Origin of the sequence: Sediminibacillus massiliensis (assembly GCF_900156915.1) — a bacterium.
Classification (GTDB): domain Bacteria; phylum Bacillota; class Bacilli; order Bacillales; family Amphibacillaceae; genus Sediminibacillus_A; species Sediminibacillus_A massiliensis.
The window spans coordinates 3,625,240-3,682,910 of record NZ_LT732535.1 but is presented as its reverse complement, the minus strand read 5'-3'; the positions used below and the strand labels follow the sequence as shown (position 1 = coordinate 3,682,910).

The window sequence follows — 57,671 nt, the reverse complement described above, 5'->3', positions numbered from 1 at the left end:
CATTTGATGCTCCTCCTTTGATTTTCGAGTTTTACCCTAGCCTTTCAAAAGCGATTCTGTTCCATCAATGTAAATCTCTGTACCGGAAATATGGCTGGAAAGATCGGACGCAAGGAAATAAACCAAGTCGGCCACCTGCCCAGGTTTGGCTGATTTCTTTTCCAATGGCTTATCACCTTTTGGAAAATTAATCGGTATCTGAATGTTTTCCAGGTCTGGAGAACGTTCAATCGATTTGCCGAACTCCGTTTCGACACCTCCTGGACAAATTGCATTAACTCGGATGTTATAGGTTGAAAGTTCCAGTGCCGCCATTTTCATAAATCCGACCAATGCCGCTTTGGAAGTGGAATATGCAGTGAACCCTGCTTGGGAGAAAACCCTGTTGCCACTGACAGAACTCGTGATGATAACACTGCCTCCTTGCTCTTTCATAAAGGGGATGGCGTATTTAACCGTCAGAAAGGCTCCTCTCAAATTGATATTGATCACCTTGTCCCAATTGTCTACTTCCATCGTCTCTATAGGTGATCTAACGCCGACAATACCCGCATTGGCAAAGACAATATCTATCCGGCCCCATGCTTCCACGGTTTCTAATATAGCTCGCTCGACTTGTTCAGGCTTCGATACATCACATACAGTGGTCCTGACGATGCCATTTTGTTCTTCTAACTCTGCTTTGGTTTGATTCAGTTTTTCCTGATTGGTATCAAGCAGACAAACTCTAGCCCCGTCTAAAGCAAGTCGGGAACCCACTGCTTTTCCCATTCCAGAAGCGCCACCGGTAATGATAGCCGTCTTTCCAATTAACAAGAAGCATCCCCCTCCCCCACTCTTATATTGAATGAAGAGCATTACTTAATTTTGATAAGATCGTTCACTTTGACAGCGTTTCCAGTTTTTAGCGAGTGGTTACCGGCTATTCCAGTCATGATAGACATTGCTCCATCGACATGCGATGCTGCCCGATTGAATTCATCTTCCACAGGTACACCGAACAAATCATTGAGAAGAACAGGATCACCGCCTCCATGTCCGCCTTCCCCTCCTTCTACTTCCACTTGGTAGGGCTCATCGAACATCGGGCTTACTTTAATCGACATTTCTTCAAGCTGTCCTTCTTCACTCTTTTTTCCACCAGAGTTTACATATGACTTTTCGACAATTCTTACGTCAATCCTGCCTTTTGTTCCATTAAATGAAATTAAAAATCCTTCCCAAGGCAAATAAGCATTCAATGAATAAGTAAGAATCGCTTTATTGTTGTAGGTGACGACCACCCCAAGCGTGTCTTCAATATTGATTCCATCCCCGAATACACTTTGATCCCTCTGGTAACCATCATCTTTTTCTGCATCAAGGTACATGGCTTTGAGGTGAGGATTATCTTCCAGATGGATGGCAAATGGATCTTGCTTAGCTTTTTCACTTCCATGTGCTCGTTGGTAAAATTCGGTTTCGCCTCTTGCTTCCGCATTTTCCCTTCCATAGAAGTGAAGTCCTCCGGTGGCATATACCGTATCAGGAGTAGTACCCAGCCAGAAATTGACGAGGTCAAAGTGATGGGTGGATTTATGTACAAGCAATCCCCCGCTGTTCCGCTTATCCCTGTGCCATCTCCTGAAGTAATCGGCACCATGCTGTGTATCCAGCGCCCACTCGAAGTGGACAGAATTCACCTTGCCAATAACGTCATTTTTGATCAATTCGCGTATTTTTGTATTGTGTGGAGCATACCGGTAGTTGAAAGTGACACGCACTTCTCCGCCGGTACGGTCGATGGCATCAATGATCTGCTGGCATTTTTCTTCATCGATGGTCATCGGTTTTTCCGTGATGACATTACACCCAAGTTCCAATGCCCGTATGATGTATGTATGATGGGTGCGGTCAATGGAGGTCACAATCACAGTGTCAGGCTTTTCAGAAGCAATCATTTGGTCGAACTGGCTTGCAAGATAAGTAGGCACTGCCGGGTGCTTGTATTTCTCTTCCAGTAATTTATTGGCATAGTTCATCCTTGTCTGGTTAATATCACAAAAAGCAATAAGCTCGCAAGTATCCCGGTATTTCTCCGCCATTGCTCCGTAAAAAAATTCTGCTCTTCCGCCAGTTCCAACTAACACGTATTTTTTCATTGTCGAAAACTCCCGTTCATAGTTTTGTATTTCATTACAAGCCGAAAAGTCCAGCTGAACGCTGAACAAACAGGGCTTCCCGCCAACCTGAAATCAGTCCTGGAGGGATCGCTATTATTTAACTGCTTTGTTGTACGGACACTCGCTGTTTTGCCTGCATTTTTTCAAAGGCCCGCTGGGCAGGCATCATAATGATGAGGGCCAGGATGCTGAAACTGAAAAACAAGGCAAGACCTTGGAAATACCAAAGGATATACCCCACCCCGGCCCCTCCGATTACCATGATAACTGTTTGCATCGGGTTAAGCAGCATCATGAAAAAGGCACTCTTTATTACTTCCCATGACTTCATTTCATAGTGGACAAATATCGGAAAGACATATAGCCCTGTCAAAACGAAAATGCCCGTTATAACTACATAAGGAATGGTGAGATAAAGAGTGAATTCATTGGAAGCCGAAGTTAAAAAAACGAAATCGAGATATAGTATATAGCCGGCAGCGCTAAGCAAGTATCCTAATTTGTTGCTTTTAATAAATTCTTTTTTGTATGTCCGCCAGAATGTCTTAAAGACAGCAATATCTGTTTCTCCCTTCAGCCACTTATGAATGACCGTAAACATCGCGGATGTAGACGGGAATATCCCGAAGATTCCAAGCCCTGGTATTAAGAAAATCAGCCAAAGGACATTTAAAAATGCCATTTTTGTAATCCAGTCCAAAGCTTTATTTACTGCTGTCATATGCCCATCCTCCTGTGATTTGAAATAATTGAAATGGTAATAAGTGTCCGAGGGAGTTTTGTCGTTTTTTCAAAAATCGCTGTCTTTTAACTATTCAACGAGGAGCCATGTTATCCCTTCAAACCGCTCGTGCTGATCCCCTCGACTACATAACGCTGGAAAATGAAGAAAATAACAAATACCGGTACTAGTGTAACAATGGACATAGCGAACATCGCACCCCAGTTTGAAACCGTCTCATTACTCAGGAACATGTTCAATGCCATCGAAACTGTGTACTTTTCCGGACTGTTTAAATAAAGGACGGGACCAAGTAAGTTATCCCAAGTCCAATAGAAGGTAAAGATTGCCGTTGTTGCGAGCGCCGGCACGATCAATGGCACGATGACCCGGTAGAAAATCTGAAAGGTATTCGCTCCATCAATTCTGGCTGCTTCGTCAAGTTCCCTGGGAATCGTCCTGATGAACTGCACGAGCAGGAAAATAAAGAAAGGGTGACCGAAAAATGCCGGTACGACTAATGGTTTTAAAGAGTTCAACCAGCCAAGCTCCGAAAATATAATGTATTGTGGTATCATGACCACTTCATACGGCAGCATCAAGGTAACCAGCATGATTGCAAACCAGAAACCTTTCCCGACAAAGTTCAATCTGGCAAAACCGAAGGCAATCAGTGAGCAGGAAATCAAATGCCCGGCCAGCATCCATAGAACAAAGATAACGGTATTCTTAATAAACACGCCGAAACTGTATCCCCCAAATCCTGTCCAGCCCTGGGCATAGTTTAGTGCCGTAAAAGGATTGGGTATCAAAGAGCCTGCGGTAACGAAGATATCTTCACTTTCTTTAAAAGAACTTACCAAAAGCCAAATCACCGGATAAAGCAGCAGTATCGCAAAACCCCCGACCAATATGTGATAGACGAACCATCGTGGTTTAGGCATTGTCATGATTTACCTCCCCTCCGATTCATAGTGAACCCAGTATTTAGATGACCAGAAAATAAGTCCAGTCAAGATTGCGACAATGATCAGCATGATCCAAGCCATTGCCGATGCATATCCCATATTGAAATACTCGAAACCTTGTTTGAATAAGTACAAGGAATATAAGAGCGTTCCATCAAGCGGACCACCAGTTCCTTTTGAAATGATGAATGCCGGGACAAATGTCATAAATGCTGCAATTGTCTGCATGATAATATTGAAAAGCAATACAGGACTAAGCATCGGTATCGTAATTTTATAGAACTTTTGAAAGAAACTTGCGCCATCGACACTTGCCGCTTCATAATAACTTTGCGGAATGGACTTAAGGCCTGCCAGAAAGATCAACATGGAAGAACCAAATTGCCAGATAGATAAGAAAATCAGCATCCATAAGGCAGCTGTCGGATCACCGAACCACCGGATACCATCCAATCCCAACGCTTGGAGTGCCAGGTTTACGATCCCATCATCACCGAAGATATTACGCCACATAATCGCAACGGCAACACTTCCGCCAATCAGAGAAGGCAGATAATACATCGTTCTGTATAAGCCGACTGCCCTGGATCCGGCGTTCAAAAGCATCGCTACCAGCAAAGCAAATGCCAAACGAAGCGGCACACCACCCAAGACATATATAAAGGTAACTTTCAAGGATTGAAGATAACGAGGATCGTCTGTGAACATTTTTGTATAGTTATCAAAACCAATCCATTGTGGAGCATTGAACAAATCATAACTTGTAAAGGAAAAATAAAGTGAGGCAATCATCGGAATAATCGTAAAAGATAGAAATCCAATAATAAACGGGCCGATGAAGAAGTATCCCCACATGTTGTCTTGTATTCGAGAATTCATGTACTCAACCCCTTTCCAAAGGTTATGTAGAGAAATAAAGGAGGATAGCTGGTCATGAAAACCAGCTATACCTTCCTTCCTTCCTTTACTTATTGACCCAGCATGCTTTCCGCCTGGTTCCTGAAGTTTTCTGCTGCTTCTTCAGGGGACACCTGACCATAACTGATCTGCTCAGCCAATTGATCAAGCAGTTCAATTACTTCACCCGCACCAGCTGGATCTGGAGCACCCATAGGTGAGCTGTTTTGTTCTGCCCATTCTACATATTCGAAGACCTGTTGCTGTGCATCTGAAATCTCTGACATCAATGCTTCTTTCACTTCGGACGAGCCTGGTACGCCGCGGTCACCAAGAATCAATTTGTTTGCCTCTACATCATTTACAAAGAAGTTAAGAAAATCTGCTGCTGCTTCTTTATGCTCAGAGTTTTGAGCAATAGAGAAGAACATACTCGGCTTTAAGAAAAGCCCTTCGGACGCGTTCGGTCCAGGCATTGGTGCGATTTCCAAGTCAGCGTCTGCAACTTGTTGCAAGCCGACAAATTGGTTGGACCATTGCCAAATCCCAACTGCTTCCCCTTTAACCACCGGATCATCCTCAATTCCTGTAAGCTGTGCGAGTACATCAGGTGTAGGTGTAGCCCCTTTATCTACTTGATCTGCCATCATCGAGAAGAAGTCGACAAACAACTGATCGTCATCATATCCTAAGCCACTGCCATCTTCCGCATATAAGCGGGCTCCCTGAGTACGTAGATAATAGTTGAAAAATACGTCTGCTTTGAAACCGGTGTCAAAATAAATCCCCTGTTCAACTGCTTGATCTGAAAGGGCTTGATAATCTTCCCAAGTCCAATCCTCCAAAGCGGAGCTTTCAGAGCCGATTTCTTCCAACTTTGCAGGATTATAATGAAAACCTAATGCATTCACCCCTAGATTAAGCCCGTAAATGCCGTCATTCACTTGACCGCCATTTACATAATCCTCTGTCATGTTGCTCGTATCTATCTGATTGCCAAGGTATTCGTTTAGATCAGCAAGTTGGTTGCTTTGTGCATATTGCGCTAAGTACGATAAGTCCATTTGAATGATATCCGGCAATTCGTTTGCTGCTGCCTGCGGAGACAGTTTTTGCCAATAATCATCCCAGTTTGCGTATTCTGCTTCAATTTTCACATTCGGATTTTGCTCTTCATACATTTTGATAACTTCAGTAGTATAATCATTTCGAGGCTGGTCCCCCCACCAAGCCATTCTCAAGGTGATTTCTCCGTCTCCAGAATTCCCGGATTCGCCTGAACCGTCTCCGGATTCCCCTGAGGTCTGATCATTGTCGCTACATGCTGCGAGCCACAAAATCATAAGCATTCCCAAAAGCATAAGCACTGATTTTTTCATTACTACATCCCCCTTGTCTGCTTTATCCGCAATCACTTGTAAGCGATTACATTACTATCTTAACAAATGACTTACTATTTCGAATATATAAAAAACAGTCATAAATGTTCAAAAAAAAGAGGAGAATCCGTCAATCGTTGATTCTCACTTTTACACATCAAAAGTGACTCATATATTTTCCAGCACAATCGATCGAAATAGCTCTTCCGCAAACAAATGATGCATATTCCGTGTCGGATGGTTAATGTGATTGGATAAAAGACTGGTGATATCTGTACCCTTCCCGGCTAGTGTCTTCCACATCCTGTAACAATCGCATACCGGAAAACTAAACCGTTCACAAGTCTTTCTGGCCTTATCCACATATAAATCCAATATACCCGAGTTCTGGACGTCCATAGTTTCTTGGGCCATTTCTCTAAAATCCACATCAGTTATCGAAGGGTGGATATATGTATTCATCATATTCGGAGTCATAAAGACTACAGGGATGGCAGAGGCCCTCAGTTCTTCAAAAATATTGGTTAATGACCACTCATAGTCCTTGAGGCCTTGTTTTCCTTTCATACAATCATTTAATCCGAAACAAACTACCACAAGGTCTGGCGAATACTGTAGAACATCCCTTTTCAGCCTTCCATAACCATCTCCGGCACTGTTCCCCGAGATACCTGCATTTATCACAGTAATAGGAGCGGAAGGATAAATTTCTGCGAGCCGCTGTTTCAACAGTTGATGGTAGGCTGCCTCCTGCTCAAAAACCGTATCGATCTTTCCATTTCTATCCTTTACCAACTCAAAACACCCCTGGGTCACACTATCTCCCAAAAAAGCAATCGTCACAGGCGGCCCACTGTTCAAGTCTTTTGATTTTTTTGCTGCTATTTCTATTAATCCCACTTTTGTCACCTTCCCTTGGTTACAATTTAACCGAGAACCTGTCTCGGGCAGAAACTGTGGCCGCATGGGTGATTTGTTGTGTTTTTACAGCATCCTGGTAAGGACTTAATATGCCATTATCCTTCCCGTGCCGTACTGCATCCAAAAATATCTCACTTTCTTTCAGATATGGATTATCATGAAAACGATAAATGGTGTCACGGCCTGCTTCAATGCATTTCAACTGCTTTGGCGACCACTCCAAAATGCCTTTTTCGGTATAAAAAACCATACGGACGTCTCCTGTTCCAGCAGGAAGTATACATGTATTCGAAAAGTTGGCAACGGCGCCGTTTTTCAACTTCATGTTTACTGAACCGACATCCGGAACAGTGACATTTTCATATACATTTTTCAAATGGCCCTCACCAAAGAATGCATGGATTTCATCGATCTCACCGCAAAGAAACCGGAGCAGGTCTACAAGATGTGTTGTCTGTTCTACAAATTGTCCCCCGGACTGGTTGTTATCCCTCCACCATTTTACTTCTGGCATGCTCCCGCTCCAGTTAGCTGTAACCATGCCTATTTTGCTGCCACGCAAGAGATCTTTCATTTTCTCGACAGACTCCAGATACCGAAAATGGTAACCCACAGATGTGATCAATGAGCGCTCTTCGACCAATTCACAAATATGATTTGGAAGTTCATCATCAACGCCAAGCGGCTTTTCGACGAAAAAGGGAATTCCTCTTTGAATAAGTTCTTCTTCGATTACTCCGTGGACCATTGGCGGGACACAAATATATACAGCATCCAGACTTTCTGCCTCTAGCATGGACTTTAACGCGCCATATCCTTTTGCACCAAAACCGGCTGCCATTTCTTCCGCTTTTCTTGTCGAACGTCCACAAATAGCTGATATCTCGACATCTTTCATCTTTTCAAGCAGACCAGCGTGAAGTCTGCTAAACCCTCCTGTACCCACTAATCCTATTTTCATGCAAACATCCCCCTTATCCTTGATGGTTATCTTTTTCTGCATTCTTTGACACAATCCTTCTATAAAGAAGGGAAATAAGACATTTGAATCCGGCTTTCGGTAAAACTTTTTCTTATTATCTTTTCTAAACAATTGAACTATTCAGTCGATAATTGATTATAGGACTATTTCATCATACCACCACGAGGAGGCAGACAATTTAATGCCAAAGAAACAGACGAAAAGAACACGTAACTTTTTCACAAAGACACTCCAAAGACAAATCCTTATCCCATTCATAACTTTGATATTGGTTGCAGGAGCAGTTATCGGAACAATCAGCTATACTTTCAGCGTGTCTTTAACAACCAAGGAACTGACTGAAAATGTTGAAAGCCAGACAAAGCTGTTAAATGAATCTTTTGAAACATTCCTGCAAAGTCAAGAACAAACCATTAGTTACTATGCTGAGCAAGAGCAATTCACCAATTTTGAAAACCAGCGGGACGAAATGATGAATTCTCTAGAAGACGCTTCTTCCACCGAGGAAGCTATTCAGACCACCTACTTAGGAACAGAAGAAAGCGGAGAAATGCTGACATCTCCTGAATTGGATCTTCCGGAAGATTTTGACCCCCGTACAAGGCCATGGTATAAGACCGCCTTGGAAAATACCGGAGAAGTAATCTGGACGGAACCTTATATCGATGCCGACTCCGGCGAACTCACTGTTAGTGCGGCCAAGACAGTCACGAGCAATGGTACTGCTGTAGGTGTATTAGGATTTGATATTAACATGCAGGCTGTTATGGATATGGTCAAAACCGCCAAAGTAGGTGAAACAGGCTATGCAGCTGTGATGGACCAAACAGGTAAATTCATTTTGCACCCAGACTCTGCGTACATAGGCAAGGATTTCTCAAGCGAGGACTTTTACGAGCAAATCATCGCTCAAAAGGAGGATTCCGGTACAGTCGATTATGAATTGGAAGGTCAAGAAAAAGCATTAGGATATTCGATCAATGACAGAATGAACTGGATCATTATCGGAACAGTAAATAAAGAGGAATTCGCGAAAAAAGCCCAGCCTATTCTGATTCCGATTGCCATTAGTCTTATCATCGTTCTTCTTCTGTCCGCACTGATCACTTTGTTGATAACCAAACGGATTACCAAACCGATCAGTACTTTGAAAGAAAAAATGAAACAAGTGGAAGAAGGCGACTTATCCATAAATCTTGAAAATAAAAACCAAGATGAAATCGGTCAGCTTGCCCGGTCCGTTGAACAGATGAAAGAAAGTCTCCGATCTCTCATTCATAATGTATCCGAAGCTTCCCAGTCCTTATCTGGGCAAAGTGCTTATTTAACACAGGCTGCCACGGAGGTTAGAGAAGGCAGTGAACAAATCGCTTCAACCATGCAAGAATTATCTGCCGGTGCTGAATCGCAGGCTACAAGTTCTACTACACTATCTGAGATGATGACGAACTTTGTCCAAAAAATTGACCAAGCACATCAGAGCGGTGAACAGATATCCGAAACTTCTGCCAAGGTACTTAACATGACGAATGAGGGAAGCGGCTTGATGACAGATTCTGTAATGCAAATGAAGAATATAGAATTAATTGTCAAAGAAGCCGTTTCAAAGGTTCAAGGTTTGGATGCTCAATCAAAGGAAATCTCTAAACTTATCCAGGTAATCAACGAAATTGCCGAACAAACCAACTTATTATCATTGAACGCTGCGATAGAAGCAGCCAGGGCTGGCGAGCATGGAAAAGGTTTCGCTGTAGTCGCTGATGAAGTCCGCAAGCTGGCAGAACAGGTATCCAGTTCAGTTGGTGATATAACCGAAATCGTGAGCAACATTCAATCGGAATCAAGTTCTGTCGCCAAATCTTTAGAAGCTGGTTACCAGGAAGTCGACAAAGGTTCGCAAAAAATCGGGAAAACCGGTGAGACATTTGGGCATATTGACGACTCTGTTAAAGATATGGTTAAACAGATTAATGAAATAACGGACCATCTACAAGAAGTAAGCAGTAATAGCCAGCAGATGAATGAATCCATTCAAGAGATAGCTGCTGTATCAGAGGAATCAGCTGCAGGGGTGGAAGAAGTGGCAGCATCAACCCAGCAATCCAGTACATCTATGGAAGAAGTATCAAATAGCGCAATCGACCTGGAAAAGCTATCATCAGAATTAAATGAACAAGTTGGTAAGTTTAAAATCTAGGCTGTTTTCCAGATGACTATGGAATTGCGATTATTCACCCCGTGAAAACTCATGGAATCGGAAAAAATATAAACTGCGACATAACTTTTATGTCAATTCCTCCTTTTCGGATGGAGTGGTAAGCCGACGCTGCGGAAAAATACTCGCTTTCCGTGGGGAACGCTTCAGCCTTCTCGCTGGCAAAAAGCGCCAACTGCGGGGTCTTCAGACTATTCCTTTCCCACTGGAGTCTCGCATTTTTCCGCAGCTCGGTATATTTTTCTGATTAGGTGAGAAGTGACCCTGAAATGTATCTAACATGGTCTCCCTAACAAGAATGGAGAAAAACCTTATGTAGCAAGAGGCAGAACAAGTTGACTCTTGCGATTACAGTACTTCCTGGTTCTGGAATCCCAGAATGTTGAAAGGATATCCATTCATTTACACCGCAGAAAATTGACCTTTACTTTTCAAGGAGTGTCGCATTTTTCCTTCGCTTTGGATAACATCTAATCAAGTGGGAAAAGGTCCTAGATTTGTTTAACATGGAATATTCCCTAGCCAAAATTCAGAAAAAATCTAAAAGCGAAGGCAGAACACGCAGACTCCTGCAGGACAGCGAAAGGTCTTCGATGGGGCGAGTAATCGCAGTCCCACGAGTCCGAAGACCCCTAGTGATGGGTCTGCGTCTTCCAGTCAAGCTTCGTAGTGAATTCCTCGACCCACGGTTTTCGGTGGGACGAGTAATCGCAGTCCCAAAGGGAGCAAGGAAGCTTATTCAAGTAGTCCCCTGGCTGAGGCCGTGCCCGCGGAAAGCGAAGTGTTCTGCCGCAGCGAGGCCATGCGCTCAACGATCTTCAGAACAACAAGAAATAGAATTGTCACTATGTCGCAGTTTGCCTCAAATGTATTACTTTGAAAAGTACCAAATTTAAGAAAGAAAGGATTGCCGGGTGGCAGTCCTTTCTTTCTTTTTTACACGTGTTTGGAAAATCGTTCTTTTATCTCTCTGAGCACTTCATCCCCGGGACGGTCCCAGATTGCCTGGTTGATGATTTCCACCTCAATCGGTCCGTGATAGCCGGCCTGTTCCACAGCCTGGCGCATCCGGTTGATTTCAATTACTCCATCTCCCATCATCCCACGGCCTTTGAATATATCCGGCACAGGGACAATCCAGTCTGATACATGGAAACCAACAATCCTGCCGGCTGCCCGCTCAATTTGCTGGTATAATTCCGGATCCCACCATACATGGAAAACATCAACCACAACACCAACTTGTTCAGGACTGTATTTCTCTGCAATTGTATTGGCCTGTCCTAAAGTGTTAATGACAGATCTGTCTGCTGCGTACATGGGATGAAGCGGTTCGATGCCGAGCTTTACACCATGTGACTGGGCGAACGGGACAAGTTTTTCGATTCCTTCTTCCACATAGTTGCGGGCTGTATCAATGTCGCGGTCCGGTGACGGCCCACAGACCAGCACCAGCGTATCCGTACCCAACTCAGCTGCTTCCTCAACAGCACGCCGGTTATCGTCCAGCCGCTCTTCCCGTTCTTTGGCTGTAGGGGCCGGAAACATACCGCCCCGACAGATGCTTGAAACGTTTAAACCTGCATCCTTGACGATACGCTTGCTCTCCTGCAAGCCGATTTCGGCGATTTTATGCCTCCAAATCGAAATCCAGGGAATCTCCGCACGGACGCAGCCATCCACCGCTTCTTTTAAACTCCATTTTTCGGTTGTTATTTGGTTTAAACTCAATCTTTCCATTAAGTCAGCCATAACTTATACCCCCTGTTGAATGCCTGCCTGAGCAAGGACAAGCTTCATCCGTTCTGCTGCCAATTCCGGTTTTTCCAATAACCCTGCCTGGTCGGCCATCACGAACAGATCAGCAAGATGTGTGATAGAACGAGCACTTTCGGTTCCGCCAATCATTCTGAAATGTGATTGGTGGCCATTCAAGTACGCCATGAATACGACCCCTGTTTTATAAGAAAAAGTAGGTTTTTGGAAGATATGCCTTGATAATGGAACAGTTTTATCAAGGATAGAATCATACGTCGAAATATCCCCTTCATCTAAAGCATGAAGAGCTGCCGCAGCAGCCGGTGCAATGGCGTCAAAAATTCCCAGCAGCGCATGACTGTAACCTTGTTCATCCCCTTTAATCAATTCCGGATAATTAAAATCATCTCCCGTGTACATACGGACGCTGTCCGGAAGCAGGCGGCGCATCTTGATTTCTTTGCCTGCATCCAGCAGGGATATTTTGATGCCATCCACTTTGTCCTCATTGTCACGGATGATGCCGAGGCAGACTTCCATTGCGGCATCTATATCTGTATGCCCCCAATAACCTTCCAAGGCCGGGTCGAACATATCACCCAGCCAGTGTAAAATGACCGGCTCGGATACATTGCTTAAAATTTTGTTATATACCCTGGCATAGTCTTCAGGTCCTTTCGCACAAGCTGCCAGTGCACGACTGGCCATCAGGATGACCTGACTGCCTTCCCCTTCGACAAAAGAACATTGTTCTTCGTATGCCGCCTCGACATCCTCCAGGGTAACCTCTGGGCCCGGAGCCAGGTGGTCCGTTCCAACACCACTCGCTATCCTACCGCCGACAGCTTTTGCTTCCTTGACAGAGCGACTGATCAATTCTTTAGCACGGTCCCAGTTCAATCCCATTCCGCGCTGGGCAGTGTCCATTGCTTCTGCCACTGACAGCCCCAACGACCAAAGATGGTGTCTGTATGCCATCGTCGTATCCCAGTCAATCTGTCCATCTGTCAACGGATCTGTATCAGCCAAAGGATCTGCGACAACATGGGCAGCAGAGAATGCTGTCCTATTTTGAAATGTTTTTCCTTTCGGTATATCAAACGGCGCTGCATCTCTTGGTTGATACGTATAGAGCTTCCGTCCTTCTCCTGGCAATATTAATTTACCAACCATTTGTTCACCCTCCTATACATTCAATTCCGGTACATCGACCCAGCGTCTTTCTTTCCATGACTTCAAGCCAAGATCGGATAATTGTGTTCCTTTAGCCCCTTCTAACAGATCCCATGTAAATGGTTCATCCGCGAACACATGTTTCAAGAACAGTTCCCATTGTACCTTGAACCCATTATCAAATACTTGGTTATCAGGTACCTCTTCCCATTGGGATAAGAAATCATGTGGATTTGGAATATCCGGATTCCAAACAGGCTTCGGCGTGTTGACACGGTGTTGCGTCTTACAATCGCGCAATCCAGCTACAGCACTTCCTTCTGTTCCATCCACTTGTATGGTCAACAAGTCATCACGGTTTACCCTTACTGCCCAGGAAGAGTTTGCCTGTACGATAATTCCTCCGTCCAATTCAAAAGTACCGTATGCGGCATCATCGGCGGTACATGTGTATTTCTCTCCGTTCTCATCGATGCGTTCCTCTATATGGGTAGCACCCAGACAAGACACCGCACGAACAGGGCCAAACAAGTTATCGATCACGTAACGCCAATGTGCAAACATATCGACGATAATTCCGCCGCCATCTTCTGCCCGGTAATTCCAGGATGGACGTTGGCCTTCCTGCCAGTCGCCTTCAAACACCCAGTACCCGAACTCCATGCGAACCGACAGAATTTTACCGAAGAAGCCTGCATCTATTAATCTTTGCAATTTCAAAAGACCCGGCAGGAAGAGTTTATCCTGTACGACCCCATTCTTCACACCGGCTTCTCTTGCAAGCCTGGCAAGTTCCAATGATTCTTCCACACTAGTTGCGGTAGGTTTTTCACAATAGATATGTTTTCCGGCTTCAATAGCCTGACGGATACCTTCTGCTCTTCTAACCGTTGTTTGTGAATCGAAGTAGATTTCGTTATAGTCGTCAGCCAAGGCTTCGTCCAGATTCGTACTCCAGCGCTCTACCCCGTACTTTTCCACAAGGCCTTTCAATTTGGCTTCATTTCTCCCAACTAGAATCGGATCAGGCATTAAGGAATCGCCATTACCCAACGCCACTCCTCCTTGCTCTCTTATTGCCACAATAGAACGAATCAAATGCTGATTGGTTCCCATTCTTCCCGTTACACCGTTCATAATAATTCCTAGTTTGTGCTGTGCCATTCATGTATCCCCTTTCAACGATTTATACTCTTATCATAAGGCCATAAAAAAAATCCGTCTTATTAATCTAAGAACGGATTTCTTAATATCGGAAATGAATTGCTTCAGATGATTTTTTTGTAAGCTGTTCGGTACTTGTTTGGTGACACTTCCGTCGAATTTTTAAAAGTCCTGTAAAAAGTCGACAAAGATTCAAACCCGACTTCGAAGCAGATGGAAGCAATATCCTTATTGGTTTCAGTCAACAACTGCTTTGCCAAACCTATCCTTACTTCTGTTAAATACTGAATAGGGGTTACTTGATACCTTTCTTTGAAAATGGTATTCAAATGTCTCGTGCTCATTCCAAGTTTTGAAGACAGATCTTCTGCACGGATATTTTCGAAATAATGGGTATCAATATAACTGCGTAGTCTCTCGGCCCGCAAGACATTTGCATCAAAAGATTCCGGCTGCTGCTTGGACCTAGCTAGTTTCAACAACAGCTCAGATAAAAAGATTTTCATTGCAACAATATTGATAGAGTCCCCATGTGACTGCTCATACAACATTTTCCTCAGCAGCTGCCTTATATTACTGCCATCAAAAGGATTCAGCTTCACCAGATGGGTTTCGGAGAAGAATGCCTGAAGCAGATCTTTTTCCAGAGAAGAACCTAATATGTGACGGTCGAAAGCAAGTACCAATACGGTGAGTTTAGAATCGGAAATGATTGAATGGGAAGAAAAAGGTACAATGATACCCACATTATCTTGTGTGAAGGAATGGCTTTCTCCGTTGAGAACGATTTTTCCTTCCCCCTCCAGAGCATATAACACCTGATGCACCTGGTGATGATGTTCGTTGACCGAATCCCCTGTTGTATGGTTACTTTCATACAAGCGAATTCCTTCTGCGTTCAATTCCAAGTGTCTACTACTCATAACCATAACCCCTCCAACACAGACATGATATCTATTATAGTATCATAGATCATATGGAGATGGAGTCATAGGAAGAACACTTGTTATCGCTTTTAAACGGGAATTGCAATCTCTTCTGTCTTCAACTGATTGAACAAATAAAGACCGGTACATCTGTCTCTTATTTGGTAAGCTTCATTAAGGCTTTCCTGTAAAAGATGTGTGGAAATACCGAGCTCATCAGGGGTTCCCGGCCCACCCGATCTCGCCAGCAAATCCCTGATTTTTTCCGGATTAGGAAGAGAAGCAATCAATCCGCTTACTTCTTCCCAATTCTCCCTCAGTTTGTCTATTTTGATATCTTCTTTTACATATTGACTTGCCCTGTTCTTATACAACCCTGTAATGATTGCTGTGCTCACCCCGACCTTGGCCCCATGAAGCAGTTGTCTGGCGTTTTCTTTCAACAGTGCCATTTCCCAATAATGGGAAAGGTGGTGTTCACCACCGGAAGCAGGTCTTGAATGGTCGAGCAACAACATCACTAAACCAGATTCAATCAGTGCCTGGATAAGGACTTTAATTCCCTTTTCCCCGCCTTCCCCGATAACATCCACATTTGCCACACAAGCCTCCAATGACTGCCTGGTAATGGCAGCAGCTCGCTCGCTGTAAGGCTCATCGGCGATTAATTGCGATATTTTCCAATCAGTCAGCGATGTATATTTACCGAGAATGTCCCCGAATCCGGAGGCAGTCAATTCCCTCGGCGCTCCCATCAAGACATCGAGATCCGCAAAAACAGCAACTGGAGCAGCAGTTTGAATTGTTTTCTTTTCACCCCTGAAAATCAATGGCGCACCTTTGGATGTAAATCCGTCAACCGAAGCGGCTGTCGGAACGGAAATAAAAGGAATATTCATCTTGAAACTGACGAAGCGCACGATATCATGAATGGTACCGGATCCAACCGCCAGCAATACATCGGTCTTCTTCGATGTCCCTGCAAAGAGTTGTACAATCGACTGTTCATCAGCAATTACCTGTCCATTGCTGTCCGGCTCCAATTCGACCATCGTCGCTCCTCCCAAATCTGCTTTCAACTTATTGCCAGCAGCTGCTTTGGTATTTTTATCGACGACAATCACTATATTTTTGAATCCCCGGGAACCCAAGTAACCTGAGATCGAGTTGAGGGCCCCTCTTTCTATCGTTACTTCGGGTAAAGATTCCGGTTCATCCCCTATCTCCTGTGCCAATTTATTTATTTCTTTCATTGTATCCATAAGATCCCTCCATTTCTGTCAATCTCCCAGAACCAAAAGCGTCTACAGCTGTACGCTAAAGCTAATTCAAGCTTAAAACAACGACAGACATTGGTGGCAGCTCAACATCCAGTTTGTTTTCTTCATTCTTAAAGCTTTTGAAATCGATCGGCTTAATGTTCTCAGGTTGCTCAAACGTGTTATGTTCATTCATTTTGTCAGCAGTTAAAACACGGCCCGAAACATGGCTGAACTGTTCACCTCGAACATCGAGACTTAGCTTTGTCTTACTTGCTTTTTCCAAGTTACATAGACTGATATTTATTGTGCCATCTTGTGCTTTCGAAGCAGAGACACTTATTCCCGGGAAAGCTTGTCCATTCTGTTGAACCGTTTCTGCTTCCACATCCAAGGCAAGCCTTTCTGCATTTTGATGGACCTTATACATTTCAAATACATGATATGTCGGCGTAAGGATCATTTTTTCCTGATCGGTTAAAATCATTGCCTGCAATACATTGACTGTTTGTGCAATGTTGGCCATTTGCACACGATCACTATGATTATTGAAAATGTTCAAGGAAACACCGGCCACCAAAGCATCCCGGATCGTATTTTGCTGATATAAGAAGCCTGGATTAGTTCCCGGCTCCACATCAAACCATGTACCCCATTCGTCAATAATCATGCCCACTCTTTTATCCGGATCGTACTTATCCATAACTGTTGCATGTTTCGTAATGAGCTCATCAATATAAAATGCTCTTTGCATGGTGGTGTCCCATTCACCCTCCGCAAAGTCCGTTGCAGACCCTTTGTTATTCCAATTTTTTCCTGGAATGGTATAATAATGGAGACTTAAACCATCCATATGGGGGCCGGCTTCCCGCATCAGCACTTCTGTCCAATTATAGTCATCATCATGGGCGCCGCCTGCTATCTTATACAATTTATTGTCTCCGTAATTTCTTACATAGGTCTGATAAAGCTTATAGAAATTAGCATAAAACTCCGGAGACATGTTTCCACCGCAACCCCAGTTTTCATTGCCGACTCCGAAATATTTTACCTTCCATGGTTCATCTCTACCATTTTCAGCCCTCCAATTCGCCATCGGCGACTCGCCATCAAATGTCAAATACTCCATCCACTCAGACATTTCCTGCACTGTCCCGCTGCCGACATTGCCGCAGATGTAAGGCTCAGCGCCCAGCATTTCACAAAGCATCATGAATTCATGGGTGCCAAAATGATTGTTTTCCGTCACTCCGCCCCAATGCGTATTCACCATCCGCTTTCTATTCTCCCGTGGACCTATTCCGTCTTTCCAGTGATATTCATCCGCAAAACATCCGCCGGGCCAGCGCAATACTGGTATGTCAATCGCTTTTAATGCTTCTAAAACATCGTTCCTGACTCCATTCGTATTTGGAATCGAAGACTCTTCCCCTACCCATATTCCTTCATATATCCCTCTGCCAAGATGTTCGGCAAAATGTCCGTAAATATTTTTATTAATTGTCCCTTGTTTGACGTCTGTATTAACAATCACCTTGTTCAATTTATTCCACCTCATTTAAAAATATTATGTAACATTATGACTACCAAATCTAATAACCTCTCTACTGTTAAAACCTGCATCCAAACTATTTAAAATGGGAACAAGGCGCACATTTACTGTGCCCCTTCCTGTTCCTCTATCAAAGATACTTTACTGTCGATTTTGCTAAACACCTGCAGTGCAAACCACATACTGCAAATAGCTGCTATACTTATTGAGAAGAATGGAATCATGCCTGGATAACCTAAGGATAGATAAGTAATCGAAAACAGGACCACACCCATGCCAAGTGTATAGTGGATTTTAGAAAGTCCGATAATTACCGCATTCCTGATATGATGGAAACACTTTGCTTTATAATGAACCAACAACGGAAAACTCCACATAACAATCAAAAAGTAGATGAACAGCACTGGATAGAAAGCAAAAGGAATAATGAACGGTATCTCCCCTTGATTACCAGTGAGAATCTGGAAATTCACATAAAGGATGATACCTGCGATGGTAATGATCCAACCAACGACGTTTGCGGAAAGAAAGTCTTTTTTATAAATACCGATAAACGACTTCCATATGGAAAAATCCTTATCCCCTCTTAACCATTTTCTCGAAACACCCAATGCAGCAGCAGTAGCGGGGAACACTCCTGCTATCAACAGACCTGCCAAGGAAGTCCCAATCCATAACAGATTGACAGCTACCAGTCTGGTAATCCATTGGAGAAGAGAATCAAGAGTCGTCACTATTCCTTTTCCATTCATGCCTTATCACACCTTCTCAATGAAATGACTTTCTAAAAGATTAATAGAGCTGGAATTGCTGCCCAACTAAAAACTTCTTGTGAACAATATATATAAACTACGAACTAACCCAGACATAACTTCCTCCCATCCTGATCCGATGAATGCTAGTCCGTCGCTGCAGAAAAATACTCGCTTTCCGCGGGGAACGCTTCAGCCTCCTCGCGAGCAAAAAGCGCTCACTGTGGGGTCTTCAGACTGTTCCTTTCCCGCAGGAGTCTCGCATTTTCCGCAGCTTGGTATAAGTTTTCTGATTAGGTGAGAAGTGATCCTGAAAGGTGTCTAACATGTGTACTACTAACAAATTGAGCAACTAGGTCACTTCACAGCACACACCCTGTAGTTTTTTCAGAACTGCCCTTTTGCAAAAATTTTAAAAGACACCCATGAATTTACATCCAAAACAGAAAGTGAACACTATATTCAAGGATTGCAAACAATTTCCGCTGCTTACGATTGATTTTTAGTTAATTGAGATAAAATCCGAAAATCCTAGAATATGTCTAACATAGGTATCTTTACATCGAAATTCAGAAAACTCCTAACAGCGAAGGCAGAACACGCAGACTCCTATGGGAACAGCGCGAGTCCGAAGACCCCGCAAGAAGCGTTCTTTGCTGATGAGGAGGCTGAGGCCGTGCCCATGGAAAGCGAAGTGTTCTGCCACAGCGAGGATATCCTCTTCACTATCATCAGAATGTAAGGAAGTCTCACTGAAGTGAAATTTCACTAGTTCGCATCTTCCCTCTACTGTAATGATTTGCATGACGTTATGAAGTTTGTCACCCTTTTACCCCGCCGACTGTGAGACCTTCCACAAAGTAACGTTGGAAGAAGACAAATAAAACAAGTATAGGCAGGATAGTCATTACGGATCCGGCAATCAAGAGGTCGTAATTGTTCCCGTAAGGAGTCAGCAATGTCGCAAGTCCCAGTGGGAGTGTAAACATATCATTGGAGCGGAGAACAATTAGCGGCCAAAGGAAATTATTCCAGCTGCCAAGCCCCTGAAGTATTGCCATTGCTGCAAATGATGGCAGCATGAGCGGCATCATGATTCGGAAGAAGATGCCATACTCCGTTGAACCATCGATTCGGGCCGAATCCATTAGTTCTCTCGGAAGACCAAGAGCATACTGCCGAAAGAAAAAGACAGCGATCGGTGCAACAATCATCGGTAGAATAACGGCAGTATATGAGTTGATCAATTGAAAATTAATCATCATCTGGTACAAAGGCAACATCATGATTTCAAAAGGAATCATTAAAATAAATAATACGAGCACAAAGAAGAAATTCCTGCCTCTGAAATCATAAACTGCCAAAGCATAACCAACCATGGAGGAGAAAAACAAAGACAAAACAATTGCGAGCAGGGAAATAATCAGACTGTTCCCATACCATTGCCAGTAAGACCCTCCATCAGAAAAGATATATAAATAGTTATCAAGGGTCAGCGTACTCGGATCAAAAGTAAGACTTATCCCGTCCCGCATAAGAGTCGATGATGGACGGAAAGATGAGATAAACAAGCTGATGATCGGGAATAGCGCTATAAAAGAAATCACGAAAAAGATGCCATTTACGACCCACTTAAGAAGTTTGTTTTCGTTCTTTTTCATTATTCATCCCCCCGTTTAAAGGCACCAGTAAGAATCAATTGTATGAAACTGATGACGAATATAATCAACATCAATACAACGCCAACCGCTGCCCCGAATCCCATATCATTTTGTTGGATTCCTTGCTGGTATAAATATCCGACTATGGTCAATCCAATATTTCCCGGTGACCCCGCTTCCCAAAAGACAAAGCTTTCCTCGAACATTCGGAATCCGTTGATAATCGAGATGGTTGTGACAAAAATAGTAATCGGTTTTAAAAATGGCAATGTCACAAAGCGAAACTTTTGAATAGCAGTGGCTCCATCGATATCTGCAGCTTCATAAAGTTCTTTAGGGACATTTTGCAGTGCTGCCAGGAAATACAAAATGTTAACCCCCATCCAACGCCAGGAAGTGAGCAACACCAACAGAAACATCGCCGACCATCTTTCATATCTCCATTCCAGCGGACTGATTCCAAACCAACCTAGAAATTGGTTGGCAGCTGCGGTTTCGGTCTCTCCAAACATCAGCCTGAAAACCATACCGGAGACAATAACAGATGCCAATGCCGGTACAAATAAGGAAGCCCTGAAAAATGTTTTATATTTTACTAGTTTTGAGTTTAGAAAAACAGATAACAGTATGGGCAGGGCAACCAGGATTACTACTGTCAAAATCACATAAACGGTCGTATTGGTGACCGCTTTATAGAATGTTGGATTCGTTATCCGCTGATAGTTTTCAAGTCCAATAAAGGTAACTTGTCCGGGCAGGATGCTTTGAAAACTCATAATGATTGCCTGGACTGCCGGATATAGTGTTAAAACCAAGAAGGAAATTACAAACGGCGTGATGAAAACATATGGTGCGACTTTTTTTGAATTTAGAAACTTCAAGATTTTGTTTGGTTCTTTCGGCTCTCGGTTTTTCCCCGGCTGTTGTCCTTGCGGTTCTCCAACAGGATCTACATGTTTCTTTGCATTAGCAGAAGTAGCTGTCATAGAAAACTCCCCTTATAATGGCGTTTTATTCATTTGCAAGACCTCCAACAGACAACCAAACCTCTAGGATGATGTTTTTTCTAATCGAATGACATTCCATGATGTTTTCGGCAATCTTATATCCAGAATTCCATTCTCCAGCGTTGTCTCGCCTCTTTGATGCGGCATGACAGCTTCATGATCCGGAGTATTCACCGCTTTCAAATCTTCATTTTCCAATACAACATGTTCTACAAGCTGATAACCTTCAAAACTCCTCACATCACTGGAAACTTGAATGGCTTCCTCCAAATGCTTATTGACCATGAATAGGTTCACTTCTTCTTTCTCCTCGTTATACACAGCGGCACTGTCAATATAAGGGACGTCCGTAAATTCTTTACTATCATATTTCGGAGATGAAAGAATCGGCTTTAGTGAGATGCCCCGACCATAAACGGAAGTGTGCATATAAGGATAGAAAATGGTCTGTTTCCAGGAGCGTCCGTTATTTTCCGTCATAATAGGAGCAATGACATTGACAAGCTGCGCCATGCAAGCAATTTTCACTCTGTCTGCATGTTGTAAAAAAGTGATCAGCATGCTTCCAACTAAAAGGGCATCCTCGAAGTTATATTGATCTTCCAATTGAGGCGGTGCTATCGTCCATGGTTCAATTTTTTTGTCCGCATCATTGGAATGGTACCAGACATTCCATTCATCAAAACTTAAGTTTATCGTCTTTTTGCTTCGGTGTTTGGCTTTAATATAATCACAAATCGATGTGACTGTTTTGATAAAATGGTCCATATCCATGTTTTTCGCCAAATAATTAGCAGGGTCGTTTTCGTGGTTTCCATAATATTGATGAAGGGAAACAAAGTCTACTTGTTCATAGGTGTGGTCTAGTATCGTCGCCTCCCATTCAGCGAATGTAGGCATTTTTGTATTCGAACTTCCGCATGCCACCAGTTCGATGGATGGATCAACCAGCCGCATCGCTTTCGCCGTTTCCGATGCCAGTCTTCCATATTCATCTGCTGTTTTATGGCCTACTTGCCATGGACCATCCATTTCATTGCCAAGACACCAAGTCTTAATGTTATGTGGAGAGTCATAACCGTGTGACTTCCGTAAGTCGCTCCAGTAAGTACCACCAGGATGATTGGTGTATTCTAGAAGGTTTCTTGCTGCATCTATCCCTCTCGTTCCAAGATTTACTGCCATCATCACTTCAGCTCCGGCCTTTTTTGCCCAATCTGCGAACTCATTGGTTCCGACTTCATTTGTTTCAATGGTACGCCATGCAAGTTCAAGTCTGCGCGGGCGATCTTCTTTCGGACCAACGCCATCCTCCCAGTTATAAGCAGATACCATGTTCCCACCTGGATATCTGACTATCGGCACTTGTAACTCTTTAACCAGTTCAAGAACATCCCTGCGGAACCCTTGCTCATCTGCTTCTGGATGATCTGGTTCGTATATTCCCCCATAGACTGCTCGTCCAAGGTGCTCGATGAATGAACCATAAATCCGTTCATCTATTTTCGCAATTTGGTAATTTTTGTCCAGAATCATTTTTGCTTTCAATTGATCTGCCATCAAAATCACTCCTCTTTTATTGAATATAGGAATCTATCAACTTGAAAGGTAATACTTTAGAAGCTTCTCATGTATACAGTCGGCCAACCTAGTAACGCAAGTAAGCCTTCTATGTATTGTGCAAGGCACAGTAACTGTACCTTGCACGTTATTTTTATTGATTCTCTACAGCTTCCTGGGCTGCATTCAAAGCTTCTTCCGGTGTCTGGGACTCCTGCCTCAACACACTGTCCAATACGTTCGTATTGATTTCCTGCGCAATAGCCGGTGTTTTTTCCGTTATGTGTAACTCATTGATTTCCTCTCTTACAGAAAGCAGTGTTTCAAAAATTTCATCACTAAAATAGTCGAAGTATTCATTGTCTTCCTGAAGAGCCGGATCTTCCCAGACAGTCCACATTGGTGGATCAAACCCTAACACTTTCCACAAATCAATGTTTCCTTCTTCCGAAAGTTTGGCATAAGCCAAGAATTCCCTTGCAAGGTCCGGATGTTCAGTTTGATTGGTAACAACTGTTCCCGTACCGCCCATTCCCGCAGAACGGTTACCGCCTTCTTCCCATGCAGGCAACGGACGAATGGCCATCTTACCTGATAAATCAGGCATATAATCGAGGAAACGTCCCATATACCACATTGGCATTACAAGTGAAGCAGCCCCGCCTTCATTCATATAAGAATAAAATTCTTCTGCATGAGGCTCCCCACCTGGAGTCAATTCAGCAATCTCATGCTTAGATACCAAATCATGCTGGAACTGTAAGGTGTCAATGTTCGCTTGATTGTTAATCGTAAGTTCTCCTTCTGCATTTGTGAAATCAGATCCTCGTTGGGACACCAATGACCAATAAGGAAGGTAGTCACCGGTCGGAACAGTCGTCATCATTGCATCTGTATTCTCCACGACTTTTTTTCCTGCTTCAACATAGTCGTCCCAAGTTTCAATTGAATCGATATCCACACCCGCTTCTTCCATTATTTCAGTGTTATAGTACATCATAGTAGCCCCTACGTGTGTCGGCATTCCATAATATTGGCCATCTTTACTGTAAATTTCGAATCGAGCCTTGACGAAATCATCAATAACCGGTTCAACGTATTCATTCATCGGCAGTAATTGCGGTTCACCAGCCAAGTAATTCGGGAAGCGGCTGATCTCCACATCGACGATATCAGGAGCGCCTTCTCCAGATTGAAGGGCTAAAAGCAAGTTATTGTGCATTTGATCGTATGGATATGTTTCTGCTTTTAACTTTATTGCTTTATCAGGATTCTCTTCATTCCATCTGTCAACTGCATTTGCATAGAAGTCATTGTGAAGTTCTGTAAATGTCCAAAAGGTTAATTCCGTAGCATCTTCCACATCGTCACCCATCGTCTGGGTCTCTTCCGCGTCACCACTCGTTTCGCTTCCTTCACCACTGCACGCCATAAGCAAAATAGCAATTAATCCGAACATCAAAGCAAGCAAAAACTTATTGTTTTTCATTAGGTCCTACCCCCTGCCCCTTTTTTAAAAGCGCTTACAAAGTTTGTTTGGCGAATAAATTTTCTTTCTGCCGACTACCACCTCCCCGTGTTAGTTAACATAAGAACAACCAAAAGATAACGCTTACAAAAATGAAAGTGATACCTACAACTTTCTTTTCACTGCTCATGATGCGGATAATTGTACGTATAAGTAATCTTGAATAAAGTATATAAGAGTAGGTGGACAATTTCAATCATTTTTTCAAAAATAGTTATATAATTTTCCAAATATTTAATCAATTATATTGTTTTTTATATATTATATTTTAAGTGAAATCGCTCTATGACGCTATAAATAGCTTTTTATCCCTTCTGGCGGTCCACCTATAAATACAAAACCCAATCAACGAACCACGTACGTATAAGTGTACTATTTCACATATCTTTTTGATGGAGTTATTTATCATTTATATAACAAAAAGCCCTGTCATATATGACAGGGCTTCCCTTCCTCTACTTTTTTCAACTACATGTAACTTTCCTGTTTTAGCTTTTCATCCAAAGAATTAGTTGAACTTCGCACAATAAGTTCCGGTTCAAAAATAAAGGAGCCATCGAATGCCTTGGTTTGACTGTTTTTACTCTTGATCATATTCAAAATCATTTCCCCGGCCTTTTTTCCCAATTCTGTTTTTGGATGTGATATGGTCGTCAGTTTCACTTCCGATACTTCAGCAAGAAAGGAATCGTCGAAGCCTACAATGGACATCTCATCAGGTACTTTTATTTTTCGTTCTCTTAATACATCCAACAACTTTAAAGCCAGCTCGTCATTATAGCACACCATTGCTGTAGCTTTTTCATCACTATCCAATACCTCCTGAAGAAACTGGGTGGGGCGTTCTACTTTTTCATCAGTACTGTAAGTTAGGATATAATCTGGATTTACTGGCAGCTTGTTTGCTCTGTGTGCTTTCAAGTAGCCTTTCATCCTTCTTGTTCCTTGCAAATCATCTGTTTTAAACAAACCTATGATACTTTTATGTCCTTGTTTGATCAGGTGTTCTGTCTGCAAATATCCACCCTGTTCGTCATCCAAAGTTACACTTACCGGCTCCAGCTCGTCATAAAACGAATTAATCATGATATAAGGAATATTAAGTCGTTCCAAGTGTAAATAATAGCCTAAATTAGGGTTGGCATAGCCGCTTTTCGTCGGTTCAATAATTACTCCGTCGAATTGCTGCTCAATAATTCTTTCCAGGATAGTCCGTTCACTTTCGTGGTTGTTATTCGTACTGAATAAACTGACCTGATAATTTTGTTCACTTAAGTAAGATTCCGCTCCGCGAATGATGGATGGAAAAATATAATCCGATATATAAGTCGTAACAATCGCAATATTTTTCTGTTCGCTTTTACCCTGTTGTTGATCAGGTTGTCTGTCTGCGCAGAAAGTACCTGCTCCTTGTTCCCTGTACAGCCATCCCTGATTCACTAAATCCCCTATTGCCAGACGTACGGTATGCCTGCTCACCCCGAACTGTTTCATCAACTCACTTTCCGAGCTGATTTTCTGGTTAGGCAAAAACGTACCATCCATTATTTTCGATTTAATCGCTTGTTTGACCATATTATGCTTTGTCTGCATGTAAACACCTCTGAGTTACTTCCCTAAATTTCATTCGTATAAGTAGTTAACACATATTATACCATCTTGCATTCACGAGAAGCCATACTAGAGGACTTGCAGACGATCTGCATGTCGTCCAATAGCCATTATCTCCAAATGACTTCGTTCCATTTCAATTCCTTTTTGAATTCTCTCAACTTAGTATCATTATTGATGATCAGACATTCAATTTTTGCCATTTCCGCAAAGTCCAACAACTGATCTGTTGTCACTTCAAATGAAAGAACTGTATGGTGAGCTCCACCGGCATAAATCCATGCTTCTGTTGCTTCACTTAAAGACGGCTGCGGTTTCCACAATACTTTAGCAACAGGAAGGTTAGGTGTGTCGATTTCGGGTTGTTCGGCATCTACTTCGTTCACTACAAGCCGGAAACGACCGCCCAACTCAACGAGTGAAGCATTGACCGCTTTTCCGCCTTTACCGTCAAAGACTAGTCTGGCGGGATCTGCCTTGTTGCCCATTGTAAGCGGGTTGACCACGATTTTCGGTTTAGTAGCGGAAACTGTCGGACATATTTCAAGCATATGGGAGCCCAAAATCATTTCATTGCCAGGCTCTAAATGGTACGTATAGTCTTCCATAAAAGAAGTTCCTTTGTTGTTAGCAATAATCTTCATGAATCGCAATAATGCTGCTGTCCGCCAGTCGCCTTCTCCAGCAAACCCGTAACCATCCGCCATCAGACGCTGCGCTGCTAAGCCTGGCAGCTGCGGCATTCCGTGCAAGTCTTCAAAATTGGTAGTGAAGGCCGTATAATTTCCTTTTTGCAAAAACTGTTTCAACCCTAGTTCGATTCTTGCCTGCTCTTTGATTGAAGTGACAGTAGCTTCATCCTCTTCAAATGTGTACAAGTCTTTGTATTCTTGATACAGGTCTTCAACCTGCTGATCGGACACTGTTTCCATTTCTTCTACCAAGTCACCGATACCATAGTAATCGACCGTCCAGCCAAATTTGATTTGTGCTTCGACTTTATCTCCATCTGTTACTGCTACATTCCGCATGTTATCACCAAATCTGGCCACACGGATGTTTCTTCCTTCCGACACGGCAACTGCAGTATTCATCCAATCTGAGCATTTTTGTAAAACTGTTTCATCTTCCCAATAACCCACTACAACTTTTCTCGGAATGTTCATACGTGTTCCAATAAACCCATATTCCCTGTCTCCATGGGCAGACTGGTTGAGATTCATGAAATCCATGTCGATATCTTCCCATGGAATATCTCGATTGTACTGCGTGTGTAAGTGCAGTAATGGTTTCTGAAGGCTGTTCAGCCCGCTGATCCATATCTTCGCCGGAGAAAATGTATGCATCCATGTAATCAAGCCGGCACAATTTTCATCCGCATTGGCTTCAAGGCTCAATTTATGGATCTCATCGGCTGTAGTAAGCACGGATTTGAATACAATTTTGAAAGGAAGTTTCCCTTTCTCGTTCAATTTGCTGACCATCTCCACTGAATGGTCTTCAACTTCCCGTAACGCCTCGTTTCCATACAGATGCTGACTTCCTGTTACAAACCAAAATTCATAATTTTTCAATTCCAACATCATGATTCCTCCTTATTTGTTCAATTGCACTGTTTCGTTTGCTCTCGTTCCTGCTTTAATGTTTTTCAAAGTCTTCATGACATCGTTTTGTCCTCTTCCGAAATAGTCATGAAGTTTGTTATATTCCTGGTATAGGTTTTCATATACCTCTACATTTTCCGGAATTGGCTCAATGACATCCTCACGTACCCGGCCCATTATTCCGGCAGCTTCCATGATTGAATCAAAACCACCATTGTCACTTCCAGCGGCGACCGCACCGAACATAGCGGCACCTAACGCCGGTGTTTGTTTGGAATCTGCTATTTTAATTTTCCGGTTGGTGACATCAGCATAAATTTGCATAAGCAGCTGGTTTTTTTGCGGTAAGCCGCCACATGCGTACAACTCGTCGACCGGTACACCGTTTTGATGGAATGCATCTACTATTTTTCTTGTACCGAATGCTGTGGCTTCCAACAACGCACGATAGATTTCTTCTGGTTTTGTCTGCAGAGTGGCTCCGACTAGCAAACCGCTAAGCTCTGTATCTACTAAAACGGAACGGTTACCGTTCCACCAATCGAGTGCAAGCAGTCCTGTTTCGCCTGGTTTGTATGATGACGCTTTATTTTCAAGCCATTGATGAACGTTAATTCCTTCTTTTTCCGCAGCCTCCGTTACATAAGCAGGTACCGCCTTGTCTACAAACCACGCAAATATATCACCGACAGCAGACTGACCTGCTTCATATCCGTAGTAGTCGGGAATTATCCCATCTTCGACGACCCCGCACATACCTTCCACATACCTCTCCTCTGTTCCAAGCACCATATGACAAATGGAAGTTCCCATAGCCATAACCAATTTGCCCGGTGTAACTACACCCATCGCAGGAACAGCAGCATGTGCATCGACATTTCCGACGGCTACAGCAGTGCCTGGCTTCAATCCGGTGATTTCAGCCATTTCATTGGAGAGACCGCCAGCTTTTGTTCCGAGCGGCACAACATCTCCGCGAAGTTTGGTTTCGACCAGATTCTCAAGACGCGGATCCAGTTCCCGGAAGAAATCCTTGCTCGGATAGGTGTCCTGCTTATGCCAAATCGCTTTGTATCCGGCCGTACAGCTGTTCCGTTTTAGGGAGCCAGTCATTTGAGAAATGACCCAGTCGGTTGCCTCGACGAATTGATCTGTCCTTTCATACGTATCGGAATCTTCATTTAAAATTTGCCAAATTTTAGCGATCATCCACTCTGAAGATATTTTGCCGCCATATCTTGGCAAGAACTGCTCACCACGTTGCTCGGCAATTTCATTCAGCTTTGTTGCTTCCTCTTGGGCAGCATGATGTTTCCACAACTTGACCCAGCTGTGAGGATTGTCTGCAAGCTCGGGGGTGAAGCATAGTGGATCACCCTTCTCATCTATTGGGAGCATGGTACAAGCTGTAAAATCAATCCCAAGACCGATGACATCTTCCGCACTAATCTTAGATTGTTCCATCACAGCAGGTACAGACTTTCTCAACACCTCTATATAGTCATCCGGATGCTGCAAAGCCCACTCCAGGCCAAGTTTCACACCGGAAGGCAGTTGTTCCGTCATTACTCCATGTGGATATGGTGTTACGTGATCCGCAATTTCTTTCCCATCCTGTAAGGAGACAAGTACAGCTCTGCCTGACTCCGAACCAAAATCAATTCCGATTGCATATTTTTCCGTCACTTGTATTTCCCCCTTGTTTATTTTTGTCCGTAATAGGCATTGACACCATGTTTACGGAGATAATGCTTATCTAAGAGTGCTTGTTCCATATCCGGTGTCTCCGGATTTAACTGGAATGTATGATAGGCCATTTTCGCGACCTCTTCGAGAACAACTGCATTATGGACAGCATCTTTCGGATTCTTCCCCCAATTGAATGGTGCGTGGCTGTGCACCAGCACACCAGGAACTTGGTTGGGACTAATTGTTTCAAAAGTTTCTACTATTACATTGCCTGTTTCCAATTCATAATCCTGCTGAATCTCTTGATCTGTCATTTTGCGTGTGCAAGGGATTGTCCCATAATAATAATCGCCATGCGTGGTGCCCAGCGCCGGTATGCTTTGACCAGCTTGCGCCCATGTAGTAGCCCAGGAAGAATGAGTATGCACAACACCGCCGATTCCTGGAAATTTCTTGTAAAGTACAAGATGTGTCGGCGTGTCAGATGATGGTCTGAGATTTCCTTCTACAACGTTTCCATCTAAATCTACAACAACCATGTCCTTTTCCGTTAAATCTTCATAAGCTACGCCACTCGGTTTGATCACCATTAATTGACTCTCTCCATCGTAACCGCTTACATTACCCCAAGTAAAAGTGACTAACCCATGCTCTGGCAGTGCCTGGTTTGCTTCCAGTACTTCTTTCTTCAGGTTCTCCAGCATTATCGCTTTCTCCCCTTCCATCATTATCTTGTACGTATAAGTTAACCTTGAATTCATCTTAATACAAAATATTCGTACGTGCAAGATAAAAAGGCAATTATTTTCGAATCCCTTAATAATGCTTGTGTTTAGGGTTGAAAAATAGACCAGGAGCTCTGTACCGAGACTAGCCTTACGGAAGAAAAATGACATTTCACTTGTATGGTGCACTATCTCTCCTTTATCTTTAAAGAACCAGGTGAAGAGATACAGAACTTGGAATGTCAAAAATTACTTATTCAATCTTCTTAATGGAAATTTCCTTGCCTTCTTTGATTGAATTCAGTGCGCCTCCTATCATCGCGAAGCTTTTTAAGTTATCCCCGATATGAGTTACCGGCTTTCTATTTTGCCTAATGGACTGAACCATCTCAAAGATGGAATAAGCTCTATCCTCGTAAGGCAGCTCAGCTAGTTTCAATTCTCTTATCGTGCCATCTGCCAAGGTAATTTTAGGAATATCATCTGTCAATTCTACCATTCCCTTACTACCCACTAATTTCAATTCTCCATTCCACGAAGTTTCTTTGCCCCGGGTTACCCAGCTTCCGAAATAATTTATTAATGTATCGCCGTCAAAATCAATGGTAGCACTTACAACAGGATTTCCCCCAAACCAACTCCAAGAGGGTCTCATACTTTTTGCATAAATTGACTTCGCCTCTTTACCTAAAATATGTCTCATCAAATCGAAGTGATGGATACTCATATCTTCTATCAATATTTCATTATACTGGTCACGCCAGCCGCCGAATTTTGTTGCTCTTCTAAAATTCCACTCACCATATTCAATTGTTCCAATGCTCCCTTCCCGCACGCACTTTCTCAATGCTTCTATCTCGGGTCTCCATCTGTAATTCTGGCTGATCATAATAAATTTCGAATATTTTTTTGATTGTTCGTATAGCTCAAAAGCATCATCTACTTCTTTAGTAATTGGTTTTTCCATGAAAACAAACAGTCCTGCCTCCAGAGCGTCGATTGCAAGGGACTTGTGTGTCTGCGGAGGTGTAATAATTATTGCAGCATCTGCATTTTTCTCTTGCAGCGCCTGTTTATGATCTTGATAGAAGGATATTGACTGGTTGTTGAGGAGGCTTTTAGCAGTTTCTAAGTTTTGTTTAAAAATATCCACTACTGCCACTATTTCGATTTGCTGATAATCTCTTAATATTTCGAGCCATGATTGACCGAAACCTCCGACCCCAATTTGAATTACTTTAATTTTTTCCATTCTCTTATCACTCCTTGAATAAAAGCAAAGTTCGATTTTTCTTAGCAAACTTCAATTTAAAGTAGACGGGATGAAACGTTAAAACAGCAGCAAACGAGTTCCTGTCATAACCCGCCTGCTGCCGTATTGATTGATTATCCTCTTGCCCGTGAAACTGCTGCTACATATTTTTCAGCAAGTGCTCTTAGTTCTTCCCACTTTTCTTCCTGAATGAGTTGTTTATTAACAAGCGACCCTCCAATACCTGCCGCCACTGCTCCTGCCTTGATGAATGATTCGACATTCTCCAGGTTAACTCCACCTGTAGGCATCTTAGGTACTTGGCTGAGTGGTCCGTTTACATCTTTGATAAATTGTGGACCAACCACACTGGCCGGGAAGATTTTTACCATATCTGCCCCCCACAAATAGGCCTGATAGGCTTCTGTTGGAGTAAAAACTCCCGGGATCGCCAGCTTCCCTTGTTTTTTTGTGTACTCTATTGTTTCTTTGTCTAAAATCGGAGCAAAGATGAAATCAGCTCCTGCATTAATCGCTTCTGCAGCCTGCTCTTTGTTCAATACTGTTCCTGCACCAATAGCAGCCTTCGTGCCGTGAATTTCTTTCAACTCGTGTATAAGATCTGCAGGGTTGTCCGAATCCATCGTTATTTCGATGCCAGATACTCCTCCATCAATGAATGCCTGCACGAGTGGTTTTACTTTATTTGGCTCTATTTTCCGGATAACTGCCGTGATACCGGAAGACAATAGTTTATCTAATACTGGACTTTGGTTCATCTTTTTTCCTCCTCTATCTAACTACATCTTGTGTTGTCGATTTAAACGCATCGATTTGGGCCTTTGTCGGCAATCCTTCAATGTCACCGCCTACCGTCACGATCATTGCTCCAATCAAGGCCCCTCGCTCAACTGCTTCTTTCAAAGACGCCCCTTCCAAAAGGCCACTTAATACGCCTGCAGCAAATCCATCACCTGCTCCAATAGGATCAATTACTTGGTCGACCTTATGGCTTTCTACAAATCCTTGGACTTCTTTATCTGCATAATAGGTTCCTTCTGTACCGTTTTTGATGATTGTTTGATTAATTCCATTCTGTCTGCATAATTGGAACAGTTCTTCTGGATCCTTTGTCCCGAATATATACTCTGCTTCATCCAGTCCGGGCATGAATAAATCCGCCTGGCTGGCGAGCCATATCAACTCTTGTTTATGGTCCGGAAAATCCTTCAATATTTTATGCCGTAAGTTCGGATCAAAAGATACAAAGACGCCATTTTCCTTGGCAAAGCGAACAATTGCCCTAGTCATATCTTGACAACTCTCACTTAAGAAAGGCGTGATACCGCTAACATGAATGATCCGGGCATTTTTCAGATAATCCCAATCAATCTGGTCTTTCGATAACCGGCTGGCCGCCGAACCTTTTCGGTAATAATAGACTTGATTTGATCCGTCTCTTATTCTTTCTTTTATATAAAGACCAGTTGGCGCATCCGGGGTTTTGACTACTCTCGATGTATCAACACCTTCCGCTCTTATCGAATTAATGATGTAATCACCTATTTCATCGTCGCCGACTTGGCTGATCCACCCTGCTGAATGACCAAGTCTGCTGACTCCAATAGCGACATTGGATTCGGCTCCCCCAAACCGTTTATGAAACTGATTAACATAGCGGAATGGCCCGTTGGTCACTGGGTCAAAAATAACCATTGTCTCCCCAAACGTAATTAAATCAATTTGCTTCATGTTTCATTCTCCCCTTCTTAAATCTCGCACTTGTTTACACACCTGAGTATGCGAGGAATCCCCCGTCAACTGGGACGGTAATGCCCGTGACAAAACCGGACATATCGTTATCAACAAGCCAGACCAGCGTCCCAAGCAAGTCTTCCGGCGAACCAAAACGTTTCATGGGAGTTTGGCTGATAATTTTATGCGAGCGCTCTGTCAGCGATCCATCTTCTTCTATAAGCAGCTTCCGATTTTGTTCTGTCAGGAAAAACCCCGGTGCAATTGAGTTAACCCGGATACCTGCATCTGCAAAATGAACGGACATCCATTTGGTAAAGTTGTCGATACCAGCTTTTGCCGCACTGTAAGCAGGCACTTTCGTCATAGGAGATGGAGAACTCATGGAAGATACATTGATAATAGTCGTCCCCTCTTTTTCTACCATTCGTTTAGAAAAAACCTGAGTGGGGATAAAGGAGCCTATTAAATTCAAGTTAAAAACAAACTGAAAACCTCGAGTCGTCATATCAAAGAACGTTTTCAATTCTTTGTTTTCCATGTCTTCTGGTTTAAATGTCTCTCTATCTGTTGTACCTTCAGGGTGATTTCCACCTGCTCCATTTATAAGGATGTCGCATACTCCCAATCTTGCTACAACCAACTCTTCAGCCCTGCGGACACTCTCCATGTCTAATACATCACAAGGGAAGTTCAAAGCCTCTCCGCCCGCTTCTCTTATTTCGCAGGCTATTTTCCGCCCTGCCTGTTTATTGCGGTTTAAAATGGCAACTTTGACGCCGTGCCTTGCAAGTTCTTTAGCCATCGCACTGCAAAGCACTCCACTGCCACCCGTTATAACCGCCACTTTACCTTTTAAATTTTGATGAATAGCCAACATTAGCTGTTCACCTTCTTCGCTCTTTCCAAAGAGTCCCAAATCCCCCACAGATACATCACACCTAATCCGCGGTCGTATAGTCCGTAACCCGGGCGGCATTCTTCCCCCCAGATATGCCTGCCATGATCAGGTCTGGCATAACCCGTAAATCCTGTCTCGTGGTAGGCTTTTACCACCTCATAGATATCAACGGAGCCGTCTTGTGTACGGTGGGAAGTTTCGATGAAATCCCCATTATCGTAAGTTTTGACATTGCGGATATGGGCGAAATGAATCCTGTCAGCAAATTCACGAACCATGGCAGCCACATCATTGTCCGGGTTTGCACCAAAAGAGCCGCTGCAAAGCGTAAGGCCATTATATGGATCATCTACCAGATTGAGAAAACGCTTTACATTTTCTTGATTGGTAATAATGCGTGGCAGGCCAAATACTGACCAAGGTGGATCATCCGGATGGATAGCCATCTTAATATCGTGCTGCTTGGCTATCGGAATGACCTTTTCAAGGAAATATTGGAGATTGTTCCAAAGGTCTTCGTCGGTAACTTCTTTGTACTGTTCAAACAAATCAGCTAAATGTGCAAGTCTTTCCGGTTCCCAGCCAGGCATAGTGTAAGCGGAATTCTCGGATATGCTGTTGACTAGTTCCATCGGATCGATGTCTTTGATTTGAGCATTATTGAAAAATAACGCAGTGGATCCGTCTTCCATTTCTTTGAAGAGCTCCGTTCGCGTCCAGTCAAATATTGGCATGAAATTATAGCAGATGACTTTAACCCCGACTCTTGCCAGCTTTTCGATTGTATGAATATAATTCTCGATATATTGATCTCTCGTCGGCAGGCCGAGTTTGATATCTTCGTGTACATTCACGCTTTCTACCACGTCAATGTTCAAGCCATATTGGTCAGCTTGTTCTTTCACTTCCTGGATCTTATCCATCGGCCATTCGTCACCGGCCGGTACATCATGCAGTGCCCAGACAACGCCTTCCACCCCTGGAATTTGTTTGATATGTTTCAATGGCACCCGGTCATTACCTTCCCCAAACCACCGCATTGTCATCTTCATTTGATTTCCCCCTTTGCCTGTTTCATTTAATAGAGAAGTCCGTCTAAGCTGCTTTATTTATCTATCATTTTAAGCTGGTTATGAGCTACTCACTCTCCCAGAAACACTAGATTGTTTCTCATAAACCAAAGACTGCGACATAACTTTTATGTGACTTCCTACCATCCTTTCGGTCTAAGTGGTAGTCCAGCGCTACGGAAAAATACTCGCTTTGGATAGAACTTCTGATCAAGTGGGAAGTGGTCCTAAATTTTTTTAACATGGATATTCACTAACCAAAATTCAGAAAAAATTTAAAAGCGAAGGCAGAAAACGCAGACTCCTCGAAAATGAAAAACGATTTTCTTCGTGCGATGTCTTGCTGTCGAAGCTTTCCTTATCCTATGGGATCAGCGAAAGGGCTTCGATGGGACGAGTAATCGCAGTCCCAAAAGGTCTTCGATGGGGCGAGTAATCGCAGTCCCAAAGGGAACAAGGAAGCGTATTCAAGCAGTCCCCTGGCTGAGGCCGTGTCCATGGAAAGCGAAGTGTTCTGCCGCAGCGGGGCCATACCAGTTATTTATAATCAGAACGAGAGGAAGTCTCCCTAGAAATGAAATGAATTTTCACTATGTCGCAATTTGCCTCAATCACGAATTCCACAAAACATAGCATGAAATATAGCTATTATTTAAGAAATGCATTTCCTATGATTTATGAGTAAGTCTTCCAGCATTCGTTTTGGGTGATTTTTCAAGAACTGACACTGGCTTTTTCTGCTGATTTTCTGACAATCAAGGATGGTGTAAAACGGTACATATTGCTTTCTGCCGATTTTTTCCCGTCAAACCTCTCCAATAATAAGCTGGCAGCCTTTTTTCCCATTTCAAAAGACGGTTGAGCGATTGTTGTCAGAGAGGGATTGTTTAATTCCGCGAATGCAACTTCGTCGATTGTGACCAATCCCACTTCGGAGCCTATTTTGACACCATTTTGACTGGCATACTTCAAGAACTCCATCAGGGCCAAGTCGTTCCCGGTTATGACTGCATCGGGCGGATGTTCCAGCTCAAACAGCTCGGCAGCGCCTTTCTGTAGATACTCAGGCTCCATACTTTTAATATACTCTTCCCTGATCGGCTGGCTGAATCTTTCAAGCGCTTGCTTATACCCGCTGACACGTTCGATTCTCGGGATGACATGGGGTTCCAAAGAAGTCGTCATGACGGCAATATCATGATAGCCGTTTATCAGTAAGTGTTCGACGGCCAGCTGTAATGCTTGTTCATTGTCGAGCATTACAGTGTCCACAGATAAACCGCTTACATATCGATCCAAAAAAACAATCGGAAAATCGATGTCTATGAGGCTTTTATAAAGTTCGATATTGGCACTGGTCGGGAAGACGATCAGCCCATCGACCTGCCTTGCCAGCAATGTTTCGATATACTTCTGTTCTTTTGCCGGATTATCATCCGCATTACAGATAATCGTGGAAAAACCATTGTCATTAAGGGTATCTTCTATTGCTCTGATTACCTGAGTAGAAAACGAATGAAGAATGTTAGCGACAATGACTCCGATGGTGGCGGTGCTCTTCAGCTTTAGGCTTCTAGCCACACTGTTGGGTTGATAGTTCAATTCACGGACCGCCTTCTCGATCCTTTCCCGGGTTTCTTCCCTCATATAATCAAATCGCCGATTTAAAAATTGTGAGACCGTACTTTTCGATACATTAGCATGCTTTGCAACATCGCTTATGGTCGGCTTTTTAATCGACATTTTCTATTCATTCCCTTGTTACCAAAAAAGCGGTTTATTAAATCGATTTACTAAATCGAATTACTCAAAATTATAACATAATGAAAGCGTTATTAATATAGAAAACTATTATTTCTGTATAGGATGATAGGCGCATCTACAGGCACATGTTTCAAACTCTTGTTAACAGGTAATAGAAAAATACTACTTATCGAAAGGTGTGGGATTTTGAAAGCTTTAACCAATCAAGGAAAAGGGAAAGTCGAGGTCAAAAAAGTAGCAGATCCAACAATCAAAAAGAGCGATGATATGATCGTAAGAATCACCTCTACCGCTATTTGCGGATCAGATCTTCACTTATACCATAGCAGTATTCCACTCGGCGATGATTATATCATCGGCCATGAACCGATGGGGATTGTGGAAGAGGTCGGACCGGACGTCCAAACTCTGAAAAAAGGGGATCGCGTGGTCATTCCTTTTAACATAGGGTGCGGCCAGTGCCACTTCTGTCAGAATAATATGGAAAGCCAATGCGACAATTCCAATCCACATCGGGACACTGGAGCTTATTTCGGATTCTCCGAAATGTTTGGTAACTATCCAGGTGGACAAGCAGAATACCTACGTGTCCCTTATGCTGACTTTACTTCTTTTAAAGTGCCTGAAAGCAGTGAACTGGATGATGAAAGCATTTTATTTTTATCCGACATTGCTCCTACAGCGTACTGGAGCGTAGAAAACAGTGGCATGAAGGAAGGAGATACGGTTATCGTCCTGGGTGCGGGTCCTGTAGGTCTGCTCGTTCAAAAGTTTGCCTGGATGAAAGGAGCGAACAGGGTCATTGCAGTCGACCATGTACCCTACCGATTGAAACACGCCAAGGCAACGAACAATGTGGAAATTTTCAATTTCGAGGAATACAAAAACATCGGCAACCACCTGCATGAAATCACGGAAGGCGGAGCTGAAGTTGTCATCGATTGTGTCGGCATGGACGGCCACGTAACAATGAAAGACCATGTCAAAACACTTGCAGGGCAAATCGGTACAATTGACCCGATCATCACAGCGGCCCATTCAGTGAAAAAGTTCGGTACAATCCAACTTACAGGGGTCTATGGAGCTCCGGCTACAGCTTACCCGATGAACTCCATTTTCTCAAGAAACATTACGGTAAAAGCCGGTCAAGCACCGGTGATCCACTACATGCCAGAATTATACGGTATGGTAGAACAAGGAAAGTTTGATCCAACCGATATCATTACCCACAAGATGAGCTTGGAAGAAGCTCCTGAGGCCTACGATATTTTTGATAAAAAAGAGGATGACTGTATTAAAGTAGTTTTGAAACCATAGGAAAAGCTCCCGTTTCCGACGGGAGCTTTCTTATGGTTTTGGCCGCCATTCTTCCAGCCTTTTCTGGATCAGTTCTCTGGTCGGCATACCTTCTTGTGCCCCAAGCGTTTCAACTGCAATCGATGCAGCTGTATTGGCATGCAAAATCGCACTTTCTACTTCCATACCAGAAGCCAGACAGAACGCAAACACTCCGTTAAAAGTGTCACCAGCACCAGTCGTATCTACAACTTTCGCCGGGAAGGCCGGTATGATTTTCTCTTTATATCTCGTCCCCTTGGGTCCGATTGTCGTAATAACTTTTTCTTTAATTATTTCGGAGCTCCCTTCGAAAAGTTTCAGACCTTCTTCTTCATTGGGAGTGATATACCGGCATTGCTTCCATATTGAATCAGGCAGTTTTTCTGCCGGGGCAGGATTGATGACAAATGGAATATCATTCGCAGCGCAAAACTGTCCACACCAAATGACTGTCTCTACCGGAATTTCCAGCTGCATGAGCACCAAGTCGCTGTTTAACAACACATCCTTCCACTTTTCCACGTAAAGGGGAGTGACTTTTTGGTTAGCCCCGGAAACGACCATAATTCGATTATCGTTATCTTGGAGCAATACATTAGCGACCCCGGTACTGCTCGATTGATCCTTTTCCACAGCTTTTGTACATATTTGCTCCTGCTTCAGATGGGTCAGCAGCTCCTGTCCAAGCGCATCATACCCAACCTTACCGATCATCGTAACCTCCGCACCTGTCCTGGCTGCAGCAACTGCCTGGTTGGCCCCTTTTCCACCAGGTTTCATGGTGAACATTTCGCCGAACATCGTCTCCCCTTGCTCAGGTATTCTGGCCACCCTGGTTATTAAATCCATGTTGATGCTGCCCACTACTGTAATTTTTGGAGCTCCCACTAAAATCACCGCCTTCAGCTTATTCCAAACTATTACAATTGTACGTTAAACAGAGCTTGGTTGACGAGTATGAAATAGTATCTTTTTAAAATATCCATCCTATTTTATTTTCTTTATTTCCCTTAAAATCGGCATTTCTTGCAGGTCCTTATCCGTTACTAGATTCCACTTTATTCCGTCGGGCTTTTCATAATGTCTACTGGTTTGAAGTAATTCCGCTTCGGTTGCAATCCAGTCCACCGTTAAGTCAAACGGGTCTTTTGGTATATCTTCATCTGTCAGTTGCACACTGTGAATGGAACCTACTATAGGAATATCCGGATTTCCGAGTTCCCTTATAATGGCATACTCCCTATCTGCATATCCTTCCCCTTTGCCAATCCTTCTGCCATCTCTGTGGAGAGCAACCGATCCGACGACAAATAGATCAATAGTCGGAAGTTCATGAAGAGGGATTTCTTTACCATATGCTTTCATATGAGTGATACTGGCCGCCCTTCTTGTTTCCCCTTCCGGAACCCATTCCGGCTTAATCATGATGAAACCTGCTTTTAGCCTTGGGGTGGGGATGAGCAATATTTTTCCATCTTTTAAAACTTGAGCTCTGATCGGGAGCTGGGGAGCATCAGGGTTCACTTTGATCACTTTCGCTAGCTCGTATTCAGGAATAGTCGTCACTAACTGTGCCGCGCTCTCTGCTCCTTTGAAGTTCGGAATCCGGTTTTGCAAAGGAAATGGGAATCTTCCAAGCTTTTCATCTGTTAACTGTTTCCATTTCTCGTCACGCATTTCTTGTTTCGTTACCAATACCAACACCTGCCAGTAAAATTATTGATACCGTTATTGTACTAAAATAATTGAATCCAAACGAAAGATGCACTTTCAACTTTAGCCTAAAAGAAAGAATCGTCCCTTCAAGGGTACAAAATACTATAATACCAATCAGGATAATGGTATATTACCAAGTAAAGAAAACAGAGGAGGAATCTACTTGGAAAACATGCCATTGATAGTTGATACAGATTGGCTGGAAAAACACCTGGATGATCCTGATTTGAGGCTGCTCGATGCAACGGTAATCATGAAACAGGGTGAGACTGGAGTGGAAATCGAATCTGGAAAAGGTGTTTATGATGAAGAACATATACCCGGCGCTGTGTTCGCCGATTTGATGCATGATTTTTCAGATCAGAATGCAAACTTGCCGTTCATGGCGGCACCGCATGAGTTGTTTGCTCAGAAGATCAGCGAACTGGGGGTAAGTGATGAGAGTTATGTAGTCGTCTATGACCGGGGAGCTGTTGTAGGGGCTCCCTTCACTGCTTCAGACTGGGCGTCCAGATTGTGGTGGCAGCTCCGATTGGAAGGTTTCGACAACGTAGCTGTGCTTGCCGGCGGACTCCCGAAATGGAAACAGGAAGGTCGTCCACTAACAAACAAACCAGGTTCTTATCCGAAAGGTTCCTTCACCAGTGAACGCCGTCCAGAATTACTGGCAACAAAAGAAGACATCAAAGCAGCAATGAACAGCACATCGACCGTTATGGTCAACTGCCTGTCACCTGCTGAATTCCAGGGAAAATCGGATGTATACCCCCGTAAAGGACATATTCCAGGCAGTAAAAACGTCTACTTTGGCGACGTGACTGACACGGAAACCAAAGGCCTTCCAGATAAACAAAGATTGCAAGAAATCTTTGAGCCAAGCGGTGTCCTTGATAAGAATAAGCGAGCAATCACCTATTGCGGAGGCGGAATTGCAGCTACATGGAATGCCTTGGCATTGGCCATGTTGGGAAGATACGATGTCGCAGTGTATGATGGTTCCATGAACGAATGGGCTTCAGATGAAAGCCTGCCGATGGAAACAGGAGAATAGAGAAAAAGCAGCGGGGCTTCCTGCTGCTTTTTTTATGTTTTGAAAACTATTCTGTAAGCCATGCAATTCATATTTTCTTTATAATTTGGCCAACATATACAGAAACAATATAAGGAAAGGAGTGATGAATTTGCTTATTGTAACAATATTGATTATGACCATACTCCTATTGATCAGTCTGATTTATTTATATCTTATCCAAACCACCGGTAAACCAAGCGGACCAAAGAGCCCTTCCCATCCACAAAAGCGGGTGATCATGATTATAGTTGATTCTTTGATGGATGAAGCTCTGCAGTCCTTAATGAAAGAAGGAAAAGCGCCTGCATTTGAGTTTCTAATGAACAGCGGCAGCTATTATCCCAAAATGGTCACAGGGTACCCGACCATGTCTGTGGCCCTTGACAGTACTTTGTTGACAGGTACATACCCCGATCAACACAAAATCCCCGCCCTCGTTTGGTATGATGAAAAAAACAAACAGTTTATCAGTTACGGGAGTGCCCAAAAAGAAATAAGAAAGTTAGGGCCGAAGCAAGTTTTGACCAACAGCTTGTTCAAGTTAAATCACCAACATTTGAGTAAAAATGTAAAAACTATCCATGAGGAACTAAAGGATCCGAGCGGATCGATCAATGCTTTGGTATACCGAGGTCCGCATACCCACACATTACAGGTACCACGTGTGTTGAATATGTTGAATTATCTACAAAAAGGCGACAAGGTGAAAGCCCCAACTTATTTTTCCTATGGCTTATTATCAAAAGAAAATCCTGCAAATAACCAAATCCACATATGGCAAGCTTTCGGTTTTAACGACAAATTCGCAACCAATGAACTAACCTATCTAATCAAGAAAAATGGTGTCCCTGCATACACACTTGTCTATTTTTCTGACAATGATAAAAAAGTGCACAAGAAAGGGGCACACGAGACAAAAGGGATAGAAGCTGCTGATAAACAATTGCAGAAAATACTCAATACCTATGATTCTTGGGATGACGCATTGAAAGAAAATGTGTGGATCGTAATGGGTGACAGCGGACAAAGCAACATCGGAACGGATAAGAACCGGTCTTTGATCGATTTAAGAAAGCTGATGAATGATTACAGGATTCATAAAATCAATAGTCCCATAAAAATGGATGATCAGATAGTTCTTGGATTGAATGAAAGAATGTGTTTCATCTATTTGCTGGACGACCAGTTAGAACTGGAACATATCGCTGAAGAGCTGAAAAAGGATGATCGGATTAATTTTGCGGCATGGAAAAGCAATGATTCGGTAAACGTTGTATCAGGGGATGAGCCGGGTATCCTATCCTTCAAGCCAAATGGGGAATTCGAGGATATATACAAAAAATCATGGAGTTTGGATGGAAATCTGGGCATTCTGGATTTAAAGACGACAGAAGCTGGCATGATAAGTTTCGGAGACTATCCCGACGGCCTCTCCCGCTTATATAGTGCCTTCTTTTCTCACACAGGAAGGTATGTTGTTGTTGATGCCAAGCCTGGATTTGAATTTGTCGGCGAAGGATCTCCAACCCATTTAGGCGGAGCCAGCCATGGTTCCCTGCATCGGGAAGACTCTTACTTTCCCATGATCGTAACCGGTACCTCAACTAAACCCAAAACAGAACGAATGGTTGATTTAAAAGAATGGATATTAAGGATAATACGCAAGGATGCTGATAAGTAATGGATCATTCAGCGAACATCAAAGTGATGACATACAATATCCACCATGGAAAGGGAACAGACGGCACAGTAAGTCTTGGCAGAGTAGCAGAAGTCCTCGCGGAAAGCAATGCAGACATTATTGGACTGATTGAAGTTGACAAGCATTTTTCAAAACGCAGCCATTACATCGACCAACTGGCATTCCTTGCAAAAGAATTAAATTTTCATTATGTTTTCAGCCCTTCCATTACAAGGAAGCCAACGCATAATTATGGTATTCGGCAATATGGCAACGGATTACTATCCCGCTATCCAATTTGCAACAGCAATCACTACGTATTGGACTGTATCCCTTATTTAGTCGAAGGAAGATCTATTCTAGAGGCTTCCATAGACATCAATCAAAAATTCGTAAATATTTATGTTACCCACTTAAGCTTGTATCCTTTTCTTCACAAGAAACAAAGAGAATATCTTTTAAATAAAGCGGTAAATCCCGCTGTAATTTTGGGTGATTGGAACATGCGAGCTAACTCAAGACGGTGGAAGAAGATGACGCAGCATTTCCAGGATGCGTGGAAAACAAAAAGCACGAAACCAGGTCACACCTATCCTTCTTCCAATCCAAGATTCCGGTTTGATTATATCTTTGCTAGTGAATGTGTAAAAATTAATGAGGCGGAAGTCTTTGATTACAACCCTGCAGCTTCTGACCATTTACCTGTGTTGGCAGACTTGGAGATTTAGAATCAATATCCGTTGCAATAGTGTATAATGACTCACCCTTCATTAATTCATGACAAATAGACAACTTGCCGCTACATAAAAAAAGCCATCCTTTGTATGTGGATGGGTTTATAGATTTCATTTATTTATTTTAATTTGCTTTAAAGATATTTCCGGAAACATATGCATGTCCCGCCGGAATTCAACTAACTCTGGATGAATTTCTTCCAATCTTGCAAATAATGTCTGTAACATAGAAACCTCCTCGAAAATTGTTATTATCCACCATAATACACAGAATTTACTGAAAATTGAATAGGTAGAGGGAAAGTATCTTATCAACCATGTCGGAAGTAATGTACTTACTTTATATTCACGGCTGACTAATAGTTCCAACATCCTAAACATCATTTCCGTATTGGCTTTTGGTGTGTTAGAAGAATCATTTTCCCCTTCTGGTATTGACCACTATACAAGCGGGTGAGATACTCATCCTGACAGGAAATCTTTTCCTGAACAAAATTAAAGGAGTGGTGTAATGAAAAGAATTATACGTTTGCTAAGCTGTATGACGATGTTGATGCTCGCACTAGCAGGTCCAACTTCTTCACTGGCAAAGACAGATGATTTTCAAATGAACTACCCTCCCAACATGAAACCAAATCATGGCATGGTCCAACGAATTATTGCCAAAATGAGTCCAAAGGAAAAAATCGGACAACTTGTTATGCCTTCCACACACGACAACAATCAACAACTTCCTAATGAACAGACCAAGAAACTACTTCAAGAATATAAAGCAGGATCGGTAATTATTTATGGTGACAGAGATTCTGAAAAGACTGCACAATATAATAATCAGCTGCAAGAATGGGCGAACGAAACGAGATTAAGAATCCCATTATTTACTTCTGCCGATTTGGAATACGGTGCAGTACAGCATGTTACAGATGCGACCACTTTTCCTAGACAAATGGGAATTGCCGCCACCGGTGACCTTGAGGCTGCTAAAAAAGTTGCAGCGATTACCGCAGAAGAAGCACGTGCTATGGGATTTAATTGGAATTACTCCCCGGTTGCAGATGTTAACACCAATCCATTAAACCCAGTAATCGGAGTCCGTTCATTCGGTGCAGATGTCGACTTAGTTTCCGACATGACAGTCGCACAAGTAGACGGATATCAAGAGAATGGAGTTATTGCGACAGCCAAACACTTTCCGGGTCACGGAGATACAAGCGTGGATTCTCATTACGGCTTAGCTTCAGTCACTTATGACCGGGAAACTTTGGAGAATATTCACCTTCCCCCTTTTGAAGCAGCAATTGAAGCAGGTGTTGACTCCATCATGACAGCACATGTAATTATCGAAGCAATTGATCCGGAACTGCCAGCAACACTATCAGAAAAAGTACTGACTGGATTATTAAGGGAAGAGTTAGGTTTTGATGGACTCATCGTGACCGATGCGATGTCTATGGATGCGATTGACGAAGAATGGGGAAGCGGTCAAGCAGCCGTAATGACAATCAAGGCTGGTGCTGATATTGTCATGGCTACAGGTACTTATGAAGAACAAATTGAAACATTCGAGGCATTGCTTGATGCCTATCAAACAGGAGAAATATCCAAAAAACGTATTGATGACTCACTTGAAAGAATTTTAACAAAAAAAATAGAGTACAACTTGTTTAAGGATAGATTTGTAGATATCAACCATGCCGTTGAAACAACCAATGATCCGGAACATAAACAGTTTGCCAATGACATCGCCCAGCAATCCATTACACTGGTTAAAAATGACGGTGTATTGCCTTTTGACAAAGCCGACCAAGCTACTACCCTTGTCGTTGGCCCGCAAATTTACGGAGAGACTTATTATATGGAGCACATTGCTGAAGCGGTGGATCAACAAGCCACTGGAAAAGTAGAGTCTATCATTACTTCCACAAACCCGTCTGAACAGGAAATAGCCAACGTCCTGCAAGCAGCAAATAACGTCGACCGAATCATTGCTGCTACATTCTCGGCAAGTGAACTTCCCGCAGGCCAAAGCAGGCTTGTAAGTGAGCTGACCGAAACCGGAAAGCCAACCGTGGCTTTTTCTCTGGGACTTCCTTATGATATTCAAGGATATCCAGAAGTCAGCGCCTACCTGGCATCCTATGCGGTAGAACGCTGGGGTTCTCCTGTCCCTACATCTTGGAATGCAGCTGTAGATGTTATCTTTGGTGAACAACCTGGAGGTTCACTGCCAGTATCCATTAATGATGCTTATAACATTGGAACAGGATTAAAATACTGATATGTAAAAACAAACCCCGGGCAACAGTCCTGGGTTTGTTTTTGAGTATAATAGTTTAATTCTTTATTTAGACAGAAGAGAAAAGACTAATTTCCATCCAAAGGTTCTATATTACACATTCTTTGGTAACCTGTTGCTTGTCACCCTTTTTAAGTACACCGATAAATTCTCAAGAATTCCGTTTTATAGAATTTTTCATCTCGATAATAACTTAATCTATCCTTTTCGATAATTCCGCTTCTCCTACTTCACTTTTACTTTTCCCACGAAAAATACTTCTTTTTTTTGTAAAACGTCATTTTTCTCTACAGGAAGTTCAAATCTATTTGACCTATGATGACTCTACCGCGGAATAAACAGTAAAGGCGTCTTTACCGAATGGAGTAAATTGTGTCGGATATATCAATGAAAAGTTTTGGAGAAATACTGGGAGAATATGAAAATATGATTCATTATTTGATTTACAAACTCGGAATCCGTGACCCGGAAAAAGAGTTTTATCAAGAAGGAACGGTAGCTTTGTGGAAAGCTGTTGAGGCTTATGAAAAAAAACGAGGTAAATTTTCGAGTTATGCTTACTTCCGGATAGAAAAAGCTTTACTTAGTCTGATTAGAAAAAATAACCGGAACATGGAAAACGAAGCTGCTTATTTGAATAGTTGTTCAATGGATACTACACCATTGACATCAACTTTGGACATCGACTTTGATCCTTATCTTTTGGAATCTATCAAACAAGCTCTTACAGACAACCAAATGAAATGGTTCTCCTTGTTTGTGCTGGAGGACATGCCGATAAAGGTGATCGCCGAAAAGGAAGACGTGACGGTCAATACGGTTAAGAGCTGGGCAAGGCATGCAAAGCCACGAATTCGGGAAATTTTAAGAATATATTGAGCGCATTGCAACAGTTAAAAGGCAGACGGGAGTCATTCACTCTCGTCTGCCATCAAATAGATGGTCCTCGTCAAAATAATATAAGCTGCATCAATTATTTAGTGTGACAAGAAACGTTTTTATCTCATACGGTTTAATATCAAAGTGAAATGCGTCTCCCTTCCTTTCATCAGCAGGACGGCGTTCCATCAAATCGCATTCCTGCCAGGAAACGATTTCGAAGTCACTTGTAATTTCAACTTTACCTCTTGCACCAGAGAATTCATGGACACGGATAACGACCTGATTAGAATCTTCAGCTTTCTTGACAGCGTCAATCATGACATGGTCTGCTTGCACTTCAAATAAAGAAAGACTTTCTAAATTGCCTTTTTGGTATGACAGCGGGTTATTTAGTGACCAGGCTTCCTGCACCGTTCCAGCCTCCCGCCAGTCTCCTTTATGCGGCAGCAGAGAATATGTGAAGGAATGTTCGCCTTGATCCTGCTCGACATCAGGATTTGTCGAGCATTTTAACAATGTCAGCCTCATAATATTATCTTTAATGTCATGGCCATACTTGCAATCATTTAACAAACTTACTCCATACCCTGTTTCAGATAAATCGACCCATTGATGACCTACCGATTCGAACCTCGCATAATCCCAGCTTGTGTTCCAATGTGTCGGACGTTTCACATTTCCATATTGAATATCGTAAGTAGCCTCCGTCGACCTCACCTCAACTGGAAAGGCTACTTTTAATAACTGCTCTCTTTCATGCCAATCGATATACGTGTCAAAATCGATCCGTGGATTTTCTGTATATACAATCATCCGCTGCTTGATGACCGACTCAGCGTGTTTCCATTCAAATTGAACTACTGCACGGACAGGCCCTTCTTCTACCACTTCACTGCGGACCAACTGGCGGATTTCTTTCATTTTCTGCTGGTAATAAAGATCGATATCCCAGGCATCGAACCGCATCGGCTTGTCCTCAAAAATTTGAAATACATTTCCCTTCTCACCTGAAGCTAATACCTGCCGCTTCTGTTTTTTGTCAAAAATGTTTGTTAACTGGCCATTCTCATCCCAGTCAATATGATAATACGGGGTATCAATACCTTTTTCTTTCCTTGTAAAAGCCGTATTGCGTTGTTCCTCTCCCTCTTCCCAATGTATGGATGTACCACCTAAAGAAGGGGCGTTTTCTACTTTTATGAGCCATTTGCCATCAGCTGTTTGCTGCGACTTAAGATTATTGCCATTTTCATCTTTCCAAATACAATTCGGGTCACCATAAGGAATAGTAACGACATCGTTTCTTTTAACAGAAGCAGAATTGAATATGGTTACTGTATTGTTTTGCTTTTGTGTTAGAGCTTGGACAGCATTGCGCCAGTCGACTTGTGCAGATTTTTCCGCCTCTTCATATTCCAATTTACTATCTTCGTACACTTCCCGGATAGAAGAACCTGGGATGATGTCATGGAATTGATTTCTTAAGACAGTTTTCCAACTTTCTCTCAATGTTTGCTCCGGGTAAATCGACCAATCCTTATGAACAAGGCAATTCAGTGCATTAACCCATTCTGTTTCTCTTAAAAGCAATTCCATTTTCCTGTTCATTTTTTTATTGTACGCCTGGCTTGTATAAGTACCACGGTGATACTCCAAGTAGAGTTCTCCATCCCAAGTATGGACGTATTGGTCTGTTTGATTGATTGTTTCATGAAGGCGGCGGAAATATTCATCCGCCCGTCCGGTTTTAACATCTGGAAGACCAGGCATTTTGTCTAACCGCCTCCTCATTTCCAGCATTTCCCGGTTCACCCCGCCACCACCGTCTCCATAACCATAGGACAGAATTAATTCCTGGTTCACATCCTTATCACGGTATGCCTCCCAGATTCCTTTGACCGTCCTTGGGGTGATCTTGCCATTGTAAGAGTAGAACCACCTGTCATCCTCCGGGGTTGTAATAAAATGGGTGAGGATTTCCGTCCCATCAATTCCACGCCATTTAAATGTATCATGCGGCATTTTGTTATACTGGCTCCAGCTAATCTTCGTCGTCATAAATGTTTTAATACCCGACTTGACCAGAATCTGTGGTAGTGCCCAGCTATAGCCGAAAACATCCGGAAGCCACAAATATTCACATTCCTTGCCAAAATGTTCTCGGAAAAACCGAGTGCCAAACAAGAGCTGGCGAACGAGGGATTCCCCAGAAGTCAGGTTGCAATCAGCCTCCAGCCACATCCCACCCTCGGTCTCCCAGCGGCCTTCCTTGACTCTTTCTTCAATCTGTTTATAGATTTCCGGGTAATCATTTTTGATATAATCATATAATTGCGGTTGCGTTTGTAAAAAAACATACTCCGGATATTGCTCCATAAGCCTGAGCACAGTAGAAAAGGACCTGGCTGCTTTTTCCCGCGTATGTTTCAACCTCCATAACCATGCGACATCAATATGAGTATGGCCAATAGCATTGACGGTGACAGGAAAATTTCGAGGGATTTTTTCCATTTCCTCCTTAAGCAAGGCCTGTGCCTCATATGCGGATTCGTAAAAAGTATCACTTCCGGGCCTTGACCAATCCAGACAAAGAAAAGATTTATCTAATACTTTTAACAGGGTTCTGCGCTCCGGTTGGTTCTCGTCAAGGTATTTCACCGTTTCCACTGCCGCTGTCGCTGTGTAAAACAAGTCATCTATCCGTTCGTCAAGGCAGCCTATAAAAGCTGTTTTCAACTGATGTTCTTGAAGAGTCGGTGTTCCGCCACCCTCCAAACCAGACCAAAGCCGAAAACAGAGTTCCACTTCGCTGCCAGCAAGATTATTATCAAAAAATACTTCTTGGTGGTTGCTATCCACCCCTTGGTAAGGAGTGTCATTTATATAAAGAAGCGACTCAAATCCCGAATTATTTCCTCCACCGGTTTTTCCGAAATCAAACACACCGACGATCTTTTCTTGTTTCCATTCAATCGGAATGGAAACGGTTGTCTTCAACCATAAATAATTGTCACGACCTTCCCATCGATCTCTAAGATGCATCTCTTGCCAGCCTCTCCCTGCTGGTGGACGTTCGCCAACTGCACCTGCTTCGTCTGACAAGGATAAAAAAGACTCAACCGGCCTTTTATCAACATAGCGATAAGCTTCCAATTCTTGTATTCGCCTTTCCAACTTCTCAATTGTCCAAAACATCATAAACACTCCCCTTTAGAAATGATTTCGCCTTATTCCAATTTGATTCAAATCGACAAGTATGGTCTCCCCGATGGAAATTCTAAACACCTTATACTTGCTATATTAATATATTTTTAGAATATTTCGAATTATAAGCATGAAAAATGCCAACAAATATCGCCCTTCCTTGGAAAACTATCCTTTTGAATTTTCAGTAAAAAGATTTAGCCGTATAATATGAGTAACAGAAATATTCATGTGCAGGTGATCATATGGACTTAGAAGAATGATTTCCTGTTCATGATTTTTTCAAGGGTAACCAAGGTCGCTACCCTCCTCTAAAATTGTAAGCGGTTTATTTTATTTGAATAGATCAATAGGATATGATGAATAGGATCGATAAAATAATCTACTTACCAGGAGGGAGAGTGATAGAATGATTCCGCAACAGACAACATATCGTAATCTATTAAAAGAGTACGGATATGCCGTATCGGATATAAACGATAAGTTGGAAGATACTTGGCACAGGTTGTTTTCTCCAGAATATCCGGAAACACAGATTTACTATGAACCAAGCAATGATGAAGCTTACATGCTGGATACCGGGAATCTTGATGTACGGACAGAAGGCATGTCCTATGGAATGATGATGGCAGTCCAAATGGACAAAAAGGATGTCTTCGACAGACTGTGGAAGTGGACAAGGAAAAATATGTATATGAATGAAGGAGAAAATGCTGGTTATTTTGCCTGGTCATGTAATCCTGATGGATCAAAACGTGCTAATGGACCTGCACCAGATGGAGAAGAGTATTTTGCGCTTGCTTTATTTTTTGCCTCCCATCGCTGGGGAGACGATCATGCCCCTTTCAACTATGGAGAACAAGCCAGACAACTGCTTCATGACTGCTTACATAAAGGAGAGAAAAGCAACGGGTACCCTATGTGGAATCCGGACAATAAGCTGATAAAATTCGTTCCGAACGTGGAATTCAGTGATCCATCCTATCACCTTCCCCACTTTTACGAATTGTTTGCTTTATGGGCCAATCCTGAAGATAGACAGTTTTGGAAAGAAGCTGCCGTTGCCAGCAGGGAATATATAAAGTTATCCACCCACCCGGAAACTGGCCTTGCACCGGAATATGCGTACTATGACGGAACACCGAACGACGAGAAAGGATATGGCCATTTTTTCAGTGATTCGTACCGTGTCGCCTCCAACATCGGCCTCGATTATGAATGGTTTAGAGATCAAGACTGTCCTGTCGAAGTAGCTGAAAAGATTCAAGCTTTCTTCGCCGACAAAGACCCGGATGATTACCGAAGATACACAATCGCCGGAGAACCATTCGAAGAAAAGTCTCTTCATCCGGTCGGCCTTATCGCTTCGAATGCCATGGCTTCTCTCGCTACGTCTGGACCGAACGCCAGAAAATGTGTCGAACTGTTTTGGAAAACACCTGTCAGGACAGGTGAAAGACGTTATTATGACAATTGCCTGTATTTTTTTAGCCTGCTGGCTTTGAGCGGAAATTATAAGATCTGGATGCCGGGACAAGTTTAAGAGCATCCATGGACAAAGAATGGAGGAAATGACAATGATCAAAGGTATTGGACATATTGCATTGAAAGTAGAGGACATGGAGCGATCCTTGCATTTTTACTGTGATGTTCTTCAATTCACGAAAGCTTTTGAGATTCATGATGACCAGGATAACCCTTGGATTGTCTATGTTAAAGCGGGCCCAGGCCAGTTTATAGAATTATTTTATGGTGGTAAAAACAAGCCGGAAACTACCGAAAATCAAATAGGCGTCGACCACCTTTGCCTGGAAGTCACAAGTATCGAAGAAATCGCCAGTCATCTTAAAAACAATGACATCAAGCTTGATGTAGAGCCAAAGAAAGCAAAAGATTCCAACTACCAGTGCTGGGCAAAAGATCCGGACGGAAACCGGATTGAATTTATGCAGATTATGCAAGACTCCCCGCAATCGCAATGGTATGAATAATTAGATGACAAGGAGAGGAAATTAGTGAAAAAAGTAGTAGTAACAGGCGGAAATGGCCTTGTAGGCCGGACAGTAATAAAAGAATTTATCGAACAAGGGTATGACGTATTAAATTGTGACTTGGCGGTGCCTGAGAATGGGTTGTGCCATACGATGGTCGCCGATTTGAAAAATCTTGGAGAAGTATACGGGGTATTGGAAGGCGCAGATGCAGTTGTGCACTTAGCAGCTATCCCCCGAGCCTATGACTTTCCAAACGAAGTGACCTTTCAAAACAATGTCATGTCCACTTACAATATTCTGGAAGCTGCAGCCGGATTGGGCATCCAAAAGGTTGTCCTCGCTTCAAGTGAATCTTCTTACGGGATTTGTTTTGCCAAAAGTCCTTTGGAACCGCAATACGTCCCAATCGATGAAGAGCACCCGCAACTCCCTGAAGACAGCTACGGTTTATCCAAGATTGTCAATGAGAAGACGGCAGAATCTTTCAACAGGAGAACAGGCATGCAGGTAGTATCCTTCCGGCTTGGCAATGTTATCGCTCCGGAAATGTACGAAAAATTCCCATCCTTCATCCATGACCCATTTCAGCGGGATGTGATTTTGTGGAGTTACATCGATACAAGAGACATTGCTTCCGCCTGCATGAAAGCTATTGAAAAAGACGGACTTGGTGCGGTGGCTGTGAACCTGGCAGCTGATGAAACAAGTATGGATATAGAAAGCAGGGAATTGATGGCCAAACGTTTTCCAAATGTGGAAATTCGCGGATCTGTCGAAGGATACCAAACTTTACTGAACAACCGCAAAGCGAAAGAATTGCTTGATTGGAACCCTGTCCATAGATGGAGGGACTATGTAAGTTACTGACATGAAAAGGGTGGCCACGCGTGTTTAAGCTGACTCAAGACTGGAAATAATAGTACCATCAAAGCTTAAAGGAGGCTTCCACATTGGCTGGTTTTATCTTAGGTCTATTTGCAGGAAGCATGACAACCTTATTTATCATGAGCCTAATGGTCGTGGCCAAACGCGCGGACGAGTCAATTAAATATAGAAACTAGTAAAAAAAAGGTAGAAACGAAGCAAGTTTCTACCTTTTTTTATTTGGTAAGGACGGTGATTACAAGTCCCATTTCTTTAGTTCAGTAAGTTTGACTGGTTCATCTGCAAAGAAGAAAACTCCTGTCGCCTGCTCATCGGGGTAAATTCTGGCACTCATTACCTTTTCACCCCGGTTGATAAATACTTCAACAGAAGATTTGTCGACGAAAATTTGCAGATCAAGGTTTTTATGCATCGTAACTTCTGTTTCTCTTGTGCCTCCAGCTCCTGTCCCCGATTTGTTCCTGTCCAGGGTAACCTTTCCAGATTGTTTATCAAACTGTAGCACTGTTTCCTGGCCGGTTTCTTTATTAACACGGAGTTTGATACCAAAACTTGATGCATTCCGAATATCTATCCTTGTTATAAGCTCGAAACAGTCACCATGCACACCATCAAGCCATGTTTCCTCCGCCACCGTTACATGTTGGTGCTCAACAAGGGTTTTACGGAGCTGCTGCAATTCCGGAACCGGTGTCGTATATAATCGACCATTGCTGCTGGTGACAAGTCTGGGAATTGTCATCGCTCCGGCATAGCCGGATGTTTGTGTCGGCATTACGCTTTCCCACATATCCATCCAGGCAACCATAATACGGCGTCCTTTGTCATCAATCATAGTTTGCGGAGCGTAAAAATCAAATCCATGATCAAGCATATGAAAGTCCCCATATTGCAGTTCACCAGTTTGATAGTTTAATTCACCGATTAGATAACCGGATTGATGTAGATTATGATATTTGTTCCCTTCCGGCTTCATTCCCTGCGGAGACATGACCAGAACATCCTTACCATCCAGTTCAAACAGATCCGGGCATTCCCACATGAATCCGAAGTTCCCTTCACCCTTTGCCATGACAGAAACAAATTCCCAATCCAGCAAACTCTTCGATCGATATAATAATGCCTGGCCTGTATTATTGTTTGTTTTCGAGCCAAGTACCATATAATAGAAGTCTTCATGCTTCCAAACCTTTGGATCCCGAAAATGGTATTTGTTAATATCACCTTCAGGTATTTTCTCGATGACTGGATTTCCCGCCAGCTTTTTAAAATGGATGCCGTCCTCGCTGACAGCAATGGCCTGAACTTGCTTTAAATCCTCATCTTCTTTTCCGTCGATCCAAACGTTTCCGGTGTAAATCAAGTAAAGCTTGCCGTCTTTTTCGATGGCACTGCCAGAAAAACAACCGTCTTTATCATAATCTTCACTCGGAGCCATAGCGATAGGCAAGTACTCCCAATTGACCATGTCTTTACTTTTTACATGTCCCCAGTGCATCGGGCCCCATTCAGGCCCGAAAGGATGGTGCTGATAGAATAAGTGGTATTCACCTTTATAGAAACAAAATCCATTCGGGTCGTTCATCCAACCTGCAGGTGGCACTACATGATACCGAAGCCGCCACTGATGTTCTTTTACGCTATCCTTTAATCGGGATACCGCCTCCTCTGCGTCCTTGATTCGGTCCTGGAATATTTCCATCTTCCCGTCCCCCCTGCCTTTATTCCGTTGATGTCTGAATTATTTCAATTTATATACTCTTGCTTCGTATGGTTTAAACGTAGTTTCATTCCATTCCTCTTCTGGATCAGTAACATAGTTAGCCATAGCCAGCTCGATACTTTTGCCTTGTAAATCCTCCGGAACTTCGAATTCGAAGGCGGCTTCTGTATTAAACAAATTGGTAACGACGAGGAACAATTCCTCTCCAAGCGTGCGTGTATAGGCATAAATGCTGTCATGATCCTCTAAAACCAATTCATAATCGCCATAAATAAGTGCATCTTCTTCTCTTCTCAAATCGATTAGATTTTTGTAATAGTGATAGATGGAATTCGGATCTTTTTTTGCCTGCTCCACATTGATTTCTTTATAGTTCGGGTTTGTCTTCAACCAAGGCGTGCCTGTAGTGAACCCTGCATTTTCCTCTGCATTCCACTGCATTGGTGTACGCGAATTATCCCGTCCGGTTTTCCAAATGACTTCCATGATCTCCTGATGAGATTTTCCCTCTTCAATCTCATTACAGTATAAATTTTTGATTGCGACATCATTGTAATCTTCAATGGAGTCAAACTGTACATTGGTCATTCCGATTTCTTGTCCCTGATAGATAAAAGGTGTACCCTGCATCAGAAAATACATCGTTGCCAAGCATTTTGCCGACTTATCTCTTAGTTCTTCATCGTCTGCCCAGACGGATACAGAACGGGGCAAATCGTGGTTTTCGAGAAACAATGCGTTCCATCCGGCACCGTTAAGACCTGTCTGCCATTTTGTAAGTGTTTTTTTCAGGGCATGAATATCAATGCCTCCTGCAGCACTTTTCCCCCACAATTTGAGGTGTTCGAATTGAAAAATCATATTGAATTTTCCGTTTTCTTCTCCTACCCAGTCATCGGCTTCTTCGACTGTCACCCCATTAGCTTCACCGACAGTCATGATGTCATAATGGTCAAATGTTTCCTGTCTCAATTCTTCCAATAATTCCTGAATTCCTTCCTGATTCATATGACCGTCAAGGGATGGGACGTATTTCTTCTTTTCAGGATTAGGCAGGTTCGGAAACCCATCTACTTTTTTGATGTGGGAAATTGCATCAATTCGGAAACCATCGATTCCCTTATCGAGCCACCAGTTAATCATCTTGTATAACTCTTTCCGCACGTCCGGATTTTCCCAATTTAAATCAGGCTGCTTCCTGGAAAAAACATGCATGAAATATTCTTCTGTCTTGTTGTCGTATTCCCATGCCGAGCCGCCAAAAATGGATTCCCAGTTATTCGGCTCTTTTCCGTCTTTGCCGGGATGCCAAATATAATAGTCTCTGTATGGATTGTCTTTGGATGATCGTGATTCGATAAACCAAGGATGCTCATCCGAGGTGTGGTTAATAACCAAATCCATTATCAATCTCATGCCACGTTTATGGACTTCCTCCAATAATTGATCAAAATCCTCCATTGTTCCAAATTCCGGATCAATTCCTCTGTAGTCACTTATATCGTATCCGTTATCATCGTTTGGTGATTTGTATATGGGGCAAATCCAAATGACATCGATCCCCAATTCCTTTATATAATCCAATTTGGAAATCACGCCCTGGATATCACCGATTCCATCACCATTCGAATCTTTGAAACTACGAGGGTAAATTTGATATGCTACCGCTTCTTTCCACCATTTTTTGTTCATGTGCGTACCTCCTCCATCAGCCTTCTTTACTCATTTATTGTTCTTGATTATATATTACCTGAATAGTCCGTTCATTTCCTTTATGCTGCAGCTATTTGACGGCCCCTTCGGAAACCCCGTCAATGATTTGCTTCTGGGCGAAGAAGTAACCGATGATGACCGGGATGATCGCAATCGTCAATCCTGCCAGCGCCAAATGCCACTGTTTGGTATATTGACCGAAGAAATAGAACATCTTCAACGGAATCGTCGCATTCGCTTCTTCCAATACCAACGATGGAAGCAGGTAATCATTCCAGATCCAGATAACGTTCAAGATCGCCACTGTCACAGAAATGGGTTTCAATAACGGAAAAATAATGTACCAGAACGTCTGGAATTTGTTCGCTCCGTCAATGATCGCTGCTTCATCCAAACTTTTGGAGATACCTGTCATTGCCCCGTGATAAAGGAAGATCGACAAACTGCATCCGAAACCAAGATACATGAAGATCAGGCCGGCACGGTTCAGCATTTCCACCTGCCCGAACAAGGAGACCAAGGGAATCATCACCGATTGAAACGGAATCAACATCGCGGAAACGAATACAAGCAGCAGGGCACCGCTCAACTTACTCTTGTTCCTCGCCAAAGCATACCCTGCCATGGAGGAACAAAGGATGATAATAGCCACACTGGCACCTGTGACCAACAGCGAGTTGAACAGGGACGACATAAAGTTCAAATCAATGAACGCATTGACGAAGTTCTCTGACGTCAAGGCTGTCGGAAGCCCGAGTACCCCTTCAAAGATCTCGCGTTTCGTTTTGAAAGCATTGACAAGCATTAAATAAAACGGGGACAGCCACAACAAGGCGATCAACAGGCCGACGATTTCAATAATGATCAAGTTGCGTTTTGTTTTGTCCAGCTTCAAGCCTTTCGATTTGCTTTGGGCTGCAATCCGGCCGCCGCTCAGTTCGGTGCTTTTCATTACATTTCGACCTCCCGTTTTTTATTGTAATACACTTGCGTAATGGCGATTGCCGCCACAATCACGAAGAAAATGATCCCTTTCGCCTGGGCATATGCCATGTTGTTTTCGTTGAACGCCGTTTTGACGATTTCCATCGCCACCATCTGGGTCGAGTTAAACGGACCACCATTTGTCAGCGACAGGTTCTGGTCATAAATCTTAAAAGACGTAGACAACGTCAAGAACATACTGATCGTGAACGCAGGTGCGACTAGCGGGAACGTAATATGGCGCAGGCGCTGCCAGCTGTTCGCTCCATCGATTTCCGCTGCTTCAATCAGTTCTTTCGGGATGTTCTGCAAGTATGCAATGTAAATGATCATGATATAACCGGCCATTTGCCAGCATGTTAGAATCACAAGTCCCCAGAACCCAGTGTTCTTCGTGGACAACCAGCCGCTCAACGCCTCGATGCCGAGGGCTGTTCCGATGTCATCGAAAACACTGATGAAAATGAACTGCCAGATGAAACCTAATATCAAA

At 43.0% G+C, this 57,671-nt stretch carries 47 protein-coding genes (1 of these 47 running past the window's edge); 10 read left to right on the top strand and 37 right to left on the bottom strand.

The window, feature by feature from the left end; translation table 11 throughout:
• From uxaC to CZ434_RS18950, 9 genes are all read right to left on the bottom strand, one after another.
• Nucleotides 1–3 carry the 5' end (the start) of a glucuronate isomerase gene (gene uxaC / locus CZ434_RS18990; RefSeq protein ID WP_077624558.1) on the bottom strand. 1,431 nt of this gene lie to the left of the window's left edge, so the window shows 3 of its 1,434 coding nt (coding positions 1–3); its start codon is at nt 1–3; the stop codon falls past the left edge of the window.
• A 33-nt stretch (nt 4–36) separates the two neighbouring features.
• Nucleotides 37–858: an SDR family oxidoreductase gene (locus tag CZ434_RS18985; RefSeq protein ID WP_077624557.1), complete on the bottom strand. Its 822-nt coding sequence runs from the start codon at nt 856–858 to the stop codon at nt 37–39.
• Entirely contained in the window at nt 858–2,141 is a 1,284-nt protein-coding gene (locus tag CZ434_RS18980; protein WP_077625263.1) for a Gfo/Idh/MocA family protein, read from the bottom strand. The genes CZ434_RS18985 and CZ434_RS18980 overlap by 1 nt, the downstream gene beginning before the upstream one ends.
• Before the next feature lie 118 nt (nt 2,142–2,259).
• On the bottom strand, nt 2,260–2,883 hold the full coding sequence (locus tag CZ434_RS18975) for a YesL family protein (protein ID WP_077624556.1): 624 nt from the start codon (nt 2,881–2,883) through the stop codon (nt 2,260–2,262).
• 110 nt (nt 2,884–2,993) lie between these two features.
• Nucleotides 2,994–3,833, bottom strand: coding sequence for a carbohydrate ABC transporter permease (locus CZ434_RS18970; protein WP_077624555.1), 840 nt, complete (start codon nt 3,831–3,833; stop codon nt 2,994–2,996).
• Between the two features lie 3 nt (nt 3,834–3,836).
• On the bottom strand, nt 3,837–4,730 hold the full coding sequence (locus tag CZ434_RS18965; protein ID WP_077624554.1) for a carbohydrate ABC transporter permease: 894 nt from the start codon (nt 4,728–4,730) through the stop codon (nt 3,837–3,839).
• Between the two features lie 89 nt (nt 4,731–4,819).
• Nucleotides 4,820–6,127, bottom strand: a complete 1,308-nt coding sequence (locus CZ434_RS18960) for an ABC transporter substrate-binding protein (RefSeq protein WP_077624553.1) — start codon at nt 6,125–6,127, stop codon at nt 4,820–4,822.
• A 168-nt stretch (nt 6,128–6,295) separates the two neighbouring features.
• Nucleotides 6,296–7,027 carry an SGNH/GDSL hydrolase family protein gene (locus tag CZ434_RS18955; protein ID WP_179107317.1) on the bottom strand — a complete coding sequence of 244 codons (732 nt, stop codon included), beginning with the start codon at nt 7,025–7,027 and terminating at the stop codon, nt 6,296–6,298.
• Nucleotides 7,028–7,046: 19 nt separating this feature from the next.
• The gene (locus CZ434_RS18950; protein ID WP_077624551.1) at nt 7,047–8,009 is read right to left on the bottom strand and encodes a Gfo/Idh/MocA family protein; all 963 of its coding nucleotides are present in this window, start codon (nt 8,007–8,009) and stop codon (nt 7,047–7,049) included.
• A gap of 202 nt (nt 8,010–8,211) precedes the next feature.
• Between CZ434_RS18950 and CZ434_RS21860 the strand changes: the two genes are divergently transcribed.
• Nucleotides 8,212–10,227: a methyl-accepting chemotaxis protein gene (locus CZ434_RS21860; RefSeq protein WP_143262148.1), complete on the top strand. Its 2,016-nt coding sequence runs from the start codon at nt 8,212–8,214 to the stop codon at nt 10,225–10,227.
• A gap of 954 nt (nt 10,228–11,181) precedes the next feature.
• Here CZ434_RS21860 and CZ434_RS18940 read toward each other — a convergent pair.
• The 21 genes from CZ434_RS18940 to CZ434_RS18840 all read right to left on the bottom strand — a co-directional run bounded on the left by CZ434_RS18940 (nt 11,182) and on the right by CZ434_RS18840 (nt 36,929).
• A complete protein-coding gene (locus CZ434_RS18940) occupies nt 11,182–11,997 on the bottom strand; it encodes a sugar phosphate isomerase/epimerase family protein (protein ID WP_077624550.1) in 816 nt (271 codons plus the stop codon).
• 3 nt (nt 11,998–12,000) lie between these two features.
• On the bottom strand, nt 12,001–13,176 hold the full coding sequence (locus CZ434_RS18935) for a dihydrodipicolinate synthase family protein (RefSeq protein WP_077624549.1): 1,176 nt from the start codon (nt 13,174–13,176) through the stop codon (nt 12,001–12,003).
• Nucleotides 13,177–13,188: 12 nt separating this feature from the next.
• On the bottom strand, nt 13,189–14,340 hold the full coding sequence (locus CZ434_RS18930; protein WP_077624548.1) for a Gfo/Idh/MocA family protein: 1,152 nt from the start codon (nt 14,338–14,340) through the stop codon (nt 13,189–13,191).
• Nucleotides 14,341–14,444: 104 nt separating this feature from the next.
• Entirely contained in the window at nt 14,445–15,263 is an 819-nt protein-coding gene (locus tag CZ434_RS18925) for an AraC family transcriptional regulator (RefSeq protein ID WP_077624547.1), read from the bottom strand.
• A 92-nt stretch (nt 15,264–15,355) separates the two neighbouring features.
• Nucleotides 15,356–16,528 carry a sn-glycerol-1-phosphate dehydrogenase gene (locus CZ434_RS18920; protein WP_077624546.1) on the bottom strand — a complete coding sequence of 391 codons (1,173 nt, stop codon included), beginning with the start codon at nt 16,526–16,528 and terminating at the stop codon, nt 15,356–15,358.
• 61 nt (nt 16,529–16,589) lie between these two features.
• Nucleotides 16,590–18,068 (bottom strand): alpha-N-arabinofuranosidase, encoded by a 1,479-nt coding sequence (locus tag CZ434_RS18915; protein WP_245831028.1) that lies wholly within the window; start codon nt 18,066–18,068, stop codon nt 16,590–16,592.
• Between the two features lie 113 nt (nt 18,069–18,181).
• On the bottom strand, nt 18,182–18,829 hold the full coding sequence (locus tag CZ434_RS18910) for a YesL family protein (RefSeq protein WP_077624544.1): 648 nt from the start codon (nt 18,827–18,829) through the stop codon (nt 18,182–18,184).
• An 821-nt stretch (nt 18,830–19,650) separates the two neighbouring features.
• Nucleotides 19,651–20,490: a carbohydrate ABC transporter permease gene (locus CZ434_RS18905; protein WP_077624543.1), complete on the bottom strand. Its 840-nt coding sequence runs from the start codon at nt 20,488–20,490 to the stop codon at nt 19,651–19,653.
• Nucleotides 20,490–21,476 (bottom strand): carbohydrate ABC transporter permease, encoded by a 987-nt coding sequence (locus CZ434_RS18900; RefSeq protein WP_077624542.1) that lies wholly within the window; start codon nt 21,474–21,476, stop codon nt 20,490–20,492. Before CZ434_RS18900 ends, CZ434_RS18905 begins: the two co-directional genes overlap by 1 nt.
• A gap of 63 nt (nt 21,477–21,539) precedes the next feature.
• A complete protein-coding gene (gene arfA, locus CZ434_RS18895) occupies nt 21,540–23,057 on the bottom strand; it encodes an arabinosylfuranosidase ArfA (protein WP_077624541.1) in 1,518 nt (505 codons plus the stop codon).
• A 154-nt stretch (nt 23,058–23,211) separates the two neighbouring features.
• Nucleotides 23,212–24,546 carry an ABC transporter substrate-binding protein gene (locus tag CZ434_RS18890; protein ID WP_077624540.1) on the bottom strand — a complete coding sequence of 445 codons (1,335 nt, stop codon included), beginning with the start codon at nt 24,544–24,546 and terminating at the stop codon, nt 23,212–23,214.
• 507 nt (nt 24,547–25,053) lie between these two features.
• Nucleotides 25,054–26,178, bottom strand: coding sequence for a GntR family transcriptional regulator (locus CZ434_RS18885; RefSeq protein ID WP_077624539.1), 1,125 nt, complete (start codon nt 26,176–26,178; stop codon nt 25,054–25,056).
• Between the two features lie 128 nt (nt 26,179–26,306).
• On the bottom strand, nt 26,307–27,779 hold the full coding sequence (araA, locus tag CZ434_RS18880) for an L-arabinose isomerase (RefSeq protein ID WP_077624538.1): 1,473 nt from the start codon (nt 27,777–27,779) through the stop codon (nt 26,307–26,309).
• 12 nt (nt 27,780–27,791) lie between these two features.
• Nucleotides 27,792–29,486, bottom strand: coding sequence for a ribulokinase (locus CZ434_RS18875; RefSeq protein WP_077624537.1), 1,695 nt, complete (start codon nt 29,484–29,486; stop codon nt 27,792–27,794).
• Nucleotides 29,487–29,503: 17 nt separating this feature from the next.
• A complete protein-coding gene (gene araD, locus CZ434_RS18870) occupies nt 29,504–30,193 on the bottom strand; it encodes an L-ribulose-5-phosphate 4-epimerase (protein ID WP_077624536.1) in 690 nt (229 codons plus the stop codon).
• Nucleotides 30,194–30,467: 274 nt separating this feature from the next.
• Nucleotides 30,468–31,466, bottom strand: a complete 999-nt coding sequence (locus tag CZ434_RS18865; protein WP_077624535.1) for a Gfo/Idh/MocA family protein — start codon at nt 31,464–31,466, stop codon at nt 30,468–30,470.
• A gap of 134 nt (nt 31,467–31,600) precedes the next feature.
• Entirely contained in the window at nt 31,601–32,245 is a 645-nt protein-coding gene (locus tag CZ434_RS18860; protein ID WP_077624534.1) for a bifunctional 4-hydroxy-2-oxoglutarate aldolase/2-dehydro-3-deoxy-phosphogluconate aldolase, read from the bottom strand.
• Nucleotides 32,246–32,258: 13 nt separating this feature from the next.
• Complete coding sequence (locus tag CZ434_RS18855) at nt 32,259–33,218, bottom strand: sugar kinase (RefSeq protein ID WP_245831027.1); 960 nt, start codon at nt 33,216–33,218, stop codon at nt 32,259–32,261.
• A gap of 34 nt (nt 33,219–33,252) precedes the next feature.
• Nucleotides 33,253–34,101: an SDR family oxidoreductase gene (locus CZ434_RS18850; protein WP_077624533.1), complete on the bottom strand. Its 849-nt coding sequence runs from the start codon at nt 34,099–34,101 to the stop codon at nt 33,253–33,255.
• On the bottom strand, nt 34,101–35,174 hold the full coding sequence (gene uxuA, locus CZ434_RS18845; RefSeq protein ID WP_077624532.1) for a mannonate dehydratase: 1,074 nt from the start codon (nt 35,172–35,174) through the stop codon (nt 34,101–34,103). Before uxuA ends, CZ434_RS18850 begins: the two co-directional genes overlap by 1 nt.
• A gap of 732 nt (nt 35,175–35,906) precedes the next feature.
• Nucleotides 35,907–36,929: a LacI family DNA-binding transcriptional regulator gene (locus tag CZ434_RS18840; RefSeq protein WP_077625260.1), complete on the bottom strand. Its 1,023-nt coding sequence runs from the start codon at nt 36,927–36,929 to the stop codon at nt 35,907–35,909.
• A gap of 213 nt (nt 36,930–37,142) precedes the next feature.
• On the opposite strand from CZ434_RS18840, the gene CZ434_RS18835 reads away from it, so the two are divergent.
• Entirely contained in the window at nt 37,143–38,273 is a 1,131-nt protein-coding gene (locus CZ434_RS18835) for a zinc-dependent alcohol dehydrogenase (RefSeq protein ID WP_077624531.1), read from the top strand.
• Between the two features lie 30 nt (nt 38,274–38,303).
• Here CZ434_RS18835 and rbsK read toward each other — a convergent pair whose 3' ends face one another.
• A complete protein-coding gene (gene rbsK, locus CZ434_RS18830) occupies nt 38,304–39,182 on the bottom strand; it encodes a ribokinase (RefSeq protein ID WP_095742935.1) in 879 nt (292 codons plus the stop codon).
• A 99-nt stretch (nt 39,183–39,281) separates the two neighbouring features.
• A complete protein-coding gene (locus CZ434_RS18825) occupies nt 39,282–39,989 on the bottom strand; it encodes a 5-formyltetrahydrofolate cyclo-ligase (RefSeq protein ID WP_077624530.1) in 708 nt (235 codons plus the stop codon).
• 193 nt (nt 39,990–40,182) lie between these two features.
• On the opposite strand from CZ434_RS18825, the gene CZ434_RS18820 reads away from it, so the two are divergent.
• From CZ434_RS18820 to CZ434_RS18800, 5 genes are all read left to right on the top strand, one after another.
• Nucleotides 40,183–41,061 carry a sulfurtransferase gene (locus CZ434_RS18820; RefSeq protein WP_342745732.1) on the top strand — a complete coding sequence of 293 codons (879 nt, stop codon included), beginning with the start codon at nt 40,183–40,185 and terminating at the stop codon, nt 41,059–41,061.
• Between the two features lie 124 nt (nt 41,062–41,185).
• A complete protein-coding gene (locus CZ434_RS18815) occupies nt 41,186–42,763 on the top strand; it encodes an alkaline phosphatase family protein (protein ID WP_077624528.1) in 1,578 nt (525 codons plus the stop codon).
• The gene (locus CZ434_RS18810) at nt 42,763–43,491 is read left to right on the top strand and encodes an endonuclease/exonuclease/phosphatase family protein (RefSeq protein WP_077624527.1); all 729 of its coding nucleotides are present in this window, start codon (nt 42,763–42,765) and stop codon (nt 43,489–43,491) included. The genes CZ434_RS18815 and CZ434_RS18810 overlap by 1 nt, the downstream gene beginning before the upstream one ends.
• A 517-nt stretch (nt 43,492–44,008) precedes the next feature.
• Complete coding sequence (locus CZ434_RS18805; RefSeq protein WP_077624526.1) at nt 44,009–45,775, top strand: glycoside hydrolase family 3 protein; 1,767 nt, start codon at nt 44,009–44,011, stop codon at nt 45,773–45,775.
• Between the two features lie 390 nt (nt 45,776–46,165).
• Nucleotides 46,166–46,672: a sigma-70 family RNA polymerase sigma factor gene (locus tag CZ434_RS18800; protein WP_077624525.1), complete on the top strand. Its 507-nt coding sequence runs from the start codon at nt 46,166–46,168 to the stop codon at nt 46,670–46,672.
• A gap of 90 nt (nt 46,673–46,762) precedes the next feature.
• Here the strand turns inward: CZ434_RS18800 and CZ434_RS18795 are convergent, their stop codons facing one another.
• Nucleotides 46,763–49,870: an alpha-mannosidase gene (locus CZ434_RS18795; protein WP_077625258.1), complete on the bottom strand. Its 3,108-nt coding sequence runs from the start codon at nt 49,868–49,870 to the stop codon at nt 46,763–46,765.
• A 418-nt stretch (nt 49,871–50,288) separates the two neighbouring features.
• On the opposite strand from CZ434_RS18795, the gene CZ434_RS18790 reads away from it, so the two are divergent.
• The 3 genes from CZ434_RS18790 to CZ434_RS18780 are packed head-to-tail and all read left to right on the top strand — an operon-like array spanning nt 50,289 to nt 52,740.
• Nucleotides 50,289–51,422, top strand: coding sequence for a family 8 glycosyl hydrolase (locus tag CZ434_RS18790; RefSeq protein ID WP_077624524.1), 1,134 nt, complete (start codon nt 50,289–50,291; stop codon nt 51,420–51,422).
• Nucleotides 51,423–51,456: 34 nt separating this feature from the next.
• Nucleotides 51,457–51,870 (top strand): VOC family protein, encoded by a 414-nt coding sequence (locus CZ434_RS18785; RefSeq protein WP_077624523.1) that lies wholly within the window; start codon nt 51,457–51,459, stop codon nt 51,868–51,870.
• A 24-nt stretch (nt 51,871–51,894) separates the two neighbouring features.
• The gene (locus CZ434_RS18780; protein WP_077624522.1) at nt 51,895–52,740 is read left to right on the top strand and encodes an NAD-dependent epimerase/dehydratase family protein; all 846 of its coding nucleotides are present in this window, start codon (nt 51,895–51,897) and stop codon (nt 52,738–52,740) included.
• Between the two features lie 253 nt (nt 52,741–52,993).
• Here CZ434_RS18780 and CZ434_RS18770 read toward each other — a convergent pair whose 3' ends face one another.
• The 4 genes from CZ434_RS18770 to CZ434_RS18755 all read right to left on the bottom strand — a co-directional run.
• On the bottom strand, nt 52,994–54,460 hold the full coding sequence (locus CZ434_RS18770; protein ID WP_077624520.1) for a glycoside hydrolase family 32 protein: 1,467 nt from the start codon (nt 54,458–54,460) through the stop codon (nt 52,994–52,996).
• Between the two features lie 39 nt (nt 54,461–54,499).
• A complete protein-coding gene (locus CZ434_RS18765; RefSeq protein WP_077624519.1) occupies nt 54,500–56,173 on the bottom strand; it encodes a glycoside hydrolase family 13 protein in 1,674 nt (557 codons plus the stop codon).
• Nucleotides 56,174–56,264: 91 nt separating this feature from the next.
• Nucleotides 56,265–57,083, bottom strand: coding sequence for a carbohydrate ABC transporter permease (locus CZ434_RS18760; RefSeq protein ID WP_425442103.1), 819 nt, complete (start codon nt 57,081–57,083; stop codon nt 56,265–56,267).
• Between the two features lie 62 nt (nt 57,084–57,145).
• On the bottom strand, nt 57,146–57,671 hold a 526-nt coding region (locus CZ434_RS18755; RefSeq protein ID WP_143262146.1), incomplete at its 5' end, for a carbohydrate ABC transporter permease.

What these genes read in the sequence shown, in the direction of transcription:
- CZ434_RS18865 (WP_077624535.1), bottom strand. Translation starts at nt 31,466, where the DNA reads ATGGAAAAAATTAAAGTAATTCAAATTGGGGTCGGAGGTTTCGGTCAA.
- CZ434_RS18805 (WP_077624526.1), top strand. Translation starts at nt 44,009, where the DNA reads ATGAAAAGAATTATACGTTTGCTAAGCTGTATGACGATGTTGATGCTC.
- CZ434_RS18940 (WP_077624550.1), bottom strand. Translation starts at nt 11,997, where the DNA reads ATGGCTGACTTAATGGAAAGATTGAGTTTAAACCAAATAACAACCGAA.
- CZ434_RS18855 (WP_245831027.1), bottom strand. Translation starts at nt 33,218, where the DNA reads ATGAAGCAAATTGATTTAATTACGTTTGGGGAGACAATGGTTATTTTT.
- CZ434_RS18960 (WP_077624553.1), bottom strand. Translation starts at nt 6,127, where the DNA reads ATGAAAAAATCAGTGCTTATGCTTTTGGGAATGCTTATGATTTTGTGG.
- CZ434_RS18765 (WP_077624519.1), bottom strand. Translation starts at nt 56,173, where the DNA reads ATGAACAAAAAATGGTGGAAAGAAGCGGTAGCATATCAAATTTACCCT.
- CZ434_RS18785 (WP_077624523.1), top strand. Translation starts at nt 51,457, where the DNA reads ATGATCAAAGGTATTGGACATATTGCATTGAAAGTAGAGGACATGGAG.
- CZ434_RS18910 (WP_077624544.1), bottom strand. Translation starts at nt 18,829, where the DNA reads ATGAATGGAAAAGGAATAGTGACGACTCTTGATTCTCTTCTCCAATGG.
- CZ434_RS18850 (WP_077624533.1), bottom strand. Translation starts at nt 34,101, where the DNA reads ATGTTGGCTATTCATCAAAATTTAAAAGGTAAAGTGGCGGTTATAACG.
- araA (WP_077624538.1), bottom strand. Translation starts at nt 27,779, where the DNA reads ATGTTGGAATTGAAAAATTATGAATTTTGGTTTGTAACAGGAAGTCAG.
- CZ434_RS18905 (WP_077624543.1), bottom strand. Translation starts at nt 20,490, where the DNA reads ATGAAAAAGAACGAAAACAAACTTCTTAAGTGGGTCGTAAATGGCATC.
- CZ434_RS18965 (WP_077624554.1), bottom strand. Translation starts at nt 4,730, where the DNA reads ATGAATTCTCGAATACAAGACAACATGTGGGGATACTTCTTCATCGGC.
- CZ434_RS18950 (WP_077624551.1), bottom strand. Translation starts at nt 8,009, where the DNA reads ATGAAAATAGGATTAGTGGGTACAGGAGGGTTTAGCAGACTTCACGCT.
- CZ434_RS18860 (WP_077624534.1), bottom strand. Translation starts at nt 32,245, where the DNA reads ATGAACCAAAGTCCAGTATTAGATAAACTATTGTCTTCCGGTATCACG.
- CZ434_RS18890 (WP_077624540.1), bottom strand. Translation starts at nt 24,546, where the DNA reads ATGAAAAACAATAAGTTTTTGCTTGCTTTGATGTTCGGATTAATTGCT.
- CZ434_RS18980 (WP_077625263.1), bottom strand. Translation starts at nt 2,141, where the DNA reads ATGAAAAAATACGTGTTAGTTGGAACTGGCGGAAGAGCAGAATTTTTT.
- CZ434_RS18925 (WP_077624547.1), bottom strand. Translation starts at nt 15,263, where the DNA reads ATGAGTAGTAGACACTTGGAATTGAACGCAGAAGGAATTCGCTTGTAT.
- arfA (WP_077624541.1), bottom strand. Translation starts at nt 23,057, where the DNA reads ATGGCAGATCAATTGAAAGCAAAAATGATTCTGGACAAAAATTACCAA.
- CZ434_RS21860 (WP_143262148.1), top strand. Translation starts at nt 8,212, where the DNA reads ATGCCAAAGAAACAGACGAAAAGAACACGTAACTTTTTCACAAAGACA.
- CZ434_RS18920 (WP_077624546.1), bottom strand. Translation starts at nt 16,528, where the DNA reads ATGGATACAATGAAAGAAATAAATAAATTGGCACAGGAGATAGGGGAT.
- CZ434_RS18885 (WP_077624539.1), bottom strand. Translation starts at nt 26,178, where the DNA reads ATGCAGACAAAGCATAATATGGTCAAACAAGCGATTAAATCGAAAATA.
- araD (WP_077624536.1), bottom strand. Translation starts at nt 30,193, where the DNA reads ATGCTGGAGAACCTGAAGAAAGAAGTACTGGAAGCAAACCAGGCACTG.
- CZ434_RS18795 (WP_077625258.1), bottom strand. Translation starts at nt 49,870, where the DNA reads ATGTTTTGGACAATTGAGAAGTTGGAAAGGCGAATACAAGAATTGGAA.
- CZ434_RS18930 (WP_077624548.1), bottom strand. Translation starts at nt 14,340, where the DNA reads ATGGCACAGCACAAACTAGGAATTATTATGAACGGTGTAACGGGAAGA.
- CZ434_RS18820 (WP_342745732.1), top strand. Translation starts at nt 40,183, where the DNA reads ATGCCATTGATAGTTGATACAGATTGGCTGGAAAAACACCTGGATGAT.
- CZ434_RS18770 (WP_077624520.1), bottom strand. Translation starts at nt 54,460, where the DNA reads ATGGAAATATTCCAGGACCGAATCAAGGACGCAGAGGAGGCGGTATCC.
- CZ434_RS18985 (WP_077624557.1), bottom strand. Translation starts at nt 858, where the DNA reads ATGCTCTTCATTCAATATAAGAGTGGGGGAGGGGGATGCTTCTTGTTA.
- CZ434_RS18815 (WP_077624528.1), top strand. Translation starts at nt 41,186, where the DNA reads ATGAATTTGCTTATTGTAACAATATTGATTATGACCATACTCCTATTG.
- CZ434_RS18790 (WP_077624524.1), top strand. Translation starts at nt 50,289, where the DNA reads ATGATTCCGCAACAGACAACATATCGTAATCTATTAAAAGAGTACGGA.
- CZ434_RS18810 (WP_077624527.1), top strand. Translation starts at nt 42,763, where the DNA reads ATGGATCATTCAGCGAACATCAAAGTGATGACATACAATATCCACCAT.
- CZ434_RS18935 (WP_077624549.1), bottom strand. Translation starts at nt 13,176, where the DNA reads ATGGTTGGTAAATTAATATTGCCAGGAGAAGGACGGAAGCTCTATACG.
- CZ434_RS18975 (WP_077624556.1), bottom strand. Translation starts at nt 2,883, where the DNA reads ATGACAGCAGTAAATAAAGCTTTGGACTGGATTACAAAAATGGCATTT.
- CZ434_RS18970 (WP_077624555.1), bottom strand. Translation starts at nt 3,833, where the DNA reads ATGACAATGCCTAAACCACGATGGTTCGTCTATCACATATTGGTCGGG.
- CZ434_RS18900 (WP_077624542.1), bottom strand. Translation starts at nt 21,476, where the DNA reads ATGACAGCTACTTCTGCTAATGCAAAGAAACATGTAGATCCTGTTGGA.
- uxuA (WP_077624532.1), bottom strand. Translation starts at nt 35,174, where the DNA reads ATGAAGATGACAATGCGGTGGTTTGGGGAAGGTAATGACCGGGTGCCA.